Below are 57,671 nucleotides of genomic sequence, written 5' to 3'. Positions count from 1 at the left end.
AAATTTCTGGAGTGGTAACAACGATTGCACCATCGGCACCAGAAACGGCGTTAATGAAACCTTGTTCGATTCCGGCTGGACAGTCAATAAAGACGTAGTCAAAATCTGGTTTTAATTCATCAACAATGCTCTTTACTTGTTCTTCGTTTAGAGCTGTCTTATCAGTATTTTGGGCTGCAGGTAATAGATATAATAAGTCATCGAAACGCTTATCTTTCACCATTGCTTGAACTAGCTTTACTCTACCAGTTGCAACATCTACGATATCGTACATAACACGATTATCTAGACCCATAACAACATCTAGGTTTCTTAGACCAATATCTAAGTCAATCAAACAAACTCTTTTTCCCATCATTGCTAACGCAATTCCAATATTAGCACTTGAAGTTGTTTTTCCAACTCCACCTTTACCTGATGTAATTACAATGGCTTTTCCCATTATTCAATACCTCCAATTCGATTAAAGAACTTTGGATTAATCTCTTTTAGATTCTTTATTTTACCATAACTTAGCACGTGTAGGTCGTTTACATATACTACTGTTTTTTCAGAATCCTTAATCGGACGATCTGCTACAATATCGTATTGTTCTCCTACACGAACTTGTTGTGCTGTATGTAAATTACCGATGATTAACTTACTTTCGTCATCAGGAAAACCTGCTTGAACAATTCCTTCGATAACTCCCATATTAAACACATTACCAGTGGCAATTAACTTTCCACCTTCATGAATCTTACCAAAGAATAAAACATCACCATCGACGTTTACTTCTTGACCGTTTCTAATCACTCTGCTCATCACTTCAACATTGTTTTGTGCCATGATTTTAGCAGATTCTTCCTTGGTAATAACGTTGGATAAAAAGTTATCGATAACTAGATTTTCGTAGTCATCAACTAACTTAATGATATCATTTTTATCTTCTTCTGACATCAATCTGTTACCCATCTGAACATTCAAATGTAATTGGTCTTTGCCTTTTTCACTTTCTTCGCCAAGGCCTTCTAGTAGTTGTTTCAAATCAACTAGGATTTCTCTCACACTAGCTGTTTCTTTTAGGATTAACTCATATCCATCTTTGGTTCCTTTAAGTACTACAGATTGCATTTATAGATACTCCCTCTTATCTCTTTTATTACTCTACTCAATTCGATCAAATAATACCCCGATTGGCACGTACAAAATTAAGAATAACACTGAGTTAAACAATACAGTTGGAATCACTGCATGAATTAAAAAGTACCCAGCTGCCATGTTAGTAGCATTCATTAAACGATTTAATCCATAAGCTAAAACATTGATTAGTGCAATGTTAAACGCAAATGAAAATAATCCGGTCACAATGTTCATTGGTAAGAAACGATATAGCTTTCTACCGATGATGATTGCAAGTGGGAAGACAATTACGTACACCCCTAATATACCGGTATAGAACAAATCAAACAATAATCCGGCAATGGATGCCCATATTTCAACGTGTTCGTTTGTTCGATTAATGAAGTACATACCAAAGAATAACCATGCAAATGTAATGCTTGGGACTAGTATATATTTTCCATATAGAAGGTGACTAAAAATTAATGAAATTGATCCATCCAAGAACAAAGAAATGAACAATCCAATTATGAAAACATATCTAATTGGTTGGTGTTCTCTCATCCTAATCACCCCTATGATGTTTTATCTACAACTGTAACAACTTCTAAATCATTCATGTTTGCTGGAGTTTGAATGTACAACTTAGTAGCAGTTCCATAATCATCAGTTGTTACCTTTGCAACTTTACCTACGTAAATACCCTTTGGTGTAATTCCACCAAGACCATTTGTAGATACTTTATCATTTACCTTAATCTTAACCTTGGTATTTAAATGACCAACGATTAATTGACCAGTCTTTCTGTCATAACCGTTAATAATTCCGTTAACAGTTTCACCTTTTGAATTGGTAGCTTCAACTGGGAATTTGTTGTCAGAATCAACAGTATTGGAAATTAATTCTACTTTACTGTTACTGTTATTGACTTCAATGACACGTCCAATTAATCCCTTAGCGCCAAGAACGGACATGTTCTTCTTAACCCCAGCAGATGAACCTTTGTTAATAACAAATTGGTCGTTCCATGCTGATGGAGTTCTAACTAAAGCTTCAGCAACAATTGGATTATAATCAGCCAAACCACTTTTAATGTTAAGTTCACGTTTTAGTTGATCATTTTCACTTTGAATAGCTTGGTCTCTAACCTTGGTTGCTGTAATTGTTTCTACTTGTGCTTTTAGCTTTTGATTTTCTTTGTATGTGTTAATTAGATTGTTTACAGTTTCACCGGCATGTCTAACTGAGTTTGCTGGAACAGCAACAGTCCAGCTAGCAATTCCAACCACGTCATTTCCAAAACGTTGGATAAATGGTGGCATTGATTTGTTATTTCTGGTTGAAACAGAAACGGAAATGAAACCTAAACAAATAATAAAAATCAAAATGGCAGTTAACCACTTTCGATTGGAGAAAAACTTACGCATTTTTCAATCCTCCGAACTAGTAAATAAGCGGGAAGATAACCTCCCCGCTTATTTAATCTATTTTCTCTTCATAATATCAATGCTCTTTAATGATTCACCAGTTCCGATTGCAACACAATCTAGCGGGTTCTTAGCGATTGAAACTGGAACCTTAGTAGCTTCTGAAATAACTTGTGGTAAGTTCTTCAATAAAGCACCACCACCAGTTAAGACAATACCATGATCGATAACATCGGCAGAGATTTCTGGAGATGTTTCTTCAAGGGTTTCCTTAACAGTTCCAATGATTTCTTGAATTGGTTCTGAAATAGCGTTTGCTACGTCTTCAGCAGTAATTTCCACACTCTTTGGTAAACCAGTTAGTAGGTATCTACCACGAATAGTAACGTTTTCGATATCTTTAGCACCTTCAATTGAAGCTGAACCGATATCCCATTTTAGCTTTTCAGCAGTTCTTTCACCGATTAGTAGGTTGTACTTCTTTCTGATGTAAGCCGCAATGGCGTCGTTTAGACGATCACCGGCTACACGAAGTGATCTACTTGATACGATACCACCTAAGGAGATAGTAGCAACATCAGTAGTACCACCACCAATATCAACAACCATGCTACCAGTTGGGTCCATGATTGGTAGGCCAGCACCAATGGCAGCTGCAAAAGGTTCTTCGATTACATAAGCATCCTTAGCACCAGCAACACGAGTTGCATCGATTACGGCTCTCTTTTCAACAGCAGTAATACCACTTGGTACACAGACCATAACGTAAGGCTTACCTGAAGCATGTCCTACAGTCTTGTTAATGTAGTATTTTAGCATTGTAACAGTAGTTTCGTAATCTGCGATTACCCCATCTTTCATAGGTCTAATTGCAGAAATACTAGCAGGAGTACGACCAATCATATCTCTTGCTTCTTGTCCAACTGCAACGATTTCCCCAGTTTTTGTATTCTTAGCAACAACTGAAGGTTCTCTTAACACAATTTCTTTACCATCAACGTAAACAATTGTGTTGGCAGTTCCTAAATCAATTCCAATATTTTTAGTTCCAAATCCAAACACAGTTTTTCATCCCTTCATAATTACATTTGGCTGGCTATTTTTAATTTCACCTTATTTTGCATACTTTCTCAGTATACCATAGTTATTTTTTAATTTTTAATAACACTCTCTAGTGTATACGATTTTGCAACATTTATCATTAAAGAATTTAAAATTTAACAATTTTTTATTCTAATTTGAATAATTTTCGCACATCTGAGATGAAATATAACGATCCAGTGATTAAAATCATGTCATCTTCTGACATTTCACCAGCAGTTTGAGCAATTGCTTGCTTCCAATCATCGATAACAGACACCGGATTTTTGGCATTAATCTGACCACTTATCTCATCTACATCGACACTTTGTCTTAAACCGTATGCCTCAAACCTAGTTAATACTAAATGAACATTCTTAATACTACCTAAAATATTCAGCATATCCATGTAATCTTTATCGGATAGGATACCGATAATGATATAAATCTCGTTTGATGCAAAATCACTAGTTAATAACTTCTTGATTTCGTTAACGGCATCGATATTGTGGGCACCATCTAGGACAACTAGTGGTTGGTCATTAACTCTTTCAAAACGACCTGGCCAGGTTGTCTTAGCAATTCCACTTATGATTGCTGAACTATTAACCTCTTTCCCCTTATCTTGTTGATGCAAAACATATGCCTTAATCGCACATGCTGCATTGTGTGGTTGGTAAAAACCTAGCAAGCTGGTCTCGATGTTTCGAACCAAGTTGTCATCATCTTCATAATCAAATGATTGTTGCCAGTTTTTGTTCATGACTGGTTTAGAAGTATTAAATTCACTGCCGTAAGCATATAGCGGTGCATCGAGTTCTGCCGCCTTATTTTTGAAAACTTCCATCGCGTCGTCATCGACCTTACCAATTACGACTGGACGGTTTTCTTTAATAATTCCTGCTTTTTGACTAGCAATCTTTGGAATCGTATCACCTAACAGCTTCATGTGATCCATCCCAATCGTTGTAATCACTGAGACAGTAGGTTCAAACACGTTGGTAGAGTCTAAAATACCGCCAATTCCGACTTCGACAATCACAACATCGACTGGATGCTTGGCAAAGTATAAAAACATCATAGCAGTGATAATTTCAAACTCAGTTGGACCACCGCCCAATATTGTCTCATCCATTTCTTCAGCAATTGGTTTGATTTTTTCTACCAACTCAATTAAATCATCATCTGAGATCGGATTGCCATCCACACTAATGCGTTCGTTGAACTTAATTAAAAATGGTGACGTGAACGTTCCAACAGTTTTATGGTCTGCTTGAAAGATATTTCTAAGGTAGGCTACCGTAGACCCCTTTCCGTTGGTTCCAGCGACATGAATAGCATTGATGTCTTTTTGTGGGTTACCTAAACGATTCAAAAGGTCCTTGATAATGTCTAAGCTTGGATGCTTTTTGAACTTATATCTACCATGGATAAAGCTAAGTGCTGTTTCATAATCCATCTTTGTCATCCCTTCAAAAAAGAGCCGGGCCAATATCGCCCGACTCTTTAATTAATCTAAATTACTTTTGACTCTTAATTTCTTCTAGTCGTTGCTTTGCAGCATCTAACTTAGATTGGTTATCAGCTTGCTTTTCTTTTTCAGCGTTAACAACTTGTTCTGGAGCATTGTCAACGAACTTCTTGTTAGCAAGTTTCTTTTCGGCACGTTGTACCTCAAATGTGTAGTTTTCGATTTCCTTTTCGATTCTAGCGATTTCTTCATCTAAATCAACTAGTTCGGCTAAAGGAATACTAATTTCAGCATCAGTCATGATTCCAGTCATAGCTAACTTAGGAGCTACAACATCTGAACCAATTGATAATTCCTTTGGATGACAGAAACGATCGATGTAATGCTTGTTTTCTTCAAAGATGTTCTTCAAGTCGTCATTGTCAGTCTTAACCAATAGGTCGATTGATGATGACATTGGAGCATTAGCTTGTGATCTGATATTTCTAACAACCTTAATCAATTCGATTAACGCAGCCATGTCTTTTTCTGCCTTAGCATCCTTGAATTCGTCATGGTTAACTGGGTATGGAGCAACCACGATTGATTCACCTTCATGAGGCATTGTTAACCAAATCTTTTCGGTAACAAATGGCATCATTGGGTGCATTAGTTTCAAAATCTTGTCTAGTGTGTAAGCTAGGATGTTTCTAGTGTTATTCTTAGCCTTTTCATCGTCACCAGTTAGAGTTTCTTTACTCATTTCAATGTACCAGTCACAGAAGTCGTTCCAAATAAAGTCGTATAATGCACGGCCAGCTTCACCAAAGTTGTACTTTTCAAAGTGATCAGTAACTTGATTTACCACGCTGTTTAACTTACTTAGAATCCACTTGTCTGCTAGGTTCCATTCTGATGAATCAGGTAATTCTGGTTTTTCCATGTCACCTAGGTTCATGATTACGTAACGACTAGCGTTCCATAACTTGTTAATGAAGTTCCAAGCAGCTTCAATCTTTTCGTAACTGAAACGAACGTCTTGTCCAGCTGTGTTACCAGTAGCTAAGAACCAACGCAATGCGTCAACCCCGTACTTATCAATAACATCCATTGGATCAATACCATTACCAAGTGATTTACTCATCTTACGACCTTGTGCATCACGCATTAGTCCGTGAAGTAAAACATCCTTGAATGGACGACGGTCTGTAAATGTTAGACTTTGGAAAATCATTCTTGATACCCAGAAGAAGATGATGTCGTAACCAGTAACTAAAGTATTAGTTGGGAAGTAACGCTTAAAGTCTTCTGAGTTTTCATCAGGCCAACCTAGAGTTGAGAATGGCCATAATGCAGATGAGAACCAAGTATCTAGAACGTCTGGATCTTGTTCCCAGTTTTCAGCATCCTTAGGAGCTTCCATTCCAACGTACATTTCGCCTGTTTGCTTGTTGTACCATGCTGGAATTCTGTGACCCCACCATAATTGTCTTGAAATAACCCAGTCATGGATGTTATCCATCCATTGAGTGAATGTGTTTTCAAAACGTTCTGGAACGAAGTTAACCTTATCATCAGTTGATTGGTTCTTAACTGCGCGGTCAGCTAGTGGTTGCATCTTAACGAACCATTGTGTTGAAAGTCTTGATTCAACTTGTACACCGGTTCTTTCTGAGTGACCAACTGAGTGAACAATTGGGTCAATCTTTAGCATGTAACCTTGGTCTTCTAAGTCAGCAACCATTGCTTTTCTAGCATCAAAACGATACATACCAACGTACTTGCCGGCATTTTCGTTCATAGTTGCGTCACCATTCATAGTATTAATACGTTTTAAGTCATGTCTGTTACCAACCTTGAAGTCATTAGGGTCATGGGCTGGAGTAATCTTAACCATACCAGTACCAAATTCAGGGTCTACATATTGGTCAGCAATGATTGGGATTTCTCTTTGTACTAAAGGAACCATAATCTTCTTGCCAACGATGTCTTTGTATCTTTCATCACTTGGGTTAACAGCTACAGCAACATCCCCAAACATAGTTTCAGGACGTGTAGTGGCAATTTCAATGTAATCTTTACCATCAAAAGTAGTACCGTCTACAAATGGGTACTTAACGTGGTAGAAAGCACCTTTATCATCTTTATGAATAACTTCGATATCTGATAAAGCAGTTTGTGCTTGTGGATCCCAGTTGATAATGTATTCACCACGGTAAATTAAGCCTTGGTTGTATAAATCAACGAAGACTTTACGAACAGCTTCTGATAAACCATCGTCTAAAGTGAAACGTTCACGTGAGTAATCAAGTGAAAGTCCCATCTTAGCCCATTGTTTCTTGATAGTTGCTGCATATTCATCTTTCCATTCCCAAACTTTGTCGACAAATTTTTCACGACCTAAGTCGTAACGAGAAACGCCTTGGTCTCTTAGTTTGGCTTCAACCTTAGCTTGAGTAGCGATACCAGCATGGTCCATACCAGGAACCCATAGAGTATCGTATCCTAACATTCTCTTTTGTCTGATTAACATGTCTTGTAAGGTTGTATCCCATGCATGTCCTAAGTGAAGCTTACCTGTAACGTTTGGTGGTGGTAAAACGATTGAGTAAGGCTTTGCCTTCTTGTCACCACTTGGTTTGAAAACGTCTTGTTCTAGCCATTTTTCATAACGACCTGATTCAACGGCGTCATGGTCATACTTTGTAGACATTTCAGTTTCTTTTGCCATAGTCCATCCCTCCAGTAAATAAAAAGAGCACTTCATCCAATAGGACGAAGTGCTCGCGGTACCACCTAATTTAAAGCATTAAAAAACACTTTCTCTTAATCCAATTAACGATGGCCCGTTCATATCTAAATTATCAATATCAATATGAATGCTCACAAGCTACCTTCATTTTGATAACGGAAAGATGTCTCACCTAATCATCTTTTCTCTGATACTCGTCATCAAAACTACTCTCTTGATCTTCGCATTTGTAATCTATATTGATTATATTAGACAATTTTTGGAAAATCGTCAACTCTATTTGTTTAATTTTTCAACAACAGCTTCAGCTTCTTTGAAATCAGGTTGTGAACCAATTTCTTCAACAACTTGACGGTAAACAATTTCACCATTTGCATCGATAGCATAAACCACACGAGCTAATGCATCAATATCCTTAACATAAGTACCTGAAGCCATACCAAAGTTATTATCAACATCTGACAGTAAGTGCATGCTTTCAACACCCTTAGCTGCACACCATTCACTTTGTTCTTCAACAGTATTCTTTGAAATGGTGTAGAATTCAACATTTTCGTACTTGTCTGACTTTCTGTTAAACTTCTTAGCTTCTAGACTACATGCTCTTGAGTTAACGTCTGGAACAGTTAAAATCAATGCTGGCTTGCCAATGAAGTCCTTGTTAGTGAATTCTTTGTTGTTAGAATCTAGGACTTTGAAATCTGGTAGTGCTTGTCCCTTATCCATTGGTTCTTTAATAGTTTCAACTGGTTTGTCTAAAAATTTTAGTTGCATGTTATAAATCTCCTTAATTGGTAGTTGCTAGTTATTTAAAATACAACTTACACGATTGATTTGCAAGCAAAAAGAAAAGAGACCATCAATAAAGATGATCTCTTTTGATAGATTATAGTAGTTCAGCGAAAACATCTTCTTGAGCATTCAAGAATTCTTCCCCTGGTTTAATGTCGATAATCTTAACTTTGTCCAATGAACGTTGCATTAGTCCTTCAACATCAATTAACTTTTCACATGCTCTAGTCTTTTCTAGATCAGGCTTAGTCTTTGGTGCAGGAGGAGTAAAGACTGTACAACAGTCTTCAAATGGCATAATTGATAAGTCGTAAGTATCAATTCTTTCAGCAATCTTAATGATTTCTGTCTTATCCATTGAAAGTAATGGTTTCAATACCGGAACAGTAGTTACGTCATTGATTGCCATCATACTTTCAAGAGTTTGTGATGCTACTTGACCTAGTGATTCACCAGTAAAGACACCCTTACAGTGTCTGTCTAGTGTCAACTTAGCAGCCAATCTTAACATCATACGACGTTGGATAGTCATTAAGTATCCTTCAGGAACCTTTTCCTTAATTTCTTCTTGAATTTCGGTAAATGGAACTTGAATGAATTGAATGTTACCACCAAAACGAGTCAACTTAGCAGCTAATTCTTTTGCCTTAGCTAATGCTTGTTCACTTGTGTATGGAGGACTGTAGAAGTGAACCATATCTAACTTCACTCCACGTTTCATTCCCATGTATGCTGCAACTGGTGAATCAATTCCACCAGAAAGCATCATAGTAGCACGACCACCAGTACCGACAGGTAATCCACCGGCACCGTCAATGGTCTCACTTGATAAGAAGATACCGTTCATACGAACTTCAACTCTTAACTTGATGTCAGGGTTCTTCATTTGAACCTTGATACCATCAACGTTGCTCAAGATGTATCCACCTAAAGCATCATTAATGTCGTGAGTGTCCATTGGGAAATGCTTGTCTTGTCGACGAGTGTCAATCTTAAAGGTCATACCATCTTTGAATTGGGCTTTCACCATTTCAACGGCGGTTTCTTTAACCTTATCGATATCCTTTTCTACCTTGATTGAAGGAGAAAAGTTTTCAATTCCAAAAACATCCTTTAAACGTTCGATAACCTTATCTGAGTCATCCCCGTTCAAAGTAACGTGCAAACGATCTCGCTTAGCACTTACCTTTAGGTTTTCGAAATCATGCAACACTCTGTCAACGTTCTTGCCTAGTTGCTTAATGAAGTCTTTACGGTTCTTACCCTTTGTGGATAATTCACCGTATCTGACCATTATTTCAGTATATTGCATTCACGGATTTCCTTTCTATGAGTTAATCTTTTTAAATCTTTCGTAAAGTTCGTCAAAGACTTCGTTAAAACGATCTGCTTCTTCCATTGTGTTATGTTCATCTAATGAAACACGCACAGCACTAGTTGCTTCATCTTCATCAACCTTCATAGCTGATAAAGTACCTGAGGCAACGTGACGTTTAGAAGAACATGCACTTGTAGTTGAAATAAAGATTCCATGACTTTCAAAAGCATGAACGATAGTTTCACCACGAACTCCTAGGATTGCAAAACATAAGATATGTGGTGCAAAGTGTTCGTTATCCTTTGAGAAGACCTTTACTTTATCAAATTTAGAAATATGTCCTAAAATATTTTGCTTGATTTTACGTTGTTTTGCAACCTTTTTATCTTCATCATCTAATAATAGACGTAAAGCACGGGCCATTGCGGTAATGGCAGGTAGATTTTCTGTACTACTTCTTAGGTTACGTTCTTGACCCCCACCGGTAATTAATGGAGCAATCTTCTTACCACTTCGTTTGTACATAAAACCGACACCTCTTGGTGCGTGGAATTTATGACCTGAGAAAGTAGCAAAATCAACACGATCATTGAAAATCAAGTCTTGAATACCCTTACCAATTCCTTGAACTGAATCAATGTGGTAACTGATGTTAGGATAATCCTTTAAAAGATCCCCGACTTCTTTGATTGGTTGAATTGCACCGATTTCATTATTTACAGACATGATAGAAACCAAAATTGTACTTGGTCTAATGGCCTTCTTTAAATCATCGACAGAGATACGTCCTTCATCATTTACTGGCAAGTAAGTAACTTCAAAGCCCAATTGTGTTAATTGTTCAACGGAGTTCTTTACTGCAGGATGTTCAACAGAACTTACGATAATGTGATTTCCGTAGGCACGCTTTTCAAAGGCAGTTCCCTTGATTGCCCAGTTGTCACCTTCTGTTCCACCACTGGTAAACAATATTTCACTTGGTAAAACACCTAGTAATTTAGCAATTTGTGCTCTAGATTGTTCCAACAAATTGAATGATTGTTCACCGAATTGATGTAAACTAGATGGGTTTCCCCAAAATTCTTTGCTTACTTTATCGTAAGTTGCTACAACAGAATCATCTGGTTTTGTTGTGGCACTATTGTCAAAGTATATCATTATTACCCTTCTTCATTTTTGGATTTGTCCGACTCAACTATATTTGACATTATAACAGAAAAAAAGAAGTAACGTTTGAATGACATCAAAGTTACTTCTTTATTTTATTTGGTTGTTTTCTTTTCGTTATAGTATTCAGTTTCCATTTGCTTGTAAGCACCTGGATTAACCTTTTCGATTGCAGCAGCCATAGTAGCTAGACTCTTTTCGTATTGATAACGATTATCAAAGTAGTCCTTAGCTTGTGCACAGGCAGCGTTTAAATCTTCGTTGGCATTCTTATAACGGTTGGCGAATTGCATCAAACGTTCTGATAGCATTGCACTATCGACAATGTTTTCAGTATCGGATAACAAGTGATCCATTGTGTCTGAGATGTTAGCCAATTTTTGGTTAATCTCATCCATACTAATCTTCACCTGATTGATTGATGCTGATAGGTTTGAAACTTCGTTGTATACGTAATCATAACGTTCTAAGAAGTCTTCAGTTAAACCAGGAAGGTTTAGGTTATCAATTCGTCTTCTGATGTTTAATAGTTGTAAATCAAACTTTTGAAGACTATCTCTAGCAACTCTTTCTTCCTTGCTTAGTTCAGCAACAGAATCATTGATGTCTTTTTGTTGTTTTTCAATTGAGCTTAGTTCTTGCTTAGCATCTTGTTGATGTTTTTGAATGACAGAATATACTGCCTTGTTACCGTTGATTGCATCGTAATCATTGTTGTAGATTGTTTCAATCTTACTGATTTTATCAGCTAATTCAGCAGTGTTTTCAATTTCATCATGTTCTAAGTTGTAGTTCTTGCTTAAACCTTCTAATTCATCACTTAGAATGCGGTTTTGGTTCTTAGCATGGAAGATAAAGTCATATACCAAGCTAATGTTTTTCTTAACCTTACGCTTAGCAACAATTTCTTTTTCCATGATGGCATACATTGAATCAATTGTTTCTTCAATGTATGTGCATGTCTTCTTAGTTTCTGGGATATCTAGTTGAGCTAGTGACTTCAATCCTTCTTGGCATGATTCCTTTAGGGTATTGATGGTGTCATCAATATCATCTTCAACAAAGTTGTAATCAGTTTGAATCATAGTACGATGACCACGTTCAATTTCATCCAATTGTCTTGGGAATTCCTTTGATAATGAAACGTATGTATCAGGAATAATCTTCATTAATTCATTCATTTCATTGATCAAGTTGTTAATCTTACCAAGTAATTCTTCTGCTTTGTTTTGATCACCATTTTCAGTTTCAGCAACGAATTCTTCGTAAACACCTTTGATAGTGCTTAGCTTATCTTCAAGCTTGTCGCTGCTTGGACCAAATGAGTAGTTTTGTGATAGCAATTGTTGGTTAATTTCTCTGATGGTGTTATCAACATCTTCGATTGCCTTTCGGTGTAAACTGTCAACTTCTTGTAGTTCACTTAGGCCATCGTGAATGTCGTTTAACTTGCCATCAACAACTTCAATTGCATCCCCCAGGTCACCAATAGTAACGCTGGCTGATAATAGCTTGTAACTATTAAGGAAATCTTCTGCATCACTCATATCATCTCTGATACTTGTTAAGTCTGAATTGGTAATTTTTTCATATTGTTCTTTGTATTCATTAAATTTGTCGAAAGATTCACCATTTAATTTAATTTTACCAGTTGCTTCCAACTCGTCTCCGACCATTACGTCCTTTAGATTAGCCTTTTGCTTTTCCAGACCGTCAAGTCGTTTAAATAGATTCTTTCGATAAAAGAATGTCGCTAACAGTAGTATTACAAGCACTACTATTATGAAAATAACCAAATCAATCATTTTGACATCTGTCCCCTTACAACTTTTTATTTTAATCTAATTTTTATAGCATTAAACATTTGTATTTTTAATATTTTAATAATAAACTAATTAACTATATTCAATTATATCATACGAGATAATTATTAAAATACCTAATTATCAATATATACAAGGGAGTTTTCAATTATGAAAATCAATTCAATGTTAGCACAACAGTTAGACGCGTTGTTAACCGATGAACACAACAACGTTGCCAACATGGCAAATGCCTCTGCACTACTAATGCAAGAACTTCCAGATGTTAGCTGGACCGGTTTTTACACATATGTAGATGATAAAAACGAATTAATCTTAGGTCCCTTCCAAGGTAAGGTCGCTTGTGTCCACATAAAAAATGGTAGCGGTGTTTGTGGTACTGCATTTGATAAGAACGAAACTATCCGCGTAGAAAACGTAAATGATTTTCCTGGTCACATTGCCTGTGATTCAAATAGTAAATCAGAAATTGTCATCCCAATTGAAAAGGATGGAATCAGATTTGGTGTCTTAGATATTGACGCCCCTATCTTTGATCGTTTCTCAAAAGAAGATCAAGAAATGCTAGAAGAATTTGTAAAAGTCTTTGAAAGCCACATAACCATTGACAATTAGTGGTAATAATCATACAATAATTTTTGTGTAAAATAATGCAGCAGTACACGGTAAGCTCGTCAACATATTGATGCCTTAATGGTTCAATTAGTACCCCCACGGCTGCTGGGGTGAACATTGCAGAGCAATATGCACGAATACTAAGTGTACAGTGATTATTTTACTCCAAATAATAATTTTTATTGGAGGATATTTTTATGTCTAGATATACAGGTCCAAGTTGGAGAATTTCTCGTCGTCTTGGTATTTCACTTTCAGGTACTGGTAAAGAATTAGCTCGTCGCCCATACGCACCAGGTGACCACGGTCAAGGTCGTCGCGGTAAGCTATCAGAATACGGTACTCAATTGAAGGAAAAGCAAAAGCTACGTTTCATGTACGGTTTAACTGAACGTCAATTCTCAAAATTATTCGTTCGTGCGGGTAAGATTAGAGAAGGTCGTCACGGTGATAACTTCATGGTATTACTAGAACGTAGACTAGACAACGTTGTTTACCGTTTAGGTTTAGCAACTACTCGTCGTCAAGCTCGTCAATTAGTTAACCACGGTCACATCACTGTTGATGGCAAACGTGTTGACATTCCTTCATACGAAGTAAAAGTTGGTCAAGTTATTTCAGTTCGTGAAAAATCAAAAGACCTACAAATCATCAAGGAAGCCGTTGAAGCTGTTGTTGGTCGTCCACAATACGTTTCATTCGATGCTGACAAACTAGAAGGTTCTCTAACTAGATTACCTCAACGTGACGAAATGAATGCTGATATTGATGCATCACTAATCGTTGAATACTACAACAAGCTATAATTTCTGGTTATACTTGTTGCTCCAAAAAAGCGCTTTGCATTTGCAAAACGCTTTTTTTCTACCCTCTTTTAATTAATGATAAAATAGTACTAAGACATAAATGAAAAGGAGCAATTAATATGAGTGAAGATGATGTAAGCAGTCGTTTAGAACAATCATCCATGGGTGGAACTCCAAAGGTTAACCCAGATGAACAACGTAGATACCTAGGAACCTTTAGAGAACGTGTATCTCTAGCAATCCAAATCAAGGATCTATCAAATCCAAATGCGGTCAATGCACTTCAAAAAGAATTTGATAATAATAATAGCTACCAACTAATCATCAATGGTAACTTGGATCACGATGTAGTCTCCCCTTTTATCAGACTAGCATCACAAAATAACATCAAGTTCGTTATTAAAACTGACTCATTCTACCGTACTGCACCCGATAACTACGGTGTGGTCTACGCTAACAGTCAATCAATTAACGTTAATCCCGTTGATTTTGAAGAAAAGTACAATCAACAAGATACAACCACAGATCCATCAAATGATTCTGAAGACAAACAAGCCAATCAATCATTTTTTGGTAAGTTAAAAAATATATTCAAATAAAGGTGATGATAAATTGCATCCATTAGCATACCGTATGCGTCCAAAGAAAATCGAAGACGTTGTCGGTCAACAAGACTTAGTCGGTCCTGGTAAAATCATCGATCGAATGGTAAAAGCAAAGATTTTATCATCAATGATTTTATATGGACCTCCTGGAACAGGTAAGACCAGTATTGCCAGTGCAATTGCGGGTTCGACTAAGTATGCATTTCGTCAATTAAATGCAGCAACAGATACAAAAAAAGACTTACAGATTGTCGCTGAAGAAGCCAAGATGTCTGGAACGGTCGTCTTACTACTAGATGAAATTCATCGTTTAGATAAAACCAAACAGGACTTCTTATTACCACTACTAGAAAGTGGCAATATCATCCTAATCGGTGCTACTACCGAAAACCCATACATTAATATCAATCCCGCCATTAGAAGTAGAACCCAAATCTTTGAGGTACACCCTCTTAATGAAGATGATATTAAGTCTGCTGTTAAACGTGCTTTATCCGATAAAGACAATGGTCTGGGTAATATGAACATCGACTTAGCTGAAAATGCACTACACTTTCTATCAACCAGCACCAATGGTGACTTAAGAAGTGCTTTAAATGCGTTAGAACTAGCAGCTAAATCAACTACCGCAGATGACAACGGTATCATTCATATCTCGTTAGAAGATGTGGAATCATGTCTACAAAGAAAAGCTTTAACACAAGATAAAAATGGTGATGCTCACTATGACGTTGTTTCAGCTTTTCAAAAATCAATTCGTGGATCAGATGTTAATGCTGCTCTTCACTATGCCGGCCGTTTGATTGAATCCGGTGACTTAAATTCCATTAGTCGTCGTTTGATGGTTATCGCATATGAAGATGTAGGTCTAGCTAATCCAGCTGCTTGTGCTAGAACCGTTTCTGCCATCGAGGCTGCCAACAAGGTTGGTTTTCCCGAAGCAAGAATTCCCCTAGCCAATGCCATTATCGAATTGTGTCTATCACCAAAATCAAATACCGCAATGCGTGCGATTGATGCAGCGATTGCAAAGATTCGTACTGGTAACTATGGTGATATTCCCGATCATCTAAAGGATAGTCACTACTCAGGTGCTAAGAAGTTAGGCCATGGTATCAATTACAAATATGCCCATGACTATCCAAATGATTGGGTTAAACAACAGTATTTACCTACTAAGATTAAAAACGATACTTACTATGAACCAAAAACCAATGGTAAGATTGAAAGTACCTTTAAACAACAATACGAAAAACTACTTCACGCACAACGTGATAAATAGGAGTCTGCAATGTTAATTAGAATTCTAGTATTATTAGCGACAGTTGTATTATTGACAATGGGTCGTTTCCTTTTAACCCATACAGATAAGCCTTTCATGATGCTACATCCTGAAAATAATCAAACATTGGGTAAAATCGTTAAGTTTTTTGGGATTATCTTTTGCGTCCTAGCTGTCTTTTCAGCAATCGCAATTTTTATTCCAAATATCTTTTTCGTTACAACTATCATGGTAATAAGTTGTATAATGTTATTGGTGATGGAGTTAATGTTACTTACCTTCCTTACCAAGTAAATAGTTTGAGGTGAAAGAATATGTTACAAGATTACAGTCAAATTATGATTCCAATCGATGGTTCAAAAAACTCAAAGTTAGCATTCAACAAGTCAATTGAAGTTGCCAAACACAATGATGCTGACCTACACATCGTGCACGTAATCGATACGCGATCATTCACTAACCTAGCTAATTTCGACTCATCAATGTTAGATGACGTTACTAGCCGTGTTAAAGATTCACTAGAAAAATACTTAAAGAAAGCCCAAGATGCTGGAATTAAGAATGTTGATTACACAATTGAATACGGTGCTCCTAAATCAATTATCTCAAGAGATTTAGTTGATCGTTTCAATACTGATTTAATCATCATCGGTGCCAACGGACAAAGTGCTGCTGAACGTTTATTAATTGGTTCAGTTGCTTCATACGTAACTCGTGTAGCAGAATGTGATGTTTTAATCGTAAAATCAGACTTAGACAACAAAGTAGAAAAATAATAAAAAGGCCTGGATTAATATCCAGGTCTTTTTTTATTCAACAGTCCAATCATCATTTACTGATAATGGGTTATTTTCACTTAAAAACTGTTTCCAGTATTCAAAAACACCGTTGGGTTGTTCTAACTTATCAAATTTAATATCAATCCCCTTACTTTCAATACCGACGATACTGCGGTAAAAAGCACGGCATGATATTTCCTTTAAATAACTAGAACCACTCTTTAAGTCCAGTGTTGTACAAATTGCATCAAGTTCACGGTATAAAATCAAGAACTGCATATCCTCAATGTCTGATCTACTCATTTGTTTGGTCAATTCAATTGTCTCGACAACATATTGATAAGCAATGGTGAATTTATTCATCGCAAAGTAGTCAATTGCAAGCATCCCCATAATCACCATCTTTTGCATGCTAACCTCATTTTTGTCGTAAAAGTCATAGTTAAGTCTTTGGAGTTCATCAACCGATGCACTGTAATCTTGCTTACTAAGTTGAACTGCAGCATGAATGATTTGGAAGTACTTGATGTCTTCTTTATCTTCTAAGTCGTTTTCATACTTATCTAACTTTGCCTGTATCTCATCTGGAATACATAGTGCTGCACAAAATGGAATACTATTAATTTCGTAACTGGCTACTTTTTTCTCGTTTTCAATTACCTTATCAATATCTAGCAACAATATCTTACAGATGTTTTTAATCACATATAAACTAATTTGGTGGTCATAGCTACCGTTTTCAATCTGACAAATCACAGGTTGAGTACAAGCAACTTGTTTAGCTAATTGGCATTGAGTTATGTTTAAACTTTTACGTCGCTTCTTGATTAAAGTGCCGTTAATATTCATTCTATAATCCTTTCTTTGAATCACGCTTTAAAACTATCATTTAATTCCTTATGTCTAAAACAATCTATTTCATGATCATTAATCACCCCTACTGACTGAAAATATGAATATAGTGTTGTTGGTCCGACACGTTTAAATCCGGCATCTTTAAATCGTTTAACGTATGGTTTGATGAACTCTTTAATGTCATCCTTATTATTATCGTTTAGTCCATCCATTTGTGTAAAATCAAATGGTTCCCATGTTAATTGAACTAAATCATTATTTATACAAGCTTTGGCATTTTGAATTGCGGAAATTATCTTGGCATGATTTCGAATAATCGATTCATCGTTCATCAATCTTTCAATGTCTTTCTCATTAAACTGGCTAATTTTTTCAACATCAAAATCAGAGAAATCTTCTCTAAATGCTTCTCTTTTACGCAAAACGGTCGACCATGATAAACCAGCTTGAAAAATTTCTAGTGTTAAACATTCAAATAATTCAGATACTTTTTTCTTTGGAACTCCCCATTCCTTATCGTGATAAACTAACATTTCAGCGCTATCGCTAGCCCATGCACATCTTTTCATATTTCATAATTCCTTTCGGTGATTTTTACTCTATTACATACGTATAAAAACGCAAATTTTTTCGGCTAATTTAATATTTTCTTAAACAATTTTCCAACAAAAAAAGAGACAATCCAAATGATTACCTCTTTTTTTTATTATTATGATAATGGTTTGAAATCGTGAATGATGTTGTTTCGACGATCAAATTCTTTGTAAGCTAAGTCGATTAATCTATCGATTAGTTCAGTGTAACTGATACCTGAAGCTTCCCATAGTTGTGGGTATAGACTAATGTTTGTGAAACCAGGTAATGTGTTAACTTCTCCTAGGTAAGGAACACCTTCCTTAGATACTAAGAAGTCAATACGAGCTAGTCCCTTTAGACCTAATGCCTTGTATCCGCGTAATGCTAAATCAGTGATTTCGTCTGATAGTGATTCTGGAATATCAACAGGAATATCAAACTTAACTTGACTAGCATCAACGAACTTGTTGTCGTAAGTGTAGAACTTGTCTTCCTTAGGAACACGAATTGCACCAACTTGAGAAGCGATTGGTTTTTCGTTACCTAAGATTGAGATTTCTAGTTCTTCTGGACCGTTGATTGCTTGTTCAGCTAGGATCTTGTAGTCGTATCTGAATGCATCCTTTAGTCCGTCTTCAAATTCTTGTTCGTTTGTTACCTTGTGAATACCAACTGATGAACCTTGGTTGGCTGGCTTCAAGAAGATTACGTCACCGAATTCAGCTTGTAGTTTAGCGTAAGTGAATTGGTCTTGGTTGTCAGGAGTAATCAAATGGTAGTTAGTGTTTCTAACTCCTGCTAGGTTTAACATCTTCTTAGTAATGTCTTTATCAAAGCCCATTGCTGATTCCAAGATACCACTACCAACGTATGGCTTATGTAGTAATCTTAGAAGACCTTGGATAGTACCGTCTTCACCCAAGTTACCATGAACGATTGGGAAGAATACGTCAATATCCTTAGTCTTTGATAAGTTTTTAATTGGGGCCAATGGATCTGAGAAGTCTAAGTTCTTAACAGCTTCTTCAACCACAGCATCTTCAGGTTCACCATCAAACACACGGTGTGATGATTCATTATCTAAGATAATTCCTGTCTTAGTAATTAAGAATAAGCTAATATCGTACTTATCTTTATCCATCGCATCATAAATGTTATGAGCTGAACGTTTTGAAACATCATGTTCTGATGAATCTCCACCGAAAAGTAATGCTAAATGAGTCTTTTTCATCATTTTATACCGTCCTATCAATAATTCTTTGAAACTACATTATAACATGGTTTTATAGATTAAAGAATTCTTTTTTATCTTTTTACTTGTTCTAATTTGGTGAATAACAAATTAAATAATGCTGCAATAATAGTCAAAATAATCATAAATCCGATTAATGGATATGGTCTAGGAACCTTGGCGTCAATAGAAAAAATAAAGTTAAAAATTGCATCGCCATTGATGTGAGCATAAAATCTGCTGATTAGCCTTTGTGAGCTATATTGAGTTAATAAGTTAGTAAAGAACATATAGCAAACTACCCCAATGGAGTAAAAGATTGATTTACCAATCTTATTCATTAAAGATGTCATGGTTCCAAAAGTGTTCATCGCAACGAATATGAATAGCAATACCACATAGTCTGTAATAAACATTGAAATTGATTGCGCAAACACATTACTAAACGCTTTTCCATATGCTTGGTAGTACAAGTAAGTTTCACTAGGTCCTAGCTTCATGTTTATGAAGCTAATAATCACGTTAACTACATTAACGATAAGAGTTGCTTTAACGATAAACAGCATCTTAGATTTCCAAAATGTCTTACGTGAAACCCCACTCTGCATTGCCAACTTAAATCGTCTGTAGTTGAAACTAATTCCAATCATTGTGACAACAGTAATGATATAAGGTGCCATGAAAAAGCTGGCTTTTAATTGATATCCAATGGATGGTGCCCCATCTGCTGATAAAAGACCGAATAGGATATAAACAACAGAAACGACTAATCCATACCAAATGTATGGAATAAAATCATGACAATATTGCTTTGCGAGTGCTTTTGTCTTCACTATAGTCTCCCCCTATCCATAATATATACTAGTAGTTTTTGTAGTTTCATTTTTTCAATATCAACGGATGCTGGAACTTCTCTATCAGGAAGTTGATCCATAAAGTGAACTGTCTTGTAACGACCCAATTGTTCTTCATCCAATACCTTAACACCATTGATATAGCTATTAACATCTTCAGCAGGCCCAGAAATACTGTATGATTTTGATGATACATCATCGATACTTCCATTCATCTTAATTACTCCGTCTTGAAGTAATAGTACGTGACTGATAATACGGTCAATTTCATCAATAATGTGAGTGGAAATGACGAAGGTTCTTGGATTTTCACTGTATGTTTCAATCAAGTTACTTTGGAATATTTCACGATTCCTGGCATCCAAACCTAATGTTGGTTCATCCAACATGATAAACTTACAAGGCACACATAGTGAAATGATGATTTTAACGATTGATTGATAACCGGTAGATAACTTGTTAAGCTTTTGGTTAACATCTAACCTAAATTCCTTAACTAACTTTTCTTGTAAGTCCACGTCATAGTCTTGATACATTGATTCTACAAAAGAAAAAATTTGAGAAACCTTATCTTTTTTAGTGTACATATCATCTTGATTCATGAAGTAAATTTCACTCAGAGCTTCATCATTTTCATGGACTTCTTCGCCATCAAAAAGGACTTGTCCTGCTGATGGACGATTGTAATCAGCAATCATACTCATTAGTGTTGATTTACCGGCTCCGTTTTCACCGAATAATCCATAAATTTCGTTTTCTTCTAAATTAAAATTAACTTCATTCAATAGAGGTTGTTTTGCAAACTTGAAACTTTTAGCTAAATGTTTAACTTCGATCTTGCTCATTGTCGTACCCTCTCTTTACTAGTGTCAAAATATCGTCTTCAGATAGATGCAATTTCTTTGATTCATTGATTAAATTCAAAATGTAATCATTGTAGAAATGTTCCTGTCTTTGCTTAATAATTATTTCTTGAGCCCCTTGCTTCACAAAAGTTCCACGTCCACGACGTTTTTCTAACAAATCATTATTAACCAACATGTTCATCCCCTTGAGAACTGTTGCCGGATTAATCTTAAATTGCTTTGAAATTTCAGTCGTAGACGGAACTTGCGCACCTTCTTGAAAAGCACCGGTAAAGATTGCATCCTCTAGTTGAGTGGCAACCTGAATAAAAATGGGCTCCGGACTATTAAAGTCAAATTGCATCTTTTTCACCGCCTATCTTTGGTTAATTACTTATGTAACTAACTATAAAGTCAAACCCAAAAAAAGTCAATAAAAAAAAGCGTCTCAGACGCTTTTTTATTAGTAGTTCTTAGCTGGTAGCACAGAACCTTTGTAATGTTTTTTAATCCATTCTTGAGTTGATTTAGATTGTAAAACCTTAACCAATTCCTTGATGTCTTTTCTGTTTTGATCACCATTTCTAACGGCAACAATATTGAAGTATGGTGAGTTCTTTTCAGGCTTTTGTAAAGCAATTGCTTGCTTATCAGGTTGTAAACCACCTTGAACTGCGTAATTAGAGTTAATTGCCACAGCATCACCTTCACCATTATTGTAAATCAATGGCATAATCTTTGGTTCGTATCCAGTTTGGAATACCAAGTGTTTTGGATTATAAGCAATATCACTGAAGTTAGCTTGAGTAATATTGACACCCTTCTTAATTTTAATTAAACCGTTTTGTTGGAATAATTGAAGAATACGACCATAATCAGGTGCATTACTACTTACTAAGATATGAGCACCATTTTTAAGGTCTGAGAGCTTTTTGTACTTCTTGGAGTAAATACCAATTGGTTCCAAGTGAACGGCTCCTACGTTTACTAAATTGCCATCATATTCCTTGTTCCATTGATCTAAGAACGCTGGAGTTTGGAAGTAGTTAGCATCTAGTTGCTTTCCGGCTAATGCACGGTTAGGTAGCACGTAGTCTTGGAAAGTAACGATATCTAACTTAATGCCCTTTTTTCTAAGTTCTGGTTCAATGTGACGAAGAATTTGTGCATGAGGAATATTAGATGCCCCAATACGAATTGTGTTCTTTGCCTTGTAGTTACCAGGACCTAGTAATAGTAAAACGATGAATAAAACAACGATTCCACCAAAGGATAAAAGCTTTTTCATTTTAATATCCCCCTTATAGTGTACGTTTGTCGATTTTCTTAACTAGTAAGTCTCCAACTGTTTGAACGATTAGAACAATAATTAAAATAATAACGGTTGCCACTAAAGTAACAGTGTTGTTATTTGATTGGAAACCATCCAAGTATGCTAGGTAACCTAGACCACCAGAACCAATAGCACCGGCCATTGCAGTGTATGAAATCAATGAAATGGCAGTAACAGTTGCTCCGGCAATCAATGCAGGTGTACTTTCCGGAAGTAACACCTTAAAGATAACGTCCCAGTTAGTACCACCCATTGATTTAACAGCTTCAATTACACCATCATCAACTTCTCTAAAGTTAGCTTCAACCATTCTTGCGTAGAACGGAGCAGCTGAAATAACTAGTGATGGAATAGCGGCCTTAGGTCCAATAATGGTACCTACAAGGTCCTTTGTGAATGGTAATAGTAATACGATTAAGATAATAAATGGAATTGATCTGAATACGTTAACTAAGAATGATACTACCCAGTTAATGATCTTCCAGCCAAAACCAGACTTGTTACGACTTTCGAATAATAATAGTCCTAAAATAATTCCTAATACAGCAACAATAATCATTGATAAAGCAGTCATCCAAACTGTTTCCCATGTTGCTTGTCTCATTGCACTCCAATTAACGTTATTGAATTGGAAGTATGATTGAATTCCTTGATTAGCCACGGTTAATCACCTCTGCTTCCACGTTTACTGATTTCAAGTATTCAACAGCCTTGTTTTGGTCTTCAGGAGTTCCTAGTAGTTGTAGAACTAGTGAACCGATTGAACCACCTTGTGTTTGATGAATGCTTCCTTCAACGATGTTTAATTCTAATGAATCAAATTCGCGAATCATTTGGGATACAACTGGTTGTTGTGATTGAGTACCCTTGAAGGTTAACTTAATCACCATACCATTTGGATAGTTCTTAATGATTTCGTCTACGGTCATGCTCAAGTCCTTAGCATTTGGATTGTCATCTTCGTTAACGAAACGTTTAGTGATGTCTTGTTGAGGGTTTTGGAAAATGTCGTAAACATTTCCATTTTCAACAACTTGACCATCCTGCATAACAGCAACTTTTGAAGCTGTCTTTCTAATGGCATGCATTTCGTGAGTAATCAAAAGAATAGTTAAGTTTAACTTCTTGTTGATTTCTAGTAATAGGTCCAAAATTTCATCGGTTGTTTGTGGATCTAGCGCACTAGTAGCTTCATCAGAAATAAGAATTTCTGGGTCATTAGCCAATGCTCTGGCAATCCCAACACGTTGTTTTTGCCCACCGGATAGTTCTGAAGGATAATCGTTTTCACGACCCTTTAGACCAACTAATTCAATTAGCTTTTCTGCCTTTTGATGACGTTGTTCTTTATCAACACCAGCAATTTCTAGTGGTAATTCAATATTTTGTTGGATAGTTCTAGACCATAGTAAGTTAAAGTGTTGGAAAATCATACCAACCTTCTTACGTTGTGATCTTAATTCCTTGCTACTTAATTTCGCAATATCCTTACCATTAATTTCGATAGAACCAGAAGTTGGGGCTTCTAGACCATCTAACATTCTAACAAGTGTTGATTTACCGGCACCAGAGTAACCGATAATACCAAAGATTTCACCGTCGTTAATTTCTAGGTTAACGTCTTTAACAGCTGTTAGGATGCTTTTATCAAGTTTGTATTTCTTATTAACATTCTTAAATCTAATCAAACTGTTTCTCCTCACTTTCAAATAAAAAAAGCCTTCCGCACCTACTGATTTAACAGTAAAGGACGAAAAGCTCGTGTTACCACCTTTTATTCACCATTGCCTCACGACAATAGCCTCATAAGTATCTTTAATACTTCAGCAATATAACGTTTGCCAGACGATGTTAGTTTATCCCAAATTTCGCTAACTGATTATTTATCAAGACCATATTCGGTAACTACAAATAACTCTTTTTCACCAACCGAGCTCTCTGTGATATTCATTAGTTACTTACTCATCTTATAATCAAATTTTAATAAAGTATACAATTATTTAATGTACTTGTCAATTCATTAGCTATGAGAAGTCACGGCTAGCACTGAACATGTACCCATAATTATGATACTGCATTGACATGACTAATCCAATCCCTATCATGTTACCAATCAAGGCAGATCCACCCTGACTGACGAATGGCAATGGAATACCAGTCAATGGTAATAGTCCAATACTCATACCAATATTTTCAAATACATGGAATAAGATCATCATGATAATTCCAGTTGAAATGTATGCATAGTAGACGTTCTTAGTTTCAAATGTAACCTTAATCATTCGATAAATCAAAACGAAGTAGATACCAATTAAAACTAAACCACCGATGAAACCAAAGTTTTCACCGATAACTGAGAAAATCATATCTGATTCTCGAACCGGCACGTAAACGTGAGATACGTTGAATCCAGTCCCACCGAATCCCCCAGAACCAACGGCTTTTATACTTTGCCATAATTGGTAACCAGAACCAGCTAGGTTTTCAGGATTTGATGGGTCCAACCAATCGTTAACACGATCGAATTGGTAAGATTGAAACCCTAATGCTTCCAAAATCTTTCTACCACCGCTAGTAATAACTAAAATTAAAGCAGTCCCACCAATTGTTGCGAATGCAGCAACTCCAGGAACAATGATTCTCCAAGTAATTCCAGACACAATAACTAGTCCACCAAGCATGGCGAAGAAAACAAGCATTGTACCGAAATCATTTTCAATTTTTAATAACACACAGATTGGTAATGTCCATAGGATCATCTTCCCCAATAACAGTGCATCTGTTTTTAATGTGTGAACAGCGTAGTTTCTGTTATGTTCAACAATCACTCTTGCCAACATAACCACAAACGCTGGTTTCATAATTTCGGCTGGCTGAAAGGTCAACGGACCTAATTGGAACCAACTCTTGGCACCTGTTTGAACAAAATAATATCTACTGTACAAAACAAGTAACGATGCCAGTAACGTTAATGCTCCCCAGTAAATAATTGGTGCCACTTTCCATAATTGTTCAGAATCAAATTGCATAATGATTATGATTATTACAGTTCCGATTGTATACCATACCAACTGCGTAATCATTTGCTTCACGATTGTTCCGGAATATGAATCATGATTTACGGCAACGTATATTGCGCCAACACCAATCAATGCTAAAAGAGCCACACAAATTATGATTGTCCAATCTAATCGAGAAGAATTGCTATCATTGTCACTATTAAACACTGCAAATCACCTCTAAATCATTTTAGCCCTTGTGTAAGTTGTATTGGCTAATTAATAATTCAATTCCTTCGTCTAAGGATTTGGCTTTAAATACATTATCTTCATCGAAAACAGCTTCGAACTTTTCTTCATCCATTTGACGGATAAAGCCAACTTCTTGCTTACCAACAAAAAGAACTTCGCGTTCTTCACCGTTTACGTTTTGTGTATCTAAAGTTACTTCAATATTTTTCTTTCCCTTTGACATTTTGTCCTCCTAAAAATAAAAGTAGCCGATTCAATTATTTGATCGACTACTTTAAATTCATAGAACGTCGATAATCTTTCGACGCCCTCTTATTTCTAAAAATAGTAAAATGATCAGAAACCGGATCATAACCACCTTTGACAAAAGGATGACAACGTAAAATCCGTGCACACCCCATTACAAAACCTAATAATGCTCCGTGCTTTCTGACAGCATCGATCATATAAGTAGAACATGTCGGATAATAACGACAAGACGCCGGTAAAAGTGGTGAAATGAATCGTTTATATCCCATCACTAATTTTATCAGAAACTTTCTCATCAGTTATCACTTTCTTATATTAATCTTTATTTTTTGCTTTCTTGTTTGTTGATATGTTCAAGTAATGCACCGGCACCCTTAGCAACATTATCTAGAGGACTTTCAGAAATTAACACTGGCACAGTTAATTCTTTTGAAATTGCATGATCGATACCTCTTAATAAGGCACCACCACCTGTTAAAATAATTCCTCTGTCTACAATATCAGAAGCTAATTCAGGAGGAACTACTTCTAAGACATCCTTAGCAGCATCAATAATTTGGTTAACAGTATCTTCAACAGCCTTTTGTACTTCTAAACTGTTTAGAGTAATAGATCTTGGCATACCACCAAGTACATCTCTACCACGAACTTCCATTTCTTTCACATCAGTTTCGTTTGGATCTGCAGTACCAATGGTAATCTTAATCTTTTCGGCAGTGTGTTCACCGATAACCAATCCATGTTTATCCTTTATGTAAGAAACGATATCAGTGTTCATTACATCACCGGCTACACGAATGGATTTACTTGCAACAATATCACCTAATGATAACACGGCGATGTCAGATGTTCCACCACCCATATCAATTACCATGTTTCCTTTTGGTTGGAAAATGTTCATTCCGGCACCAATTGCAGCAACCTTAGGTTCTTCTTCGATATAAACTTTACCACCACCAGATTTTTCAGCAGCTTGAATAATTGCTTTTCTTTCGATGTTAGTAATGTTTGTTGGGGCACAAATCATGGTCTTTGGTTTTGACATAAAGCCTTTAACGCTCAACTTATTGATAAAGTATGTAAGCATCTTTTCTGTTACGTCAAAGTCAGAGATAACCCCTTCTTTAAGTGGTCTGATTGCACGAATGTTGCTTGGTGTTCTACCAACCATTCTATATGCTTCAGAACCAACTGCTAATAATTTATTTGTTTTAATATCTACCGCAACAACAGATGGTTCGTTTAATACGATTCCCTTTCCTGTTACGTAAATTAAAACATTGGCAGTACCTAAGTCAATGCCGATATCTTTTACCATTTCTCTCTTCCTCCTGAGTTAACTCATATGTTAAATATTATATCATATCGCTCTATAATTGATTTTATTTTTGTGAAGTTTTACTAAATGAGAGCTCCTCATTATCTTTCATATCAACTCTCTTAATGTCAGCACCAAGTTTGGCTAACTTGACATGAAAATCGTAATATCCACGATCTAAGTATTTTAAATTTCTAACGATAGTAATACCGTCAGCAACTAGACCAGCTAAAACAAGCGCTGCAGCAGCTCTCAAATCAGTTGCAGCAACTTCTGCGCCGCTAAACTTAGTTGGTCCGTTTAAGACCACACTCTTCCCGTTGATTCTAAATTTAGCGTTCATTCTAGCTAGTTCATCCAAGTGCATGAAACGATTTTCAAACACTGTTTCAGTCAATAAACTACTACCTTGAGCAGCTAATTGTAATACGGTCATTTGAGGTTGCATATCTGTTGGGAAACCTGGGTATGGTAGTGTCTTTACGTCAACAGGTTTTAATTCATCTGGACCAATAACACGAATACCATTTGATTCTTCCTTAACAGTTACACCCATTTCTTGCATCTTAGCGATTAATGGTTGGTTGTATGATGCTTCAGCATCTTCAATCAAGACGTTACCGCGTGTTAATGCCGCAGCTACCATGAAAGTACCTGCTTCGATACGGTCCTGTAGCACACTGTGGTCAACACCGTGTAGCTTACTTACACCTTTAATCTTAATCTTGCTAGTACCTGCACCCATAACGCTAGCACCCATCGCATTTAAGATGTTGGCTAGGTCAACGATTTCAGGTTCTTGAGCAACATTTTCAATGATGGTTTGGCCTTCTGCTAATGTGGCAGCCATCATAATGTTTTGAGTAGCACCAACACTTGGGAAGTCCATGTAAATTTCGGCACCCTTTAAACCGTCTTCAGCAAAAGCTTCAACGTATCCATCATGTTGTTCGATTTTGGCACCTAGTGCTTCAAAACCTTTCAAGTGAATATCAATTGGACGAGAACCAATTGCACATCCACCAGGCAATGCAACCTTAGCATGACCTAATCTGGCCAATAGTGGTCCCATTACTACGATTGATGCTCTCATCTTTGAAACATATTCTAATGGAGCTTCGTATGAGATTTGGTTGGTAGCATCAAAACTCATTTGATTCTCATTAGTGTTAAAGTCAATTTTTAAGTTCAAGAAGCGTAAAACTTCTTCCATTGTATATACGTCTGATAATAGTGGTACGTTGTTTAAAACTGTTTTTCCTTCACTGGCTAAAATGGTAGCAGCCATTATTGGTAGGACAGCATTTTTTGCACCTTCAATGTGGACGTTACCGGTAAGGCGTTGGCCTCCCTTAATCACGATTTTATCCACTGGTAACCCTCCAGTAATTTCAATTTTAATGATTTATTGTCATGTTTATTACCCATATAAAGAAAGATCCTGACACATATCCAATACAGATAGATAATAGAATTATTAAAATTCGGTACTGATTAATGTGCATTTTGACATATCTTTCTAGATGAATATCATTTAAACTCCAAAAAGCTAATCCAATAAAGAATAATTGAATAGCTAAATCTAAGAAAGAATTAATATTTGATGATTCCATAATATCTCCATTCTTTATAGCAACTATAACATAAAAAACACTTTTTGTCTTTCTAATCTTTACTAAGTATTTATTAATTTATTTTTTATTTATGTATCAAAAAAGGCCTGCATTAGATGCAGACCTTTTCCTTAATGTTTAGCAACATGCATTCGGTTAATAGCTCTTCTCAAAGCAACTTGGTTTCTTAGGATTTCTTGGTTATCATGCTTTTGTCTAGCGATTTCCAATGCCTTTTGAGCACGGTCTCTCGCAGCAGCGGCACGATCAACGTCGATATCCCCTTGCTTTTCGGCACTATCTGCAATAACAGTTAAGTTATTGTTTGAGAATTCAACAAAACCACCGTTAACGGCAATTTCATCTACATCTGAACCGGATTTTACTTTTACTTCGTCAACTTCCAATGAAGCTATTACGGGAACATGATTAGGCATAATTCCTAATTGACCACTCTTGGTTCTAACAATAACCAAGCGAGCATCTTCACGTTCATATACCTTACCATCAGGAGTAACGATACTAACGGTTAATACTGAGTTGTTATCAGCCAATTAGAACCCTCCTTAGTTGTTTTGCTTCATTTTTTTAGCATTTTCAACTACGTCTTCAATAGGTCCACAGTTTCTAAATGCATCTTCAGGAAGATCATCATACTTACCATCTAGGATAGCTTTGAAACTTTCAACAGTCTTGGCAACTGGAACATATCTACCTGGTAAACCAGTAAATGTTTCAGCAACACTAAAGCTTTGTGATAGGAAGAATTGGATACGACGTGCACGACCAACAATGGTCTTTTCTTCGTCAGATAATTCATCCATACCTAAGATAGAAATGATATCTTGAAGTTCATGGTATCTTTGCAATACTTGTTGTACTTCAGTTGCAACCTTGTAGTGTTCTTCACCAACAATTGATGGATCTAGAGCAGCTGATGTTGATGCTAATGGATCAACGGCTGGGTAGATACCTTGTTGAGTTAATGAACGTTCCAAGTTGGTTGTTGCATCCAAGTGAGCGAAAGTAGTTGCAGGAGCAGGGTCGGTGTAATCATCGGCAGGAACGTAAACGGCTTGAATTGAAGTAATCGCACCATTCTTAGTTGAAGTGATACGTTCTTGCAATTGACCCATTTCAGTAGCCAATGTAGGTTGGTAACCTACGGCTGATGGAATACGACCTAACAATGCGGAAACTTCAGTACCAGCTTGAGTAAATCTAAAGATGTTATCGATGAACAATAGAACATCGGTACCAACTTCGTCACGGAAGTATTCCGCGATAGTCAAACCAGTTAAAGCAACACGCATACGTGCTCCAGGTGGCTCGTTCATTTGACCATATACCATGGCTGTCTTGTCCAAGACACCTGAACCTTTCATTTCAAAGTACATATCGTTACCTTCACGAGTACGTTCACCAACACCGGTGAATACTGAGATACCGTTATGTCCTTGAGCAATATTATGAATTAATTCTTGAATTAAAACAGTTTTACCAACTCCGGCACCACCGAACAATCCAACCTTACCACCACGAATGTATGGTGCTAGTAAATCGATAACTTTAATACCGGTTTCTAGAATTTCTGCAGATGGATTTAATTGATCGTAACTTGGAGCTTGTCTGTGAATTGGCCAACGTTCTGCATCGTCGCCAAATTCAGGACCACCATCAATTGGTTCACCAAGAACGTTAAATACACGACCTAAAGTGTTTTCACCAACAGGAACTGAAATAGGAGCTTTAGTATTTTCAACTTCCATTCCACGGCGTAAACCGTCAGTTCCGTCCATGGCGATAGTTCTAACAACACCGTCACCTAATTCAAGTGTAACTTCTGTAACTAAAGTTTCGTTATCGTCTTTGTGTACACGAAGAGCGGTGTTGATGTCAGGTAATTCAACGTCCGTTGGGAATTCAACGTCAACGACTGGTCCAATAACTTGAATAATCTTACCAGTACTCATTTTCGTTAATTCCTCCCGTCATATTAGTGCTTCAAAGCTTCTTGACCACCGACAATTTCAGTGATTTCGGTAGTAATAGCAGCTTGTCTTGCACGGTTATATTGTAATTCTAATCTAGAAATAAGATCTGATGCATTGTCTGAAGCAGATTGCATAGCAGTTGAACTTGATGAATGTTCTGAAGTCTTAGCATCAAGGATTGCTCCGAATACTAAACTTTGTGCGTATTGAGGTAATACAACCTTCAATACAGCTGATTCGTCAGGTTCAATTTCATATTCAGCACTAAAGTCATGTGCCTTAATGTCTTTACTTGAATCTTCTTCAAATGCTTCGCTATCCATTGGTAGCATTTTTTCAGCTCTAAAAGTTGAAGAAATACGGTTAACAAAGTGTGTGTAACAAACGTATAACTTGTCAAACACACCATCTTCAAACATTGAGTTTGCAGTCTTAACGATTTCTCTAACTTCAGCGAAAGTAGGAATATCAGAAACGCCACGGTATTCATAAGCCACGTTTACATTACGGTTCTTATAAAAGTCAGCACCATTTCCACCTACAGCTAAAATCATGTAATCATCAGGATTTGGAGTGTGTTCTTCAATAAAGTTATTAGTTTCTCTAATCACATTACTGTTGTAACTTCCTACCATTCCACGATCAGATGTAATAACTAGGTATGCTGTCTTACCAGACTTGTGGTCAGACGCATTACTTGAGGAATTAATTTTGTCTAACAAATGAGACTGAGCTAAATGCATTACAACAGCCTTAACACGAGAAACATATTCCTCATAATTACTGGTATGCTTTTGAATACGGTTCAACTTTGCAGTAGAAACCATTTGCATCGCAGTAGTAATTTGACGTGTATTTCTGGTTGATGCAATACGATGTTTAACATCATTAATAGATTCAGCCATTAGTTCTCACCATCCTTCAAGCTAGTTATTTTGTGTTTCTTCTTGCTTACTTGGAGTGAATGATTTAGTAAATTCATCAACTGCATTTGCTAAAGCATCACCTTCTGGTAACTTACCAGTGTTTACAATTGTATCTAGTAAGTCACGATGTGAAGCGTCGAAGAAGTTGAATAATTCAGTTTGGTAACGTTGGATATCGTCAACAGCAATCTTGTCTAGGTATCCGTGTGTCAAACTAAATAGAATAAGTACTTGTTTTTCGACAGGTAGTGGAGCGTGAAGAGGTTGTTTTAGAACTTCTTCAGTACGAGCTCCACGGTTCAACTTAGCTTGAGTTGCATCATCCAAGTCAGAACCGAATTGAGCAAAGGCTTGTAGTTCATGATATGAAGCTAGGTCAAGTCTCAAAGTACCTGCTACTTGTTTCATCGCTTTAATTTGAGCGTCCCCACCAACACGAGAAACTGATGTACCAGCATCAATGGCTGGACGAGTTCCTGAATAGAACATGTCTGAGTTCAAGAAGATTTGACCATCAGTAATTGAAATAACGTTGGTTGGAATGTAAGCTGAAACGTCCCCTGCTTGAGTTTCAACAATTGGTAGAGCAGTCATTGAACCGCCACCTAACTTGTCTGATAACTTAGCAGCACGTTCTAGTAAACGTGAGTGGGTATAGAAGATATCACCAGGATATGCTTCACGACCAGGAGGTCTACGAAGAATAAGTGATAGTTCACGGTAAGCGTTGGCTTGTTTTGTTAAATCATCATAAACGATCAAAACATGCTTACCTTGGTTCATAAAGTATTCACCAATAGCTGCACCAGCGTAAGGAGCAATGTATAGTAATGGAGCTGGTTCAGAAGGACCGGCTGACAATACGATTGTGTAATCCATTGCGCCAAACTTTTCTAGAGTAGCAACTTGTGAACGGACAGTTGAGTCCTTTTGTCCAATCGCAACGTAGATACAAATCATATCTTGATCCTTTTGGTTCAAGATAGTATCAACAGCGATTGAAGTCTTACCTGTTTTTCTATCACCGATGATTAATTCACGTTGGCCACGGCCAATTGGAACTAACGCATCGATTGACTTAATACCAGTTTGTAATGGTTCAGAAACACTTTGTCTGTCCATGATACCTGGAGCTTTCTTTTCAATAGGACGAGATGATTCAGTCTTGATATCACCCTTACCATCAATTGGTTGACCTAATGAGTTGATGGTTCTACCCACCATTTCTTCTCCAACAGGAACTTCCATGATTTTACCGGTACGCTTAATAGTTGCACCTTCACGAATATGTGTACAGTCACCTAAAACAACAATACCTACATCGTTACTTTCAAGGTTTTGAGCCATACCATAGATTCCGTTTTCGAATTCAAGTAACTCACCAGACAACGCATTATCTAAACCATGAGCACGAGCAACACCGTCACCAACGTAGGTAACAACCCCTGTTTCTTCAACAGCTAGGTCATCCTTGTAACCGGATAATTGTTGCTTGATTAGAGCACTGATTTCTTCAGCATTAATGCTCATAAAAGTTTCACCTCTTTGATAGATATTGTTATTAACTCAATAGAAGTTTTTTAATGTTGTTAATTTTTGTCTTAACACTTCCATCAAAAATAACGTTCGATGATTTTAGAATTACACCACCGATTAGACTTTGATCAACTTTGTTATCTAGGATAACTTCGTTGGCACCTACACGCGCTTTAAAAACGTCTGCAAGTTTTTGCTTTTGTTCGTCGGATAGAGGAACTACAGATAGTGCATCAGCATGAACAATCTTATTCTTTTCATTGTAAGAACGTTCAAATTCTTCCACAATCAAAGTAAATTCATCCATTTTGTTAGAACCTAATAAAACTTTTAAAAGGTTTTTAACAAATTCGACGTCAGAATTGTCAATCAAAGGTTTGATTAAACTTTCTTTTTTGTCTTCTGGAAAGCTTACATCAGTTAAAACTCGACTTAGTGATGAATTATCATCAAAAACTTTTTTGATAGATAATAATTCACTCAAACCGGCTTCAACTTGATTTTTTTCTTCAAGCACTTCATAAAGTGCTTTTGAATAGCGTTTTGCGAATGTGATTTTATCTAGCATCTTGCTTCCCCAACCCTTCAATATAAGAATCAATCAATGCCTTTTGATCGTCAGCTTTTAATTCTTTTTGAATGATCTTAGAAGCAATTTCAATAGATAAATTGGCCACATCATTTTTGGTGTTTGCTAAAGCATCTTTACGTTCTTGTTCAATATCTTTTTGAGCAGAAGTCTTGATACTTTGAGCATCGTTTCTAGCAGTTGTGATAATTTGGTCACTTTGTACTTGAGCAGATTGCTTGGCGTTATTAATAATGCCGGTTGCATCTTCTCTAGATTTTGCTAAGGCGTCTTCACGTTGCTTTGCTAAATCTTCAGCGTCCTTACGTGACTTTTCTGCAGAATTGATGTCATCGGCAATCTTGTTAGCACGTTTTTCCATCATTTCTGATAATGGCTTCCATGCAAATTTCATGATAAGAATCATCAAGATGATGAAAACAAGAGCTGTAAAGATCATGTTACCGTAGTACAATCCACCACCATCAGTCACAGCGACAGTTGGCAATAATGAATGTGAAAGCATCTATTGACACCTCCTTAATTGAGAATAGAAGAATTACTTTACCTTTATATTATTATTTAGCCATGTATACGAATGATAGAACTAAAGAAATAATAGGTAGAGCTTCGACCAAACCAACACCGATAAACATGTTAGTTCTTAATTGACCAGTCATTTCTGGTTGTCTAGCCATTCCTTCAATAAATTTAGAAATAACGATACCATCACCGATACCCGCACCAATAGCGGCACCAGCCATAGCAATACCAGCAGCTAATACACCCATGGTAAATCCTCCTTATAATAAATAAAATTATTCCTCAGGTTGAATCTTTTGAGAAATGTATACGAATGTTAAGGTTACAAATACGAATGCTTGAACACTTCCGATAAAGATTGAGAATGCTTCCCAAATCATTGCAACAAGTACGGAAGGGATGTATCCCAATACACCGTAACCTAGTGCTAATTTAGATAGCAATCCTAGAAGTAGTTCACCTGCGAAAATATTACCATATAGACGCAAACCAAGAGTTAGGAAGTTAGCTAACTCTTCGAAGACATTCAATGGCAACCATAACTTAAATGGCTTCAAGTATGTACTTGAGAAGTAACCCTTGAATCCAAGCTTTGAAACTCCTGCGAAATGAGCCCATGCCAACGTGATAGCGGCCAATGTCAAAGTGACAATTGGATCTGACGTTGGACTTTTAACATAGGCAACCCCATTGTAATCAATTTGGAAAAGTAGTCCCATTTGGTTAGAAATGAAGATGAATACGAATAGTACGAAAGCAAATAGACCGTAAGCCTTGGCTTTAGCACCTTCAACAGAAGTGTTAACAATTCCGTTGGTGAAATCAACAATCATTTCAAGCAAGTTTTGTTTCCCTGATGGAATCACTTGTAGTTTTCTAGAACAAATGAATACAAACAAGAATACGAAAACTGCGGCAACCGTAACGGAAACCATGTTTCCAATATTGAATGTAAGCCCAAATAGCTTAAATGTGGATATTGGATCATTCACAGATTATCACCCCTTTTCGCAACCTAAGCATACTAAACATTAACATTACATTAATGATAGTTTTAACTCTTAAGATGATGTATTTCTCTTTCAAAATACACTAAGATATTACCACCATTCAGGCTTCATTTCAAAATAAAATAACTATTTAACAGTTTTTTTACAAAAATTACAATTTGTGCTTTACAAATTGTAAAAAATATATCTTGGACTTTTAGTATAAAGTTATACATAAATAAAAAATCCATCGCGAAAAAACGACGGATTTTTATTTTATTTAGTTCCGAATAGACGATCTCCGGCATCACCTAGTCCGGGTACAATGTAACCGTTTTCTAGATGATCATCTAACGCAGCAGTGTAAATATCTACGTCACCATGGGCTTTTTGAAGCGCTTCCACACCTTCGGGAGCAGCTACCAAGCACACAAATTTAATATTACTTTCGTCGACACCACGCTTAATTAAAGCATCGATTGCCATGATGGCAGAACCACCGGTAGCAAGCATTGGATCAACAACAAAAATTTGACGTTTGTCAATATCACTTGGCAATTTCACAAAGTATTCGTGTGGTTCCAGGGTCTTTTCGTCACGGTACATACCGATGTGACCGACCTTAGCGGCTGGGATTAGGTCCAAGATACCATCTACCATCCCGATGCCGGCACGAAGAATTGGCACAACGGCTACCTTCTTACCTGAAAGTTGCTTTGCATGCGCAATTCCTTGTGGAGTCTTTACATCAACGTCTTCTAGTGGCATGTCTCTAGAAACTTCGAAAGCTAGCAATGAGGCAATTTCATTTACAACTTCACGAAATTCTCTAGTTCCACAATTTTCGTTTCTAATAATAGTTAACTTGTGTTGAATCAATGGATGATTCATTACTTGAAATTTTCCCATGATTAATCTCCTTTAATCAAAAATTGGATGTGATTGGGTTAATTGGGATACTTCTTCTTTTACTTCGTTTAGGACATTTTCATCGTCATGATTTTCAATTGCACGTGTTATCATCTTTGCAACTTTACGTGAATCTTTTTCATCGAACCCTCTAGAAGTAATCGCAGGAGTTCCTAATCTTAATCCACTTGTAACAAATGGACTTAATTTCTCATCAGGAATTGCTTCCTTATTAGTTGTAATCTTAAGTGAATCTAATAGGATTTGAGCTTCCTTCCCATTTAATTCAGTGTTGGTTAAGTCTAAGACCATCAAATGGTTATCGGTACCACCAGATACCACCTTGATAGTATCACTGTTGTTAAATTCGTCAGCCATAGCAGCTGCATTTTTAATAACTTGTTTTGAGTATTCTGTAAATGCTGGTTGCAAGTCTTCAAAGAAACAAGCAGCCTTACCAGCAATCACGTGTTCCAATGGTCCACCTTGTGATCCTGGGAACATTGCAGAATTAATCTTTTTAGCATATTTTTCGTTAGACAAAATCATTCCACCACGAGGTCCTCTTAGAGTCTTGTGAGTGGTTGTAGTTACGACATCGGCAATTCCGATGGGACTTGGATGTAATCCGGTAGCAATTAGTCCAGCAATGTGGGCCATATCTACCATTAAGTAGGCGCCAACTTCGTCGGCAATTTCTCTGAACTTGTTCCAGTCGATGATACGGCTGTAAGCTGAAGCACCAGCAACAATAATTTGTGGTTGAACTTCCCTAGCAATTGCTAAGATATCATCGTAGTTAAGACGTTCAGTCTTTGGATCTAGGCCGTATGAGAATGATTGGTAAATCTTACCTGAGAAGTTTACCTTAGCACCGTGGGTTAAGTGACCTCCAGCGTTTAGGTCCATCCCTAAAATCTTATCTCCAGGCTTCAAAAATGCTGAGTACACAGCTTGATTAGCTTGTGAACCTGAATGTGGTTGAACATTAACGTATTCAGCCCCAAATAACTTCTTTGCACGTTCAATCGCTAATGTTTCTGATTTATCTACAAATTCACACCCACCGTAGTATCTCTTACCAGGATACCCTTCGGCGTATTTGTTAGTTAAAACAGAACCTTGTGCAGCCATTACAGCGTTTGATGCAATGTTTTCTGACGCAATTAGCTCAATTGTGTTTTCTTGACGAGTTTGTTCATTCTTAATTACATCCCATAATTCTTTGTCTTCATTTTGGTAATCGTATTTCATGACAGAAGTGCCCCCCTCAAAAGTTACGTAACTATTTATTAAAATGTTTTTGTCCAGCAGATTTATTCAATCTGTTCATATATGCTTCACCAATGCCTTGATTTGCAAAACCTTGGGTCAAGATTGATTTTACTTCTTCTTCATTGTCAAAATGTCTTAGCCCTGCAAATAAAGCATGACTTGCTGATAAGACGGTATCTCCTAATGAAAATGTTTCAACATTATCAGACCAATCAATATCGTTTAAAACAGCATCAGTTGCCATGACTCCGACAGTATGATCTTGTTGTGATGCCCACTTAGCTGCTTTCTTGAAGTCGCTTGTGGAATCGACAATATAGACTTGAGCTGATGGCGCGTAGTGCTTGTACTTCATTCCTGGAGCCTTTGGAATTTGGCTATCAGATAGATGTACTCGTTCATCTAGCACGGGTTTGTTGATAATTTCTTCGATTTGTTCAGCTGAAATAGCACCTGGTCTTAAAATGGCAGGTTGATCAGTAGACATATCTAACACCGTGGATTCAACACCATATTGGCATTCACCGTCATCTATAATTCCAGCAATCTTACCTTTTAAATCATGGTAAACATGCTTAGCCAAGGTAGGACTTGGTTTTCCAGATGTGTTAGCAGATGGTCCCACAATTGGTACCCCGGCTTCTCTAATCAATGATAACGTTACATCATTGTTAGGATTTCTAAATGCGGCAGTATCCAATCCACCGGTAACGGTTTTAGATAATACATTGTCTTTCAAATTAAAAATGATGGTTAATGGTCCAGGCCAAAATGTATTAATTAGCTTCTTTGCCTCATCAGACAATGGTTGTGCGTATCTTTCAACCATTTCTGGGCCGTCAACATGGACGATTAAAGGATTGTCGCTTGGACGTCCTTTAGCCGCGTAAACTTGCTTAACCGCATCTTCATTAGTTGCGTCTGCCCCTAAACCGTATACCGTTTCAGTTGGGAAAGAAACTAGCTTTCCATCGACGATATCTCTAGCGGCTGCAGCTAAATCATCTGCAGTGTATATCTTTGTGTCCATATATAAATACATCCCTCCCTAATACTTAACTCGAATCATTCTTGGATTACCGAAGAAGTCTTTACGACTAGTGACTTCGCATCCCGGAATTAACTCGGTAAAAATCTCGGTTACTGCTTCAGTTTGTTTAAACCCAATTTCAAGATATAAACTGCCGTGTACAGCGTCCTTCTTTATTTTAATATATTCTGCGATTTTTTGATACATAAATAAGCCATTATTTTTTGCAAATAATGCTTCTTTTGGTTCGTGTTCTATGACACTTTCATCCATATACTTGATTTCATCTTCGGAAATATATGGTGGATTACTAATAATTGCGTCATAATCTTCGTTTATTGCGTTAAACAAATCACTCTCGATGAACCTAACGTTCGTTTTGTTCATTTCATTGTTCAAACCGGCTACCTGTAAGGCTTTTGCGGAGATGTCAGCAGCATCTACCTGCCAGTCTGGATGTTCCTTACTAATCGAGATGGCAATAGCACCACTTCCGGTTCCCATATCGAGCACTTTTAAGTCTTTTTGATTGGCAAAATCAGTCAATAACCACTCTACTAACTCCTCTGTTTCAGGGCGTGGAATTAATACTCTATCATCGACTTTAAAACGATTACCGTAAAACTCAGTCTCACCGATGATGTATTGAGCCGGTTGGCCATTTAAATATTGGTCAATCCAATCAAAGTATCTTTTGACGTCTTCTTGTTTCATCTCGTCACGATAATGCAACAGTAAGTGGGTATTATCGAAGCCAAACATTTCCATTAAGAATATTTTAGCGGTCTCCTCATCTAAATTTTTTTCGGAGATAAGAAAAGAAGCCCTCTTCTGGGCTTCAAAATAAGTCATATTATTCATTCTTTAGTTGCTCCAACTTTTCGGTTTGGTCAGATAGAATCAATGCGTCAATGATATCTTCTAAGTCACCATTCATAACCTTATCCAACTTGTTAACTGTCAAACCAATACGGTGGTCAGTAACACGGTTTTGAGGATAGTTGTAAGTTCTAATTCTTTCTGAACGATCACCAGTACCCACGGCTGATTTTCTTTCAGCGTCATACTTATCTTCTTCTTGTTGTTGGTAATAATCGTATACACGTGACTTCAACACTTGCATTGCCTTAGCACGGTTTTGTTGTTGTGAACGTTCATCTTGCATAGCAACAACGATACCTGTTGGCAAGTGGGTCATTCTAACCGCTGAAGAAGTCTTGTTAACGTGTTGTCCACCGGCACCAGATGCACGGTAAACATCGGTCTTGATGTCTTTTGGATCGATTTCTAAGTCAACGTCTTCTGCTTCCGGCATAACACCAACAGTAGCAGTTGAAGTATGAATACGACCAGCTGATTCAGTTGAAGGAACACGTTGAACGCGGTGAGCACCGTTTTCAAACTTCAACTTAGAATATACGTTATCACCTTGAATCATGATGGCGATTTCCTTAAATCCACCAACTTCGGTGTCACTTTCATCAATGATTGATGTCTTCCAGCCTTGACTTTCAGCGTAACGAATGTACATGTTGTATAGGTCGGCAGCAAATAGACTTCCTTCATCCCCACCAGCAGCACCATGGATTTCCATGATGATGTTCTTGTCATCATTAGGGTCCTTAGGTAATAGCATAATCTTGATTTGTTCTTCAAGTTCAGCCTTTTGTGGTTCTAGTTCACTAATTTCACTCTTAACCATTTCATTCATGTCATCGTCTAGCTTTTCAGCAAGCATGGCCTTGTCGTCTTCTAGTTGAGAGACTACGTCCTTGTACTTGTTGTAAGCAGCAACAACTTCTCTTAGACTACCTTCTTCTTTAGATAGTTCCATGAAACGTTTTGTATCTGCGATAACTTCTGGGTCACTGATCAATTCGTTTAGTTCATCGTATCGATCAACTACTGATTGCAGCTTTTCAAATATTTCATCCATTAATTATTCCTCACTTTCCCATTTCGTCCAAAGGTGGGTTGAAATAATGCTTACGACATACTGGGTAGTATGATTCATTTCCACCTACTTGAATTTGTTCACCTTCATATACTGGTTGATTGTCATGGAAACGAAGATTCATTGTAGCCTTGCGACCACAGAACCAACAAATAGTCTTCATTTCTTCAATCTTGTCAGCATATAACAATAACGCTTCAGATCCTTCAAACAACTTGTTTTGGAAGTCATTTTTTAGACCAAACGCGATTACTGGAATCGATAGTTCATCGACAATCTTTGCTAATTGTAAGACGTGAGCCTTAGTTAAAAATTGGGCTTCGTCAATTAAGATACAACTAGCATCTGGGTCAATTTCTTTGACCATTTCAAAGCAATCAGAATCCGCTTCAATCACATGTGCACCTCTGCTTAATCCTACTCGGGATGCAACAGTACCTCTTTCTTCCCTTGTGTCCAATGCACTTGTCATGATTACGACTGATTTACCTTGTTCTTCATAATTATGAGCAACTTTGATGATTTCAATGGACTTTCCACTGTTCATTGCCCCGTAGCGATAATATAGTTGTGCCATGATTAAACTCGCTTTCTGTATTTTTTCATTTATTATTATAGCTGATTTATGAATTAATTTCGACAGTTCCAAAGAATTTACATCATTTTACTGAAATAATGCAATTATTCGGTCTATAATAGTAAAGTATGATAAAATTTTGTGTATTAATTAATTAAGGAGTACAAGCAATGTCTATAAGAAGCGAATTTGCGACTTTTGCTGGTAAGTCTTCATACTGGTTTTTACATACCTTTATGAACGGGGGAAGTTCTCTTCCTGGAAAGATTACCACCGCAATTGATCCAGCGATTTTAAAACATCTAGGTCAAAACTATGACATTATTGTGGTTACTGGTACTAACGGAAAAACCCTAACCACTGCACTTACTGTTCAAGTGCTAAAACAAAAATACCAAAACGTTGTTACTAACCCATCTGGTTCTAACATGGAACAAGGTCTAGTAACTACATTTCTAAAAGCTAAAAATCCTAAGACAAACCGTCCACTTGCTGTCTTGGAAGTCGATGAAGCAAACGTTATTAAACTAACTAAGTACGTTAAACCAATCGCTTTTGTCTTCACTAACATCTTCCGTGATCAAATGGATAGATATGGTGAAATCTACACTACCTACAAGAAGATTATTGATGGTGTCAAACTAGCTCCAGAAGCTACTATCATCGCCAATGGTGATGCACCAATCTTTAACTCCGTTGATTTACCAAATCCAAAGATTTACTACGGATTCAAGAATCACGATGATGAAGATAACTTCAAGGCTGAACCAAATACTGATGGTGTCTTATGTCCAGTATGTCAAAACATCTTGCACTATCACTACATCAGTTACGCCAACTTAGGTAACTATTTCTGTGAACACTGTGGTTTCAAACGCCCAGAACTAACTCATGAATTAACTAAACTAGGTGCATTAACTCCTAACTCATCTGACTTCACTGTCGATGGCCAAGATCTATCAATTGGAATTGGTGGAATATATAACATCTACAATGCCCTAGCTGCTTATTCAGTTGGCCGTTTCCTAGACGTTGATCCAAAGGACATCGCTAACGCATTTACTGCCAACGAACGTGTCTTTGGTCGTCAAGAATTAATCGACATCGATGGTAAGGAAACTACATTAGTATTGGTTAAGAACCCTGTTGGTCTAAACCAAGTTATCGATACCATCTCAAAAGAAAAAGATGACTTTTCACTAATCTGCCTACTAAACGCCAACTACGCTGACGGAATTGACACTAGTTGGATTTGGGACGGTGAATTTGAACGTTTCACTAAGATGCCAATCAAGAAGTTCATCACTGGTGGTGAAAGATACAAGGACATTACCTTTAGATTCAAGGTTGCCGGTGTGGATGAAAACATCCATGAAGTTCAACCTAACTTAGAAAAGGTAGTCGAAGAAATCCCTACTCTACCAACTAAGAAGGTTTACATCCTAGCTACCTATACTGCAATGCTTCAATTAAGAAAATACTTTGCAGAAAAAAGTTACATTAAGGGAGGTATGGAATAATGACCAAAGAATATACATTACACATTGCCCATCTATACGGTGATTTGATGAATACCTACGGTGATTTAGGAAATATCTTAGTTCTTAAATACTATGGAAAGAAAATGGGCATCAACGTTGAATCACAAGTCGTTAGTTTAGACGAAGACTTCAAATCTGATGACTATGACATCGCCGTATTCGGTGGTGGCCAAGATTTTGAACAAAGCATTGTTTCAAAAGACTTCCAAACTAAAAAAGATGAAATCAAAAAGTTCATCGATTCAGATGGTTGCTTGTTAGCTATCTGTGGTGGTTACCAACTTCTAGGTAAGTACTACATTGATGCCGAAGGAAACAAAATCCCTGGTATCGGCGTATTAGACCACTACACCGAACAACAACACGACAACCGTTTCATCGGTGATATCAAGATTAAGAACAAGGAAACCGGTGAAGTTTACCATGGTTTCGAAAACCACCAAGGTGTTACTTACACTGGAAATGGTGAACGTCCATTAGGTGACGTTGAACAAGGTTACGGTAATAATGGTACCGATCAAGCTGAAGGTGCAATCTTCAAAAACGTTTACTGCACATACTTCCACGGTCCTATCCTAGCTAGAAACAACATCATCGCAAAACACATCTTAATCAAAGCATTGAAACGTCGTTACCCTAACGATGACTTCTCTGCTCAAGAAAAGATTGACGTTTCAGAATCATATTAATAAACAAAAAGACGGATACATTAAGTATCCGTCTTTTTTTATTTGTTTTCGTTTAAATAGGTTTCAATCAAAGGTTTACGACGTTCAATATAATATTCGTTTGGTGATACCGGATGAATGCGGTTTGATAGAAATACCATAGCACGTTTCTTTTCAGGAATAATCACGATAAAGGTTCCGGTAAAACCAGATTGCCAGATAAATGGCATCCCCTCGTAATTAATTCTTTCAAAGCCATAGCTTCTTCCTAAGTCATGCTTAGTCTGGTCAGTGTAAAAGCCACGGACTGTGTCAGAACTTAGAACTGGATTGTCGTCTGGATTCAATATAGATTCCACAAACAATAATAAGTCATCCATATTACTGAATAGTCCGGCTGAACCACAGTCCTCACCTAACACCTGTGCCTTTGGATCATGAACATGGCCTTGTAACAACACGTGTTCTTCATCATATGTGGTTGGCACACAATTGTCGGCATCAGGATGAAATGAACTGTTGACCATGTGTAATGGCTTTAAGACCAATTCCTCAATTAAAGGTTGAATGGCTTTTCCAGTCACCTGCTTGGCAATTAATCCTAAGAAGATAAAGTTGACATCAGCATAGTGCATTTCGTGATTTAAACCAGCACCCGCTTTTAATCCCAAGAGTGCATCGATTAGATCATCATGGTCTAGTTGATCACGATGTGGAATGTAGCCCTCAATTCCTGAAGTGTGGGTAATTAGATTACGCACGGTCACTTCTGGATATTGCCATTCTGGTAAGTAGTCACTAATTGAATCTTCTAGCGATAACTTACCGTCTTCGACTAGTTTTAAAATCACCATCGTGGTTCCAACAACCTTTGTCAAGGATGCCATGTCATAGATCAAATGACTATCGTCTAAAGGAATCTCTTTAGGCACTAGTTGCTTGTTTCCAATTAGATGACGTTGAGTGCCATCTTCATCGATAAATGCATAGTTAACGCCTGGAACGACTCCATCGTCAACTAACTTTTGAATCGCCAATTCCGTCTTATTATATTTCATCGTCTTCATCACCTAATTATAGATTGTTACCAATAAATTGTGAGTTGTATAAGTCAGCATAGAAACCATTTTGTTCCATTAATGACTTGTGATTACCAGTTTCTTTAATTTGTCCATGGTTCATCACAATAATCTTTTCTGCGTTTTGCACAGTTGATAATCTGTGGGCAACAACGAAACTAGTACGACCTTGAATCAAACGGTCCATTGCGTCTTGGATTAGTGATTCGGTTCTAGTATCAACTGAACTAGTTGCTTCATCCAAGATTAGGATTTCCGGGTTAGCAAGGAATGCACGTGCAATTGTGATTAATTGGCGTTGACCTTGAGAAACGTTTGATGCTGCTTCATTTAATACAGTATCGTATCCGTCAGGTAACTTTTCAATGAATTCGTCTGCTTGAGCTTCCTTAGCTGCTTGATATACTTCTTCATCGGTAGCGTTAGCATTACCATACTTGATGTTATCGAAGATGGTACCAGTGAATAACCAGCTATCTTGTAGCACCATTGAGATGTGTGATCTAAGTTCACTACGTGAGTATTCCCGAGTATCAACACCATCTAGCTTGATTGATCCAGAATCGATATCGTAGAAACGTTCTAGCAAGTTGATGATGGTTGTCTTACCAGCACCAGTTGGTCCAACGATAGCGACTGTGGTTCCCTTTGGAACGTCTAGGTTGAAGTCCTTAATTAAAGGAGTGTCTTCAACATATCTGAAGTTAACGTCTTCAAACTTAATCTTGTCGTTAGTTTCTTCATGTGCCAACTTCACATCTGAATCTTGCATTTCAGGTTCATCTAGAACCTTAAAGATACGTTCAGCAGATGCGATAGTTGATTGAATGGTATTCGTTAAGTTAGCTAGGTTGGTGATTGGTTGGTTAAACATGTTGACGTATTGTAGGAATGCTTGAACGTTACCTAAAGTAACGGCACCAGCGGCAACCTTAATTCCACCAAAGATGGCTACGAAAACATAGTTTAGGTTCTTAACGAAGTTCATTAATGGGAACATAAAACTAGATACAAATTGAGCCTTCCATGCGTAGCTGTAGTATTTATCGTTTTGTTCTTCGAATTGCTTGATGGCCTCTTCTTCACGGTTGAAAGTCTTGATGATGGTGTGACCAGCAAAGTTTTCTTCAACTTGACTGTTAACATCACCCAAGTGACTTTGTTGCTTACTGAAGAAACGTTGTGACTTAGGAGCAACTACACCTACAATGATTCCAATCAATGGAAGTGTACAGATAGCAACCAATGTTAGTGAGAAACTAATGGTTAACATCATGTATAGCACACCAAAGAATAGAAGCACACTGGTGATGAATTGTGTTAAGTTGGTTTGAAGCATTGTAGATATGTTATCCATATCGTTAATCATTCTAGACATGATATCCCCATTGGAATGAATGTCATAGTATGAGATTGGTAAACGTTCCAGTTTAGCTTTCAAATCCTTTCTCAATTGGTAAACAACCTTTTGAGAAATGTAAGTCATAATGAATTGTTGACCAACGTTAAATAATGCAGCCAATATATATAAAGAAGCAACTGTAATTAAGATATGACCAACCGCTGTAAAATCAATTGGAATTGAAGAAACGTGTAAACCTTGTTTCTTCATTACAAAGGCCTTCATAACACCCTTGTAAATTTCAGTAGTAGCTTCCCCTAAAATCTTAGGAGTAACAATTTGTAGTACCACGGCAGCGATTGCCATGATTAATGTGAAGATGATTCCTAGCATCCATGGTTTAACATACTTCACTAAGCGCCATGTTGCTGACCAGAAATTTTCTGCTTTTGCGCCTTTTCCTTTTCCATGATTATGCACGGTCGTCATCTCCCTTCTTAATTTGTGAGTCTAAGATAGCACGGTAATATGGGTTGTCCTTGGATAGTTCTGCGTGAGTACCTGATCCTACGACCTTACCATTGTTCAATACCAAGATGACATCAGCATCGGCAACGGTTGAAATTCTTTGCGCAACAATTACTGTCACAGCACTTTGAATCTTTTCATCCTTGTTCAATGCTTGTCTTAATTCGGCATCGGTCTTGAAGTCCAATGCTGAGAATGAGTCATCGAATACATAAACATCAGCGTTCTTTAGAATAGTTCTAGCGATTGCTAAACGTTGTTTTTGTCCACCAGAGAAGTTATCCCCGTTTTGTTCAACACGGGTATCTAATCCACCTTCTTCTTTAACGAAGTCGGCTGCCTTAGCAACTTCTAGTGCATGCCAGATTTCATCATCTGTAGCATCTTCATTACCATACATCATGTTTTCTTTAACAGTACCGGTGAATAGGACTGCCTTTTGTTGAGTGATTGAGATTAACTTGTGAAGTTCTTTTTGTGACATATCCTTGATCGGAGTGTCATCAATCTTGATTTCACCATTTGAAACATCGTATAAACGCGGAATCAAGTTAACTAAACTAGACTTACCAGAACCAGTTTCACCAATAATGGCGACGGTTTGACCGGCCTTAGCTGAGAAGTTAATGTCTTGAAGTGCTAACTTCTTGCTGTCACCGTATCTGAAGTCCACGTGGTCAAATGAAAGACTAGCAGTATCAGATTTTGGTTCAACAGTTTCATCATCATCAACGATTGAATCGTTAACGTCTAATACTTCGTTGATACGACTTGCAGATGCTTGTGCTCTAGGAATAAATACAAAAAGCATTGAAAGCATCATAAAACTAATCAAGATTTGAGTAGCATAAGTCATAAATGATACCAAGTTACCAACAGCAAGTGAGTTAGTAGAAATCATCTTGGCACCAAACCATACGATTCCAACGTTGGTTCCACTTAGGATGAAAGTCATAAGTGGAAACATTAAAGAAGTAAGCATGAAAACTCTAATTCCTGTCTTAGCGTACTTGTTGTTGTACTTGTCAAAACGGTCTTGTTCATATTGATCACGGTTAAATGCACGAATAACACGAACACCGGTTAGTCCTTCTCTAAAAACCAAGTTCAATCTATCTGTTTGGCCTTGTAACTTCTTAAATAGAGGTCCGGCAAATGACATGATGACAAACACAGACACTAATAAGACACCTAATGCACATAGGAAGACAACGGTAAGATGTGGACTCTTAACAAAGGCCAATACCATCGCACCTACTAACATAATTGGTGCCATTACCATCATTCTTAATACTTGAATCATTACGTTTTGGATTTGGACAACATCATTGGTATTTCTAGTAATCAATGATGCATCCCCAAACTTATCCAAGTCTTGGTCAGCTAAATAAATAATCTTACGATATAAAGCTGATCTAATTTTCTTACCCATCTTTTGGGATTGGGTGGCAGCAAAGAAGATATTACCCCCTGCTGCTAGTACCCCGATAAACGCAACTCCTAACATCTTAAGACCTTGAGTCCAGATATAGTTAATATCATTTTGAGCGACCCCTTTGTCGATTAAGTTAGAAGTAACGGTTGGTAAATACAAGTCACATGAGACTTGTACAACCATAAATAGGACAGCTGCAACAACTGCCCACCATACTAAATACTTCTTAGCAAGTTTTATCATATTTACATTCACTCCGAACGATTTTTTAGTAATTGCCGTTTTAAAATTCAAAAGATTATTATATACTCTACTCGTTGATTTTAAAAGGGATTGCATTACCCTTTTATTAAATACACACAAAGGAGTAATACTATGGGAAGTAATTCTGATGCATTAAGAAACGTCTTGACGTTTGTTAAAAACAATCCTGACAAGGTCATCATTAATAATAATAAGTACAACAACGCCATCCAAATGCTAATTCAAGACGATGTTGCTGTCGGTAATCCTGACCTCTTCTTCCCTAAAAATCGGATTCGTGCTAACCGCATGAATAGATCATTTTTAGAAGAAAACAGTCACCTTTTGGATTACTTCAGTGAAATGACCGATACAAGCTCCATGGCGTTTAACGACGTCTGGATTTCTACCAGTCATATATTAGACCTCGGTAAATATTTCCTCGATTTATCTTTTGAATAATCACATTATACTATAACAAAATTTTTATACTATAAAAAGCAACAACTTGACGTATTTTGTTGCAAATAGTATTATTTTATACTGTCAGTTTAAAAAATGGAGTTATGAAATGAACAGTAAGATTGCCGCGATTATCATCTCAATCTGCGAATTCTTCCTGGTGGCCTTATATATGGCGACCGGAATGGTATACACATTTTCTGATGGTATCGACATTGAAAATGCCGTTATGATCGGCTTATTATTCTTTGTCCTCGCTCTATGCTACTTAATTCAAATTATCTGTAATTTCTTTTTGAGAAGCATACTACCAAAGGAGGTTTTTTTAGGAATCCTAGTATTAGTCTTCTTTGCTGCCTGCATGCTTACTCCTGACGTTAATCTTGAATTGGTAGTTATGAATTGGATTGTGATTATCACAAACATTTTAAACGTGATGGATTTAGACTTATTAAAATTTAAGTAGGACATTTTGTCCTACTTTTTTCTTATATTTTCGATAAATAAAACTGGTTATTTGTAAATACTCATATATAATAGTAGTAATTTAATTAAGGAGTTATCCATTATGAGTAATGAAGCCCTACTGATTATTGATTACACAAACGATTTTGTTGATGACAAAGGAAAGCTAACCGTTGGAAAACCTGGCCAAGTGCTAGTTGATTACATTGTTGATTTAGCCGAAGAATTTCGCCAAGATGGCAAGTGGGTCATCCTACCAACCGACTTGCATCAAGAAAATAACCCCTACCACCCTGAAACCAAGTTGTTTCCACCACACAACTTAAAGGACACCTGGGGCCGTGATTTCTACGGAAAACTAAACGACTGGTACAACGAACACAAAGATGAAGAAAAAGTATACATGTACGACAAGACTAGATACAGTGCCTTTGCCGGAACTGATTTAGATCTTCGTTTACGCGAAAGAAAAATTGATACATTACACCTTGTAGGTGTCTGCACTGATATTTGTGTACTACACACTGCTATTTCCGCATACAACCTAAACTACGACGTGGTTGTGCATGAAAAAGGTGTTGCTGGATTAACTCAAGCTGGTCATGACTTCGCACTAAGTCACTTCAAAAGCAGTCTTGGCGCTACTGTTAAGTAAACAAAAAGAAGCTATCAAACGATAGCTTCTTTTTTATTGGCTTTTTACTTGTGTAACTTGAAGTATTGGCCGTTCTTCTTTAGAAGGTAACCCATACCCTTACCTTGGATACTTGTACCATTCATGTACTTAGCACTCCAAATCTTGATATGTGTCTTAGAATCAATTGGTTCGTTGGTTGATTTTTGCTTTTGTTTGAATAATGAAGGATACTTCTTCTTCAACATTGACAAGAACTTACCACCAAACTTGTATTGGTAATCCTTCTTGCTACTCTTGGTACTTGCAACGTATAGCGCGTTGTTGATTTGGTCTTTCTTGTTCTTAGGTTTCTTACCAAAACCATCGATACGAGTAACCGTAGTTAATTCTTGACCGTTTAAGTCATATAGTTGGTTCATAACGTAGTCGGTTAATGTGTGAACACCTTGAGCATGTAATGCCTTGTTGGCGTCGATTAATTGATCAACAGTACCGTACTTAGTTGACTTACCATCCATACCTAAGTTGTAACGATCAGAGAATGCATAACCATTTTCTTCAGTAGTATCAACGAATGATGAATCGTTGTGAACTGGCATGTAGTGACCTGGGAATTCAAAATCAGTGATTCCTAATTCCTTGAATAAACTTGCGTTTTGTGCGATCACAACATCGGTCTTCTTGCTATTATTCTTAGTGATTGGTTGTAATGATGAGAATCCTTCATAAGCAACGTGTGAATCTAGGGCTGCGTTTGAATGGAATGTCTTACCATCTTTACTCTTCTTGGTTGAAGCTTGAGTTCTAACGTCTTGGTTATCACTTGCCCCTACAGGTACCCAAGTTGATAGGTAACCTGAAACCATTGGGTTGCTTGCACCAAATACTTGAGTGCCATCTAGGTATAGGTAACCATCATCATCTGTCTTAACAACGTACTTGCTTGCTTCTTGATCATTGTGGAATACAGTCAAACCATCTTTGGTAGTCATTAATTCTGGACGGTATTCTTGGTTCTTGTGGTCTGCACCCATGTAAATCTTGATTGGACTAGTAATTGATACATCTGGGTTGTTTGAAGTTACTGATAAGTATCCAGATAAACGACCTTGTGCACTAGTACTGGTTGGTGTTAAGTCGCCTTTACCAAAACGAACTGAGGTTAAAATGTCGTTTCCTTGCATTCTCATTTGTTGACCACCAGAAACGTACTTAACACGGTCTTTTAGCATGGTAGTAATTGAGTCGAAGTATGGTGACTTTGTAGCCATGTATTGGTCACCTTCTAGATATAAATCACCATAGTAGACACGAGGAACTACATCTTTGTTTGAAAGTAGTAATGAGTATGCTGCTGGAATATTGTATTCTGCATACTTCTTGTTAGTTGCGAATTGATCTTGATCGTAAATCTTGATAGCCTTGTTCAATACTGCCTTGGTAGGAGCATTTGGGTTATCCTTTGAAATATCAGAAATGATGTTAGCAATAAATGTTTGAACGCCATCATGAACGTTTAGGAATGAGTAGTTTGGAGTAACTTGGTTTTCTGTGTAGTCGTCACCTCTGTTAACCCAGTCATTAGTGATAACTTGGCTAAGTTGACTACGTTTACCTGGCGCTAAGGTGAATGGGTATACTAATGTATTGGTGTTATCCATATCATGAGTTAATCCCTTGTTACCATCTTGAGCAACTGATACACGTGATTCTGGTGCACCATCTTCAAGTAGGTTCAAGTGAGCATTGGCCTTAGCGTCTGATGTCATGTTGAAACGCTTAGTTTGGAAGTTTTCAATTAATTGAGTAATGTCGTAATCCATACTACCAGTAGCATCTTCTCTACCACCATCAAAGTTACCATCTGAACCCTTACCTAGGATTGAACTGATATTCATTAGGTAGTAGAAGTTGTTTAGATCTTCTGCTTGAACAGCTGGGTTTGAATTATCGATATCGTTAGCTAGTAACAATTCGTAGTTCTTGTAGTTGTTCTTCTTTTGCATGGTGTAAGCGCGACCTAGCAATCTGTATCTAGAATTAGCATTCTTGGTAGTCTTGCTGTTAACGTACTTGAAGCTTCCACCTTGTAGGTTTCCCCAACCATATACTGGTTTTTCACTCTTAGCATTCCACATGCTTTGAGTCTTGATGAAACTGGTCATGGCATTGCGTAACCATTTAACATGCTTAGTCTTAGTAATGGTCTTTTCAATGTTAGTTTGAATATTTAAAACAGCTTTGGTTAGCTTCTTAGCATTACTCTTAGCAGTGTATTTCTTCTTTTCATTAATGTTTAGTGACTTGTTAAAGTAGTTGGCGTAGTTAGCTTTAACAGTCTTAGTTGGCCACCAGTACATTAAGATTGGTCTGAAATCTTTCTTGGTTGATTTTGACCACTTCTTACCATTACGGTAAATCTTCTTTGGTTGGTACCAAGTATCAGCAGTTAGGTAACCATCAATGTTAGTTACGTACTTTTTAGTAAACTTAACTGGAACATTGTATTGATTGAATTGCTTAATTTGACTGTTGGTAAATGATCTAGGCTTGATTAATCTAACTTTCTTGTATGTAGTAGTCTTATTAGCACTAGCATTTTGTTCAGTAGTATTTGTATTGTTAGTGTTGTTGCTTGTAGTGTTATCTTTGTTTGTATCACCAGTAGCTACAGTAACGTTATTACTGGTGATTTGGTTAGCGGTGCTATCATTGCCAGTAACTGGCGCTTGAACCGGAGTAGCGTTTGATGCATTCACTGTTTGGTTGTTAGTGTTGGCATCTGTACCGTTTGAATTCGCAGCATTGGTACCAGCTGGATTCTTGTACTCTTTAGTGTTCTTACTATCAGAAATGTCACTATGTGCACTGGCTTCTCCAGTAGTTACGGTTGAAGTAGCAGTTCCACCTTTATCATCACTACTCTTGGTAGTAGTAGTACCAGCGCCTTGTTGGGCAGCTGTGGTAGTTGCTGTTGGTTGAACAGTAGCTTGAACAGTCGTCTTATCAGTCGCAGGATTTGCATCAGCATGAGCTGTTGCTTGAGTCATGTAGAAACCAGTTCCCATGGTAACAGCCACAACTGCAGCAATTACCCAGGATTTTCCAGATTTGTACATTCTATAATGTAACTTTGAATCTTGGTTATAATTCATAACTTAAAAACTCCTAACTAATCATTTATAATTGAAACAAAAGAAATTATATACTTTATCTAATTATTTTTAAAGAAAATTTTAAGGTTCATTTAAGAATGATGTGATTTTTAACATTCTTGTAACATAAAGTCTCTTATAATACAGGGCTTTAATGGACTTTTATAAAAATATTACACATTTATTACTTTTACGAAATATAGCAATTTTCAAATTATTATTTTATAACATTTGCCTACTTAAGAAATAAAACAAAAAAATTGATCAACAATTATGCAAATAAGAATACAATAAAATATAAATGCCATTTTTAGACGCTGTGTATAATTTTCCGTTATAATGGTTAAATCTTTCTAAAGGCATCAATCCCCCATACCAAAGCCTTTTAGCAATTAAATTGATAATTTTACTTTATAAAATTGTCATATAAGAAAAATGATTTTTTATTTTCATCTTTCATTCTAAATTTTTGTTTTACCTTTCTCTCATATTAAAGTTGTAAAATACGAATATTCCTTTTCAATATATCTGATATCTACTAAGGGGGAGAAAAATTGAAAAAGAATAAAAATAAGACTGTCCGATTACTATGTATATTCGCAAATTTATACCTATTAATCTCTAGTCTAATATTTGGCATAACCCTTTTGAAGACTTCTAATCGAATGGTAACTGAGGGATTTTCCCAAATATATAGCTGGTTTTACGTCCTATCACTAATCACCCTAGTAATTTGTTTAATTACACAAATACTCATTATGTTTGTTAATAATGTGCAGTTAAAAAAACTAGCCATTTTTGAGATTGCTTTTGTTGTTTTTGAAGGCATTATTTTCACGTTAGGCGTAATTAACTGGCAACTAATGATTAAGACAATCTTAACTGCCTTAATCGCGTTGGTTTTACATATACTATAATCTTCTCGAAGAATCCTTATCTGCCATATGATAAGGATTTTTTTGTAAATAAAAAACGTCACTATCCAGTGACGTTTGTGTTTTAAATGTTATTTGTTATGAATAATGAGATCAATGCCAATGCGGCTGGCAAACCTTGTGTGATGATAATCTTCTTGTTAGCGGTAAATCCACCAAAGATAGCTGCAACTACAACGAATCCTATAAATAGATATAGGTTAAAAGTTGCAATCGATTGTGGTAGAACAAACATCGTCAATATAATACCGACACCAATAAAACCATTGTATAGTCCTTGGTTAGCCATACTAATTTTGGTCTCAGGTGTAAATAGGTATTCCATTGATAGATCAAAAGCTTTTTGAGCCATCTTGGTACGACTGAAGAACATTTCCAAAATCATAATAAACAATGCTTCAATCGCAACAATTAACGCTAATACATCACTGATAATTTGCAAACTAATCACCCCTTATCCTTCGTTTAACTCGATTCTAACATACTGAAAGAAAATGGATGGGAAGTTGGTGGATTGTTTAGAATTTATTAAACGAAAAATAATATAACTATAAAATCAAAGTGATATAATTATATTATATTTTTAAAGGGGTTAATTAATATGAATTATAGATGTCCAAATTGTCAACAAGTATACACTGGAATGCTAAGATATTGTCCTTATTGTGGAACTACAATTAGATACAATCAAAATGACGACATGGCAATAGACAATTATTCAAGTAGTAGGAGATCTAGAACTTCTACCACTATGGAAAAAGTTGGGTACATAGGTCAAATGATGCAGTCATGTGGATGTATTTTGCTTTGTGTTTGGCTAATAGCGTTTTTCATTCTCCTTTTAATCGTAATTTTATAATTTATAAAATCGTACATAAAAAAACCATCACTAACCATGACGGTTCTTTTTTTATGTATTTTTAGAAATTGAGTATACTGGATTCGAACCAACACATAGAAAAAAACCAATAAACACACGATTTATAGGCGATTTGATGGTATTGAAATCGGAAGTAACTGCCCTTTTAACTGTCCTTTGCCTAAAATTTGGGGACGGTTATACATATATTAAGTTTTTATAAAGAAGCGTATACATATATTAATTTTTTATAAATTAGATACTAACATGTTGATACTTTTAATATATATAATTAATATACCTATAGAAAGGTGTGATTCTACATTATGAATAACTTTAATTTACCAAAGATTGATGACTTGTTCAGAAGTATGAAACAAGAGAATCAATATATTTCAATTAGCGACTTTAATTATAAAAAGAAGAAATATTTTATGATTTTTAAAGGAATTAAAGATCAAGTAATTGTCCAACATAAAAATTACAAAATGAGTCTGGAATTTTACTCAGCAAATTCTATTGACCAACACATTGGACCATATCTAATAGATAAATATGGATTCCCTAAGAATGAATTAAAGGACATTCAAAATGAAATAAGAAAATTTTTTAAAATAGATTATTTAAATGGTGGTCCTTTTTTGCCTACTTTTTTGTCTAAAATAAATATTCAAATGGATGATAAAGTAACCAATCCTAATGAAAATAATGAAAGCGCAAGAAAGGCCATTTCTAGTTCGTGTCTAGAAGAACAAGCTGATATTAATAAGATATATTGTTATGCTATCAGAAAAAATCAAGCTGGACACAAAAGGACAGAAAAAAATACACTAAAAGCAAAAGCTTTAGAACCTGAATTATATGATCTTTTAACATCCAATACACCTGATAATTCTGAAATTTTTAGTTTCTGCTTCTCTAGTGAAAAAAGTGATAAAAAAACACCTGAAGAAATAATATTGCAATTAAAAAAAGAAAGTTAATCTAAAAAAAGCCTAGCAGTCAAAATGACTGCTAGGCTTTTTATTATTCAACTTTCTTTACCCAATCTTTGTACGCTGAAACGTATCCGACTGCGGTTTTAATTCTGTATCTATTACCAACTTTCACAGTAGAACCATAGAAATAAGAACCCTTACCCCAACGAACTCTACGTTGACTTGATAATTCTTTATCATGATAGGCATTTACTCCTGTTTCAGAATAAAATAATCTTCCGTCTGTAACAAATGGAACAGCTTTAGCAGCAGGTTTAGCTGGTTGAACTATACTTGTAAAACGTTCACCAGTTAACGTACCGTCAAAGTCATAAGATGCATCTACGTGCAGTCCTTTGTAATTGTCAGTAAATTGCCATGAATTTGTTCTGTCAACACCTGGTTGACTACTGCCATAACTTGCTACCCAAATGTTCTTATCGCTTAATCTAGCATAATTAATCTTTTTTGAGTTAAACCACGATGCACTACCGTAAACCACACGACACTTGTATCCATTTGCTTTAACAATCGATAAAAAGATGTTGATTTGTGAAGTAATGTCACCATACAAAGATGGGTCTTCAACGTCAATTGCTAGTGGTGTAGATGCATCCATCCCAAAAGCTTTAACCCATTTAATGAAGTAGTTAGCTTCAGCTGTTGGTGAACCTTGGTAATAGTGGTATAAACCAACAGTCTTAAATATTTTTAAGCCATTTCCAACTTGATTACCTGATTTGGGGTTTAAATATGTTGTACCATCAGTGAGCTTAACCATTAAACCGTTAATGCCATTAGACTTTAATTGATTCATGAAAGCTAAGCTATCTGATTGATAACTTGAAATATCAGAAATTGTTTTCCAAGCCATATTATTCACCTTCTTTAGTGTTTTGTTGTTCTTGTTGTTGATCTATTTGTTGTTCTGCTTGTTCATTTTGAATAACTGATTTATCTTCAAATGCATCTGCATTAGGTGTTAATGCATTTAATTCATCTTTTGTTAAATCTTCAGGAGCTGGTGTAGTAATAGGTTGCTTGTCGTTCAAGTAACCGTGTTGTTTCATGTATTGATATGCGGTTTCTACAACAGCATATAAATCTTTGCGTTGTACATTAATCTTGTGTTCAGTTAAGAAAGCATATAACTTATCAACAGCCTTTTCACGACGGTCTGCATTAGCAAGGCCTACTTCGTTAGCAATTGGTGCAACAATTTCTTTTGCTTCTTCCAAAATGTAAGCTGAACGACTAGCTAAATGATTTAGTTTTGTGTTCTTTGCTAATGATTTGAAATATGGTGTAAGCATGCTAACTACATAAATTGCAATTAGAATGTAGTAAATTGGTGATTTGTGATCTACTGAGTTAATTAGTTGTGTTAAGTCCATTATTAATATCCCCTTTTTTGTATCTATTTAGTTCAGCTTTTAGATATTCGCAACGTGATTTAAGTTGTCTATTCTCATCTTTAAGCTGTGTAATTTGTTTTTCGTAATAATCTTTGACTTCATCAGATGACTTCTTTAAACTCTTAAGCTTTTCATTCATCTTTCTGATACTTTCTTGATTTAATCTAAGCTTTTCATTAGCTTCATCAAGTTTAGACATTGTGTCAGTTAACTTTAATCTAGCTTCTTTTAATTCTTTTTGAGAACGTTCGTTGTCTTCAGTTCTAGCCTGCATTTCAACCTTATATGAATCGATTTGTCTATCAGCGATTTCTTTAATTGACTCAACAGTGAATTCTCTGTCTGCACTATCATTTTGTTTCTTTGCATTCTTCATAGACGAATAAGCAGAAACGGTTGCAACAGCAAAACCACCTACCGCAATCATTGTGTCGATAGTCATTTCTTACCACCATCCTCTTTTGGACTATGAATAGCCATAAGGATTAGTACAAAAGAAATCGCCCA

At 36.6% G+C, this 57,671-nt stretch carries 60 protein-coding genes and 1 other annotated feature (1 of these 61 running past the window's edge); of the genes, 12 read left to right on the top strand and 48 right to left on the bottom strand.

Going from position 1 to position 57,671, the window contains the following annotated elements; all coding sequences use genetic code 11:
* From minD to OEZ61_RS01975, 11 genes are all read right to left on the bottom strand, one after another.
* A protein-coding gene (gene minD, locus OEZ61_RS02025) for a septum site-determining protein MinD (protein ID WP_034534331.1) crosses the window boundary here: on the bottom strand, window positions 1-442 show its 5' portion. It extends 362 nt beyond the left edge of the window; the window shows 442 of its 804 coding nt (coding positions 1-442); it begins with the start codon at window positions 440-442; its stop codon lies beyond the left edge, outside the window.
* Window positions 442-1,113: a septum site-determining protein MinC gene (locus OEZ61_RS02020; RefSeq protein WP_198178163.1), complete on the bottom strand. Its 672-nt coding sequence runs from the start codon at window positions 1,111-1,113 to the stop codon at window positions 442-444. The genes minD and OEZ61_RS02020 overlap by 1 nt, the downstream gene beginning before the upstream one ends.
* Before the next feature lie 33 nt (window positions 1,114-1,146).
* Entirely contained in the window at window positions 1,147-1,665 is a 519-nt protein-coding gene (gene mreD, locus OEZ61_RS02015) for a rod shape-determining protein MreD (protein ID WP_057197677.1), read from the bottom strand.
* 11 nt (window positions 1,666-1,676) lie between these two features.
* The gene (mreC, locus tag OEZ61_RS02010) at window positions 1,677-2,528 is read right to left on the bottom strand and encodes a rod shape-determining protein MreC (RefSeq protein ID WP_034534337.1); all 852 of its coding nucleotides are present in this window, start codon (window positions 2,526-2,528) and stop codon (window positions 1,677-1,679) included.
* 57 nt (window positions 2,529-2,585) lie between these two features.
* Window positions 2,586-3,590 carry a rod shape-determining protein gene (locus OEZ61_RS02005; protein WP_034532118.1) on the bottom strand — a complete coding sequence of 335 codons (1,005 nt, stop codon included), beginning with the start codon at window positions 3,588-3,590 and terminating at the stop codon, window positions 2,586-2,588.
* A gap of 166 nt (window positions 3,591-3,756) precedes the next feature.
* Window positions 3,757-5,067 (bottom strand): folylpolyglutamate synthase/dihydrofolate synthase family protein, encoded by a 1,311-nt coding sequence (locus OEZ61_RS02000; RefSeq protein WP_290046772.1) that lies wholly within the window; start codon window positions 5,065-5,067, stop codon window positions 3,757-3,759.
* A 61-nt stretch (window positions 5,068-5,128) separates the two neighbouring features.
* The gene (locus OEZ61_RS01995; RefSeq protein WP_290046770.1) at window positions 5,129-7,789 is read right to left on the bottom strand and encodes a valine--tRNA ligase; all 2,661 of its coding nucleotides are present in this window, start codon (window positions 7,787-7,789) and stop codon (window positions 5,129-5,131) included.
* A 37-nt stretch (window positions 7,790-7,826) separates the two neighbouring features.
* Window positions 7,827-8,041: a binding site (T-box leader), on the bottom strand.
* 45 nt (window positions 8,042-8,086) lie between these two features.
* Window positions 8,087-8,584, bottom strand: a complete 498-nt coding sequence (locus OEZ61_RS01990) for a peroxiredoxin (RefSeq protein ID WP_198178166.1) — start codon at window positions 8,582-8,584, stop codon at window positions 8,087-8,089.
* Window positions 8,585-8,696: 112 nt separating this feature from the next.
* Window positions 8,697-9,914 (bottom strand): tRNA uracil 4-sulfurtransferase ThiI, encoded by a 1,218-nt coding sequence (gene thiI / locus OEZ61_RS01985; protein WP_034532110.1) that lies wholly within the window; start codon window positions 9,912-9,914, stop codon window positions 8,697-8,699.
* 15 nt (window positions 9,915-9,929) lie between these two features.
* Window positions 9,930-11,078: a cysteine desulfurase family protein gene (locus OEZ61_RS01980; RefSeq protein WP_034532109.1), complete on the bottom strand. Its 1,149-nt coding sequence runs from the start codon at window positions 11,076-11,078 to the stop codon at window positions 9,930-9,932.
* Between the two features lie 104 nt (window positions 11,079-11,182).
* A complete protein-coding gene (locus OEZ61_RS01975) occupies window positions 11,183-12,892 on the bottom strand; it encodes a septation ring formation regulator EzrA (RefSeq protein WP_080719874.1) in 1,710 nt (569 codons plus the stop codon).
* A 168-nt stretch (window positions 12,893-13,060) separates the two neighbouring features.
* Between OEZ61_RS01975 and OEZ61_RS01970 the strand changes: the two genes are divergently transcribed.
* The 6 genes from OEZ61_RS01970 to OEZ61_RS01945 all read left to right on the top strand — a co-directional run bounded on the left by OEZ61_RS01970 (window position 13,061) and on the right by OEZ61_RS01945 (window position 16,994).
* Window positions 13,061-13,525, top strand: a complete 465-nt coding sequence (locus OEZ61_RS01970; RefSeq protein ID WP_034532106.1) for a GAF domain-containing protein — start codon at window positions 13,061-13,063, stop codon at window positions 13,523-13,525.
* 197 nt (window positions 13,526-13,722) lie between these two features.
* On the top strand, window positions 13,723-14,331 hold the full coding sequence (gene rpsD, locus OEZ61_RS01965; protein WP_034534348.1) for a 30S ribosomal protein S4: 609 nt from the start codon (window positions 13,723-13,725) through the stop codon (window positions 14,329-14,331).
* A 119-nt stretch (window positions 14,332-14,450) separates the two neighbouring features.
* The gene (locus OEZ61_RS01960) at window positions 14,451-14,930 is read left to right on the top strand and encodes a YueI family protein (protein WP_057197669.1); all 480 of its coding nucleotides are present in this window, start codon (window positions 14,451-14,453) and stop codon (window positions 14,928-14,930) included.
* A gap of 34 nt (window positions 14,931-14,964) precedes the next feature.
* A complete protein-coding gene (locus OEZ61_RS01955) occupies window positions 14,965-16,218 on the top strand; it encodes a replication-associated recombination protein A (RefSeq protein ID WP_198178191.1) in 1,254 nt (417 codons plus the stop codon).
* A gap of 9 nt (window positions 16,219-16,227) precedes the next feature.
* Window positions 16,228-16,512 (top strand): hypothetical protein, encoded by a 285-nt coding sequence (locus OEZ61_RS01950; RefSeq protein ID WP_041152732.1) that lies wholly within the window; start codon window positions 16,228-16,230, stop codon window positions 16,510-16,512.
* Between the two features lie 20 nt (window positions 16,513-16,532).
* Window positions 16,533-16,994 (top strand): universal stress protein, encoded by a 462-nt coding sequence (locus tag OEZ61_RS01945; protein ID WP_034534352.1) that lies wholly within the window; start codon window positions 16,533-16,535, stop codon window positions 16,992-16,994.
* A 33-nt stretch (window positions 16,995-17,027) separates the two neighbouring features.
* Here OEZ61_RS01945 and OEZ61_RS01940 read toward each other — a convergent pair whose 3' ends face one another.
* The 29 genes from OEZ61_RS01940 to OEZ61_RS01800 all read right to left on the bottom strand — a co-directional run bounded on the left by OEZ61_RS01940 (window position 17,028) and on the right by OEZ61_RS01800 (window position 41,423).
* A complete protein-coding gene (locus OEZ61_RS01940) occupies window positions 17,028-17,846 on the bottom strand; it encodes a helix-turn-helix transcriptional regulator (RefSeq protein WP_290046767.1) in 819 nt (272 codons plus the stop codon).
* 20 nt (window positions 17,847-17,866) lie between these two features.
* Entirely contained in the window at window positions 17,867-18,421 is a 555-nt protein-coding gene (locus OEZ61_RS01935) for a DNA-3-methyladenine glycosylase I (RefSeq protein WP_198178169.1), read from the bottom strand.
* 140 nt (window positions 18,422-18,561) lie between these two features.
* On the bottom strand, window positions 18,562-19,662 hold the full coding sequence (locus OEZ61_RS01930) for a D-alanine--D-alanine ligase family protein (protein WP_041152735.1): 1,101 nt from the start codon (window positions 19,660-19,662) through the stop codon (window positions 18,562-18,564).
* Between the two features lie 71 nt (window positions 19,663-19,733).
* A complete protein-coding gene (locus OEZ61_RS01925) occupies window positions 19,734-20,492 on the bottom strand; it encodes a hypothetical protein (RefSeq protein ID WP_198178170.1) in 759 nt (252 codons plus the stop codon).
* On the bottom strand, window positions 20,492-21,358 hold the full coding sequence (locus OEZ61_RS01920) for an ABC transporter ATP-binding protein (RefSeq protein WP_057197661.1): 867 nt from the start codon (window positions 21,356-21,358) through the stop codon (window positions 20,492-20,494). Before OEZ61_RS01920 ends, OEZ61_RS01925 begins: the two co-directional genes overlap by 1 nt.
* The gene (locus tag OEZ61_RS01915; protein ID WP_041152738.1) at window positions 21,339-21,722 is read right to left on the bottom strand and encodes a GntR family transcriptional regulator; all 384 of its coding nucleotides are present in this window, start codon (window positions 21,720-21,722) and stop codon (window positions 21,339-21,341) included. Before OEZ61_RS01915 ends, OEZ61_RS01920 begins: the two co-directional genes overlap by 20 nt.
* 99 nt (window positions 21,723-21,821) lie before the next feature.
* Window positions 21,822-22,646, bottom strand: a complete 825-nt coding sequence (locus tag OEZ61_RS01910) for a MetQ/NlpA family ABC transporter substrate-binding protein (protein ID WP_041152739.1) — start codon at window positions 22,644-22,646, stop codon at window positions 21,822-21,824.
* Between the two features lie 13 nt (window positions 22,647-22,659).
* Window positions 22,660-23,352 (bottom strand): methionine ABC transporter permease, encoded by a 693-nt coding sequence (locus tag OEZ61_RS01905; RefSeq protein WP_041152740.1) that lies wholly within the window; start codon window positions 23,350-23,352, stop codon window positions 22,660-22,662.
* The gene (locus OEZ61_RS01900) at window positions 23,345-24,379 is read right to left on the bottom strand and encodes a methionine ABC transporter ATP-binding protein (protein WP_198178171.1); all 1,035 of its coding nucleotides are present in this window, start codon (window positions 24,377-24,379) and stop codon (window positions 23,345-23,347) included. The genes OEZ61_RS01905 and OEZ61_RS01900 overlap by 8 nt, the downstream gene beginning before the upstream one ends.
* A gap of 336 nt (window positions 24,380-24,715) precedes the next feature.
* Window positions 24,716-25,918 carry an FtsW/RodA/SpoVE family cell cycle protein gene (locus tag OEZ61_RS01895; protein ID WP_041152742.1) on the bottom strand — a complete coding sequence of 401 codons (1,203 nt, stop codon included), beginning with the start codon at window positions 25,916-25,918 and terminating at the stop codon, window positions 24,716-24,718.
* A gap of 22 nt (window positions 25,919-25,940) precedes the next feature.
* Window positions 25,941-26,165: a DUF2969 domain-containing protein gene (locus OEZ61_RS01890; RefSeq protein WP_053791633.1), complete on the bottom strand. Its 225-nt coding sequence runs from the start codon at window positions 26,163-26,165 to the stop codon at window positions 25,941-25,943.
* Between the two features lie 46 nt (window positions 26,166-26,211).
* A complete protein-coding gene (yidD, locus tag OEZ61_RS01885) occupies window positions 26,212-26,487 on the bottom strand; it encodes a membrane protein insertion efficiency factor YidD (protein ID WP_080768519.1) in 276 nt (91 codons plus the stop codon).
* Window positions 26,488-26,513: 26 nt separating this feature from the next.
* Entirely contained in the window at window positions 26,514-27,509 is a 996-nt protein-coding gene (locus OEZ61_RS01880; RefSeq protein WP_041152744.1) for a rod shape-determining protein, read from the bottom strand.
* Between the two features lie 64 nt (window positions 27,510-27,573).
* Window positions 27,574-28,881, bottom strand: coding sequence for a UDP-N-acetylglucosamine 1-carboxyvinyltransferase (gene murA / locus OEZ61_RS01875; RefSeq protein ID WP_041152745.1), 1,308 nt, complete (start codon window positions 28,879-28,881; stop codon window positions 27,574-27,576).
* A 25-nt stretch (window positions 28,882-28,906) separates the two neighbouring features.
* Window positions 28,907-29,122 carry a DUF1146 family protein gene (locus OEZ61_RS01870; protein ID WP_080695557.1) on the bottom strand — a complete coding sequence of 72 codons (216 nt, stop codon included), beginning with the start codon at window positions 29,120-29,122 and terminating at the stop codon, window positions 28,907-28,909.
* Window positions 29,123-29,253: 131 nt separating this feature from the next.
* Window positions 29,254-29,676 carry a F0F1 ATP synthase subunit epsilon gene (locus tag OEZ61_RS01865; RefSeq protein ID WP_034534725.1) on the bottom strand — a complete coding sequence of 141 codons (423 nt, stop codon included), beginning with the start codon at window positions 29,674-29,676 and terminating at the stop codon, window positions 29,254-29,256.
* A 12-nt stretch (window positions 29,677-29,688) separates the two neighbouring features.
* Window positions 29,689-31,095 carry a F0F1 ATP synthase subunit beta gene (atpD, locus tag OEZ61_RS01860; RefSeq protein WP_053796435.1) on the bottom strand — a complete coding sequence of 469 codons (1,407 nt, stop codon included), beginning with the start codon at window positions 31,093-31,095 and terminating at the stop codon, window positions 29,689-29,691.
* 23 nt (window positions 31,096-31,118) lie between these two features.
* Complete coding sequence (locus OEZ61_RS01855) at window positions 31,119-32,021, bottom strand: F0F1 ATP synthase subunit gamma (protein WP_041152747.1); 903 nt, start codon at window positions 32,019-32,021, stop codon at window positions 31,119-31,121.
* Window positions 32,022-32,042: 21 nt separating this feature from the next.
* Window positions 32,043-33,572 (bottom strand): F0F1 ATP synthase subunit alpha, encoded by a 1,530-nt coding sequence (gene atpA, locus OEZ61_RS01850; RefSeq protein ID WP_041152748.1) that lies wholly within the window; start codon window positions 33,570-33,572, stop codon window positions 32,043-32,045.
* A 31-nt stretch (window positions 33,573-33,603) separates the two neighbouring features.
* Window positions 33,604-34,146 (bottom strand): ATP synthase F1 subunit delta, encoded by a 543-nt coding sequence (gene atpH / locus OEZ61_RS01845; protein ID WP_290046758.1) that lies wholly within the window; start codon window positions 34,144-34,146, stop codon window positions 33,604-33,606.
* Window positions 34,136-34,672, bottom strand: a complete 537-nt coding sequence (gene atpF, locus OEZ61_RS01840; RefSeq protein WP_041152750.1) for a F0F1 ATP synthase subunit B — start codon at window positions 34,670-34,672, stop codon at window positions 34,136-34,138. The genes atpH and atpF overlap by 11 nt, the downstream gene beginning before the upstream one ends.
* Before the next feature lie 52 nt (window positions 34,673-34,724).
* On the bottom strand, window positions 34,725-34,937 hold the full coding sequence (gene atpE, locus OEZ61_RS01835; protein WP_041152751.1) for a F0F1 ATP synthase subunit C: 213 nt from the start codon (window positions 34,935-34,937) through the stop codon (window positions 34,725-34,727).
* 27 nt (window positions 34,938-34,964) lie between these two features.
* Complete coding sequence (gene atpB / locus OEZ61_RS01830) at window positions 34,965-35,681, bottom strand: F0F1 ATP synthase subunit A (RefSeq protein ID WP_080997890.1); 717 nt, start codon at window positions 35,679-35,681, stop codon at window positions 34,965-34,967.
* A gap of 273 nt (window positions 35,682-35,954) precedes the next feature.
* The gene (gene upp / locus OEZ61_RS01825) at window positions 35,955-36,587 is read right to left on the bottom strand and encodes a uracil phosphoribosyltransferase (protein ID WP_041152753.1); all 633 of its coding nucleotides are present in this window, start codon (window positions 36,585-36,587) and stop codon (window positions 35,955-35,957) included.
* 12 nt (window positions 36,588-36,599) lie between these two features.
* Window positions 36,600-37,841 carry a serine hydroxymethyltransferase gene (glyA, locus tag OEZ61_RS01820; protein WP_290046751.1) on the bottom strand — a complete coding sequence of 414 codons (1,242 nt, stop codon included), beginning with the start codon at window positions 37,839-37,841 and terminating at the stop codon, window positions 36,600-36,602.
* Between the two features lie 31 nt (window positions 37,842-37,872).
* Window positions 37,873-38,892: an L-threonylcarbamoyladenylate synthase gene (locus OEZ61_RS01815; RefSeq protein WP_290046748.1), complete on the bottom strand. Its 1,020-nt coding sequence runs from the start codon at window positions 38,890-38,892 to the stop codon at window positions 37,873-37,875.
* An 18-nt stretch (window positions 38,893-38,910) separates the two neighbouring features.
* The gene (gene prmC / locus OEZ61_RS01810; protein WP_290046803.1) at window positions 38,911-39,744 is read right to left on the bottom strand and encodes a peptide chain release factor N(5)-glutamine methyltransferase; all 834 of its coding nucleotides are present in this window, start codon (window positions 39,742-39,744) and stop codon (window positions 38,911-38,913) included.
* A 1-nt stretch (window position 39,745) separates the two neighbouring features.
* Complete coding sequence (gene prfA / locus OEZ61_RS01805) at window positions 39,746-40,828, bottom strand: peptide chain release factor 1 (protein ID WP_034534741.1); 1,083 nt, start codon at window positions 40,826-40,828, stop codon at window positions 39,746-39,748.
* A 10-nt stretch (window positions 40,829-40,838) separates the two neighbouring features.
* Window positions 40,839-41,423 carry a thymidine kinase gene (locus OEZ61_RS01800; RefSeq protein ID WP_034534743.1) on the bottom strand — a complete coding sequence of 195 codons (585 nt, stop codon included), beginning with the start codon at window positions 41,421-41,423 and terminating at the stop codon, window positions 40,839-40,841.
* A gap of 170 nt (window positions 41,424-41,593) precedes the next feature.
* On the opposite strand from OEZ61_RS01800, the gene OEZ61_RS01795 reads away from it, so the two are divergent.
* Both OEZ61_RS01795 and OEZ61_RS01790 read left to right on the top strand, forming a co-directional pair.
* On the top strand, window positions 41,594-42,943 hold the full coding sequence (locus tag OEZ61_RS01795) for a Mur ligase family protein (protein WP_290046743.1): 1,350 nt from the start codon (window positions 41,594-41,596) through the stop codon (window positions 42,941-42,943).
* Window positions 42,943-43,653: a glutamine amidotransferase gene (locus OEZ61_RS01790; protein WP_034532051.1), complete on the top strand. Its 711-nt coding sequence runs from the start codon at window positions 42,943-42,945 to the stop codon at window positions 43,651-43,653. The genes OEZ61_RS01795 and OEZ61_RS01790 overlap by 1 nt, the downstream gene beginning before the upstream one ends.
* Window positions 43,654-43,691: 38 nt before the next feature.
* Here the strand turns inward: OEZ61_RS01790 and OEZ61_RS01785 are convergent, their stop codons facing one another.
* Genes OEZ61_RS01785 through OEZ61_RS01775 form a run of 3 tightly spaced genes read right to left on the bottom strand, consistent with a single transcriptional unit; the run spans window position 43,692 to window position 48,259 of the window.
* On the bottom strand, window positions 43,692-44,690 hold the full coding sequence (locus OEZ61_RS01785; RefSeq protein ID WP_263506808.1) for a serine hydrolase domain-containing protein: 999 nt from the start codon (window positions 44,688-44,690) through the stop codon (window positions 43,692-43,694).
* A gap of 16 nt (window positions 44,691-44,706) precedes the next feature.
* The gene (locus OEZ61_RS01780; protein ID WP_198178181.1) at window positions 44,707-46,542 is read right to left on the bottom strand and encodes an ABC transporter ATP-binding protein; all 1,836 of its coding nucleotides are present in this window, start codon (window positions 46,540-46,542) and stop codon (window positions 44,707-44,709) included.
* The gene (locus OEZ61_RS01775) at window positions 46,526-48,259 is read right to left on the bottom strand and encodes an ABC transporter ATP-binding protein (RefSeq protein WP_198178183.1); all 1,734 of its coding nucleotides are present in this window, start codon (window positions 48,257-48,259) and stop codon (window positions 46,526-46,528) included. The genes OEZ61_RS01780 and OEZ61_RS01775 overlap by 17 nt, the downstream gene beginning before the upstream one ends.
* Window positions 48,260-48,391: 132 nt before the next feature.
* Between OEZ61_RS01775 and OEZ61_RS01770 the strand changes: the two genes are divergently transcribed.
* From OEZ61_RS01770 to OEZ61_RS01760, 3 genes are all read left to right on the top strand, one after another.
* A complete protein-coding gene (locus OEZ61_RS01770; RefSeq protein WP_041152760.1) occupies window positions 48,392-48,721 on the top strand; it encodes a hypothetical protein in 330 nt (109 codons plus the stop codon).
* Between the two features lie 109 nt (window positions 48,722-48,830).
* Window positions 48,831-49,187, top strand: coding sequence for a hypothetical protein (locus OEZ61_RS01765; protein WP_263527686.1), 357 nt, complete (start codon window positions 48,831-48,833; stop codon window positions 49,185-49,187).
* 99 nt (window positions 49,188-49,286) lie between these two features.
* Window positions 49,287-49,841, top strand: a complete 555-nt coding sequence (locus OEZ61_RS01760) for an isochorismatase family cysteine hydrolase (protein WP_198178192.1) — start codon at window positions 49,287-49,289, stop codon at window positions 49,839-49,841.
* Between the two features lie 44 nt (window positions 49,842-49,885).
* On the opposite strand, the gene OEZ61_RS01755 is transcribed toward OEZ61_RS01760, so the two are convergent.
* A complete protein-coding gene (locus tag OEZ61_RS01755; protein ID WP_290046731.1) occupies window positions 49,886-52,978 on the bottom strand; it encodes a glycoside hydrolase family 70 protein in 3,093 nt (1,030 codons plus the stop codon).
* A gap of 999 nt (window positions 52,979-53,977) precedes the next feature.
* On the bottom strand, window positions 53,978-54,355 hold the full coding sequence (locus OEZ61_RS01750; RefSeq protein WP_053795267.1) for a DUF1304 domain-containing protein: 378 nt from the start codon (window positions 54,353-54,355) through the stop codon (window positions 53,978-53,980).
* 743 nt (window positions 54,356-55,098) lie between these two features.
* Here OEZ61_RS01750 and OEZ61_RS01745 point away from each other — a divergent pair.
* Window positions 55,099-55,755: a DUF6037 family protein gene (locus OEZ61_RS01745; RefSeq protein ID WP_290046730.1), complete on the top strand. Its 657-nt coding sequence runs from the start codon at window positions 55,099-55,101 to the stop codon at window positions 55,753-55,755.
* Window positions 55,756-55,798: 43 nt separating this feature from the next.
* On the opposite strand, the gene OEZ61_RS01740 is transcribed toward OEZ61_RS01745, so the two are convergent.
* From OEZ61_RS01740 to OEZ61_RS01730, 3 genes are read right to left on the bottom strand one after another with little or no spacing between them, the layout of a single operon-like run.
* Complete coding sequence (locus OEZ61_RS01740; RefSeq protein ID WP_290046729.1) at window positions 55,799-56,623, bottom strand: GH25 family lysozyme; 825 nt, start codon at window positions 56,621-56,623, stop codon at window positions 55,799-55,801.
* Between the two features lies 1 nt (window position 56,624).
* Window positions 56,625-57,143, bottom strand: coding sequence for a phage holin, LLH family (locus tag OEZ61_RS01735; RefSeq protein WP_160184558.1), 519 nt, complete (start codon window positions 57,141-57,143; stop codon window positions 56,625-56,627).
* Window positions 57,121-57,606: a hypothetical protein gene (locus OEZ61_RS01730; protein WP_160184557.1), complete on the bottom strand. Its 486-nt coding sequence runs from the start codon at window positions 57,604-57,606 to the stop codon at window positions 57,121-57,123. The genes OEZ61_RS01735 and OEZ61_RS01730 overlap by 23 nt, the downstream gene beginning before the upstream one ends.
* Window positions 57,607-57,671 lie beyond the last annotated feature (65 nt).

The sequence above is a fragment of the Apilactobacillus sp. EABW-1NA genome (genome assembly GCF_030398685.1).
In the GTDB taxonomy this organism is placed as follows: Bacteria; Bacillota; Bacilli; order Lactobacillales; family Lactobacillaceae; genus Apilactobacillus; species Apilactobacillus waqarii.
Note: the sequence above shows the minus strand (reverse complement) of the source record. Positions and strands in the feature narration are given on the sequence as shown.

Excerpts from the sequence above, each read along its gene's own strand:
- OEZ61_RS02020 (WP_198178163.1), bottom strand. The coding sequence starts at position 1,113 with ATGCAATCTGTAGTACTTAAAGGAACCAAAGATGGATATGAGTTAATC.
- mreD (WP_057197677.1), bottom strand. The coding sequence starts at position 1,665 with ATGAGAGAACACCAACCAATTAGATATGTTTTCATAATTGGATTGTTC.
- mreC (WP_034534337.1), bottom strand. The coding sequence starts at position 2,528 with ATGCGTAAGTTTTTCTCCAATCGAAAGTGGTTAACTGCCATTTTGATT.
- OEZ61_RS02000 (WP_290046772.1), bottom strand. The coding sequence starts at position 5,067 with ATGGATTATGAAACAGCACTTAGCTTTATCCATGGTAGATATAAGTTC.
- OEZ61_RS01995 (WP_290046770.1), bottom strand. The coding sequence starts at position 7,789 with ATGGCAAAAGAAACTGAAATGTCTACAAAGTATGACCATGACGCCGTT.
- OEZ61_RS01990 (WP_198178166.1), bottom strand. The coding sequence starts at position 8,584 with ATGCAACTAAAATTTTTAGACAAACCAGTTGAAACTATTAAAGAACCA.
- thiI (WP_034532110.1), bottom strand. The coding sequence starts at position 9,914 with ATGCAATATACTGAAATAATGGTCAGATACGGTGAATTATCCACAAAG.
- OEZ61_RS01980 (WP_034532109.1), bottom strand. The coding sequence starts at position 11,078 with ATGATATACTTTGACAATAGTGCCACAACAAAACCAGATGATTCTGTT.
- OEZ61_RS01975 (WP_080719874.1), bottom strand. The coding sequence starts at position 12,892 with ATGATTGATTTGGTTATTTTCATAATAGTAGTGCTTGTAATACTACTG.
- OEZ61_RS01970 (WP_034532106.1), top strand. The coding sequence starts at position 13,061 with ATGAAAATCAATTCAATGTTAGCACAACAGTTAGACGCGTTGTTAACC.
- rpsD (WP_034534348.1), top strand. The coding sequence starts at position 13,723 with ATGTCTAGATATACAGGTCCAAGTTGGAGAATTTCTCGTCGTCTTGGT.
- OEZ61_RS01960 (WP_057197669.1), top strand. The coding sequence starts at position 14,451 with ATGAGTGAAGATGATGTAAGCAGTCGTTTAGAACAATCATCCATGGGT.
- OEZ61_RS01955 (WP_198178191.1), top strand. The coding sequence starts at position 14,965 with ATGCGTCCAAAGAAAATCGAAGACGTTGTCGGTCAACAAGACTTAGTC.
- OEZ61_RS01950 (WP_041152732.1), top strand. The coding sequence starts at position 16,228 with ATGTTAATTAGAATTCTAGTATTATTAGCGACAGTTGTATTATTGACA.
- OEZ61_RS01945 (WP_034534352.1), top strand. The coding sequence starts at position 16,533 with ATGTTACAAGATTACAGTCAAATTATGATTCCAATCGATGGTTCAAAA.
- OEZ61_RS01940 (WP_290046767.1), bottom strand. The coding sequence starts at position 17,846 with ATGAATATTAACGGCACTTTAATCAAGAAGCGACGTAAAAGTTTAAAC.
- OEZ61_RS01935 (WP_198178169.1), bottom strand. The coding sequence starts at position 18,421 with ATGAAAAGATGTGCATGGGCTAGCGATAGCGCTGAAATGTTAGTTTAT.
- OEZ61_RS01930 (WP_041152735.1), bottom strand. The coding sequence starts at position 19,662 with ATGATGAAAAAGACTCATTTAGCATTACTTTTCGGTGGAGATTCATCA.
- OEZ61_RS01920 (WP_057197661.1), bottom strand. The coding sequence starts at position 21,358 with ATGAGCAAGATCGAAGTTAAACATTTAGCTAAAAGTTTCAAGTTTGCA.
- OEZ61_RS01915 (WP_041152738.1), bottom strand. The coding sequence starts at position 21,722 with ATGCAATTTGACTTTAATAGTCCGGAGCCCATTTTTATTCAGGTTGCC.
- OEZ61_RS01910 (WP_041152739.1), bottom strand. The coding sequence starts at position 22,646 with ATGAAAAAGCTTTTATCCTTTGGTGGAATCGTTGTTTTATTCATCGTT.
- OEZ61_RS01890 (WP_053791633.1), bottom strand. The coding sequence starts at position 26,165 with ATGTCAAAGGGAAAGAAAAATATTGAAGTAACTTTAGATACACAAAAC.
- yidD (WP_080768519.1), bottom strand. The coding sequence starts at position 26,487 with ATGAGAAAGTTTCTGATAAAATTAGTGATGGGATATAAACGATTCATT.
- OEZ61_RS01880 (WP_041152744.1), bottom strand. The coding sequence starts at position 27,509 with ATGGTAAAAGATATCGGCATTGACTTAGGTACTGCCAATGTTTTAATT.
- OEZ61_RS01870 (WP_080695557.1), bottom strand. The coding sequence starts at position 29,122 with ATGGAATCATCAAATATTAATTCTTTCTTAGATTTAGCTATTCAATTA.
- atpD (WP_053796435.1), bottom strand. The coding sequence starts at position 31,095 with ATGAGTACTGGTAAGATTATTCAAGTTATTGGACCAGTCGTTGACGTT.
- OEZ61_RS01855 (WP_041152747.1), bottom strand. The coding sequence starts at position 32,021 with ATGGCTGAATCTATTAATGATGTTAAACATCGTATTGCATCAACCAGA.
- atpA (WP_041152748.1), bottom strand. The coding sequence starts at position 33,572 with ATGAGCATTAATGCTGAAGAAATCAGTGCTCTAATCAAGCAACAATTA.
- atpH (WP_290046758.1), bottom strand. The coding sequence starts at position 34,146 with ATGCTAGATAAAATCACATTCGCAAAACGCTATTCAAAAGCACTTTAT.
- atpF (WP_041152750.1), bottom strand. The coding sequence starts at position 34,672 with ATGCTTTCACATTCATTATTGCCAACTGTCGCTGTGACTGATGGTGGT.
- atpE (WP_041152751.1), bottom strand. The coding sequence starts at position 34,937 with ATGGGTGTATTAGCTGCTGGTATTGCTATGGCTGGTGCCGCTATTGGT.
- upp (WP_041152753.1), bottom strand. The coding sequence starts at position 36,587 with ATGGGAAAATTTCAAGTAATGAATCATCCATTGATTCAACACAAGTTA.
- glyA (WP_290046751.1), bottom strand. The coding sequence starts at position 37,841 with ATGAAATACGATTACCAAAATGAAGACAAAGAATTATGGGATGTAATT.
- OEZ61_RS01815 (WP_290046748.1), bottom strand. The coding sequence starts at position 38,892 with ATGGACACAAAGATATACACTGCAGATGATTTAGCTGCAGCCGCTAGA.
- prmC (WP_290046803.1), bottom strand. The coding sequence starts at position 39,744 with ATGACTTATTTTGAAGCCCAGAAGAGGGCTTCTTTTCTTATCTCCGAA.
- prfA (WP_034534741.1), bottom strand. The coding sequence starts at position 40,828 with ATGGATGAAATATTTGAAAAGCTGCAATCAGTAGTTGATCGATACGAT.
- OEZ61_RS01800 (WP_034534743.1), bottom strand. The coding sequence starts at position 41,423 with ATGGCACAACTATATTATCGCTACGGGGCAATGAACAGTGGAAAGTCC.
- OEZ61_RS01795 (WP_290046743.1), top strand. The coding sequence starts at position 41,594 with ATGTCTATAAGAAGCGAATTTGCGACTTTTGCTGGTAAGTCTTCATAC.
- OEZ61_RS01790 (WP_034532051.1), top strand. The coding sequence starts at position 42,943 with ATGACCAAAGAATATACATTACACATTGCCCATCTATACGGTGATTTG.
- OEZ61_RS01785 (WP_263506808.1), bottom strand. The coding sequence starts at position 44,690 with ATGAAATATAATAAGACGGAATTGGCGATTCAAAAGTTAGTTGACGAT.
- OEZ61_RS01780 (WP_198178181.1), bottom strand. The coding sequence starts at position 46,542 with ATGACGACCGTGCATAATCATGGAAAAGGAAAAGGCGCAAAAGCAGAA.
- OEZ61_RS01775 (WP_198178183.1), bottom strand. The coding sequence starts at position 48,259 with ATGATAAAACTTGCTAAGAAGTATTTAGTATGGTGGGCAGTTGTTGCA.
- OEZ61_RS01770 (WP_041152760.1), top strand. The coding sequence starts at position 48,392 with ATGGGAAGTAATTCTGATGCATTAAGAAACGTCTTGACGTTTGTTAAA.
- OEZ61_RS01765 (WP_263527686.1), top strand. The coding sequence starts at position 48,831 with ATGAACAGTAAGATTGCCGCGATTATCATCTCAATCTGCGAATTCTTC.
- OEZ61_RS01755 (WP_290046731.1), bottom strand. The coding sequence starts at position 52,978 with ATGAATTATAACCAAGATTCAAAGTTACATTATAGAATGTACAAATCT.
- OEZ61_RS01745 (WP_290046730.1), top strand. The coding sequence starts at position 55,099 with ATGAATAACTTTAATTTACCAAAGATTGATGACTTGTTCAGAAGTATG.
- OEZ61_RS01740 (WP_290046729.1), bottom strand. The coding sequence starts at position 56,623 with ATGGCTTGGAAAACAATTTCTGATATTTCAAGTTATCAATCAGATAGC.
- OEZ61_RS01735 (WP_160184558.1), bottom strand. The coding sequence starts at position 57,143 with ATGGACTTAACACAACTAATTAACTCAGTAGATCACAAATCACCAATT.
- OEZ61_RS01730 (WP_160184557.1), bottom strand. The coding sequence starts at position 57,606 with ATGACTATCGACACAATGATTGCGGTAGGTGGTTTTGCTGTTGCAACC.